The following is a 54,373-nucleotide window of genomic DNA, read 5'->3' on the forward strand; positions in this document are numbered from 1 at the left end:
TCCGAGGAATTCCGGCGTGCGGCCGACCATCAGGCCCGCGACAAAGACGGATAGAATTGCGAAGACCAGCATGCCGTAGAGACCGGAGCCCACGCCGCCCGGCAGCACTTCCCCGAGCTGCATCAGGAACATCGGAACGAGACCACCAAGGCCGGTGAGCGAGCCGTGCATGCCGTTGACGCCACCGTCCGAGAGGCCCGTCGTGACAGCCGCATAAAGCGCGGTCATCGCCTGGCCGAAGCGGACTTCCTTGCCTTCCATATTGCCGAGCGCCGGATCGACGCCAATCGCGGTCAGGATGGTATTGCCCTGGGCTTCGGCCCAATAGGTCACGGCCACGCCTGCGATGAGCAGGACCGCCATGGCCGAGATCAGCGCCCAGCCCTGCCGGCGGTTTCCGACCATCTGGCCGAAAGTGTAGACGAGTGACGCCGAGATCGAGAGCATGGCGAAGATGTTGAGGTAGTTCGACCAGGCCGTCGGGTTTTCGAAAGGATGGGCCGCGTTGACGTTGAAGAAGCCGCCGCCATTGGTGCCAAGCTGCTTGATCGCTTCCTGGGACGCAACGGGGCCGAGCGAAATCACCTGATTGGCGCCTTCGAGGGTCGTGGCGGTCACGGAACCCTGGAGCGTCTGCGGTAGACCGAGTGCGACGAAGGCAAGCGCGACGACGATCGCCATCGGCAGGAGCACGTAAAGGGTTGCCCTGGTCGCATCGACCCAGAAATTGCCGAGCGTCGAAACCTTCGAGCGGGCAAGCGCACGCGTGACGGCGACGGCAAGTGCCATGCCGGTGGCAGCGGACAGGAAATTCTGCACCGTCAGCCCCGCCATCTGGCTGAAATGGCTAAGCGTGGTTTCGCCGCCATAGTTCTGCCAGTTGGTGTTCGTGACGAAGGAGACGGCCGTGTTGAAGGCGAGATCCGACGGCATCCCGGCAAAGCCCTGCGGATTGAGCGGCAGATAGGCCTGCAGCCGCAGCATGGCATAGAGCGCCAGGAAGCCGGCGAGCGAAAAGGCAAGCATGGCAAGCGTGTAGCCGAGCCAGCTCTGCTCCTTCTCAGGGGTGACGCCGCTCACGCGGTAGAGGTCACGCTCGACGCGGCCGAGAATAGGCGAGAGAAAGGTCCGCTCACCGGAAAACACCCGGGCCATGTAGAGACCGAGTGGCTTGATGGCGATGAGAACGGCAAGGAAGAGAAGGCTGATCTGCAGCCATCCGACGGTTGTCATGGAACTGCTCCAGATCAGAAACGCTCGGGACACAAAAGCGTCACGACGAGATAGGCGCCGAGGGCCAGCGCGACGAAAAGGCCGAAGAGAGGTTCAAGCATCTGCAACCCTCCCTCAAAGCCGGTCGAGTGCGCGGGCGTAAACCGCCAGCACAAGAAGCGTGCTGGCGCCGAGCGCGATGAAGATGAAGTCGGACATATGCCGTGTCTCCTGTTGGTACACGGACAGGATTAAGGGCACCCCGCGTCAGGCTTCGATTGGGAAGAGCGGTGGGCGGAGTAAAGAAAAGATAAGGATGGATCAGCAGGGCTAGCTGGAGATCCATGACCGCTGGTGCTCAGAGCACAGGGCAGTCCACTGTCCCTGCGAGCGAGATGTCCGCTATTGAGTACTTCAGGTGGTGCCCTCTAGGTCCGACATGAAGGCGCCACGCTGCCCTCCGGCATCTGGCTACTATGATCGGTTTGGGCCGAATGCGGTCTCCACTTTCGGTCTGCGCCACGAGCGGTCATCGGCAAATGTAAAGTGCCGATCACAGGCTGTTCAGAAAGTCGGCGACGTCAGATCGGCTCGTCAGCCTATATTGTTGCTCGGGTGTTGCTCGTAGAACCGGGGGGCGCGCCTCAAAGGAGTTCAGGTGGTTCTTTCGGAGACGGTAGCCACGAGAGCCGGTGGTCTCTCTCGCGCCAGAAGCGGTCACGGATGCCTAAGCAATCGGGCCTCGCCGCGATCAGGTTCGCTGCGACAGATTTCAACCTAAACCCCACGTGCATCCTTCAAAGTTTAGGCTAGTCTCACCAATACCGAGGGGTGCCCCGCCAAAGGGCTGAGATACTGTTGTGCGAAAGCCGCGCAGTGACCTTTTGAACCTGATCCGGATCATGCCGGCGAAGGGCGGCATGCCGGCCTGGGAGGGCCGGCTCAGCCGGGCCGAGATGCTCGATCTGACCGCCTTCGTCGAAGCGCTCCCGACGCTGACGCCCGCGGACTATCGCAGATGGACAGGAGAGCCTGAAGCCGCGCCCCGCCAGGATGGTGCCGGCGAGACATTCACCATCGGCGACACTTCCGCAGCAGATGCGGAGCGTGGCCGGCTGCTGATGAGGCTGCATGCCTGCCGGAGCTGCCACGAAATTCCGGGGCTGGTCGGAGCGGACGTGCATGTCGGTCCTGATCTGAGCGAGGCGGGCAGCCGCCGCTACATCGCCGGCGTGCTGAAGAACACACCCCAGAACATGGTGCGGTGGATCACCGATCCGCCCGCGGTCGATCCGCTGACGGCCATGCCCGACCTCGGCGTCACGCCGGCACAAGCCGCCGACATGGCCGCCTACCTCTACCAACTGGCACCCCCGCCGAACTCTCGCGCTGGGAAAGACGAGCGGGATCAGGGACAAGAGGTCGAAGACCGCGGGCGATGAGGCAGGTTAGATGGAGCAGGAACCATGGAACAGCTTGATATCGCGCTCGTCTGCGTCGGTCTGACCGTCATCCTGGTCGGCCTCCTGTCTGCTGCGATGAAGAAGAGCCTTCTCCAGGAGCCGATGATTGCCGTGTTCGTGGGGATCGCGGTGGGGCCCTTCGGCCTCGGCTGGCTCGACATCGGTCGCTGGGGCGAAGAAACCGCCGTTCTGGAACAGGCTGCCCGGCTGACGCTCGCCATCGGTCTCATGGGCGTGGCGCTGCGCATCGACAAGAAGAGCGGTCAGAACCTCTGGCGACCGGTGACGGTCCTGCTTACCCTTGCCATGCTCGGCATGTGGCTGATATCCGCAGCTCTCGTAGCCTGGTGTCTCGCTGTGCCTTTCTGGCTCGCCCTGCTCATCGCCGCTGTCGTGACACCGACGGACCCGGTGGTCGCAAGCTCCATCGTTTCCGGCCCATTTGCCATTAAGCATCTGCCCCTTCGCGTCAGGGACGCGATCTCGCTGGAATCAGGAGCAAATGACGGGCTCGCCTACATCTTCGTCATGCTGCCGATGCTCATGCTGCAACATCCAGTCTCAGAGGCATGGGAGAGGTGGCTGGTGCATTCCTTGGTGATTGGCGTCGTGTCGGCGGCAATCATCGGTATCGTCATTGGTTACGCGGCGGCCAAGGCGATCGCCTATGCAGAACAGCGCGGCTTGGTCGAACAGCAATCGCTGCTGGGCTACACGGTCGCCTTCTCGCTCGTCACCCTGGGCGCTGCCGAACTTATGGGTGCGGATGCTCTGCTTTCTGTCTTCCTCTCGGGTTTCGTCTTCAACCTGGCGACCGACCGACAGGACAAGCAGAACGAGGAGAACATCCAAGAGGCCGTGGCGAAGCTCTTCACGCTCCCGATGTTCGTCATCTTCGGCATCGCGCTGCCGATCGGCGCGTGGCTGGACCTCGGTTGGCCGCTGCTGATCGCAGCGATTTACATTCTCCTGCTGCGCCGTCCGCCGGTCTTGCTTATATTTTACCCGCTCTTGCGCAGGCCGCTAAAGGGAATGGATATCGCCTATATCGGATGGTTCGGCCCAATCGGCGTCGCTGCGATTTACTATGCGAGCCTTGCAAGATCACAACTGCATGACCCCCTGGTCTGGTACGCCGCAAGCGCGATTATCTTCGCCTCGATCATGTTACACGGTATGACCGCGGCGCCGTTTACCCGGGGGTATGCTCGCCATAGATTCCGGCGTGGTGACCTGCTCCCCTGAGATGTTTTCAATTTTTGGGTTAGCCTCTTCCTCAACGAAGGAGACGGGCAATGGAGCGATCACGGTTCTCCGAAGAACAAATCATCGGAATATTGAAGGAGCATCGGACCGGGAAGCCGGCGGGCGATCTGTGCCGCAAGCAATGCTTCAGCGATTCGACCTATTACAGGTGCCGCAAATAGTCGGCGGCATGGAAGTGTCGGAAGCCAGTCGGCTGGAGGCGCTGGAAGAAAAGAACCCGAAGCTGAAGCAGCTTCCGGCGGAGCAGATGATGGATGTCGCCGAACTCCGCGAGATGCTCGGAAGAAACTTCTGGCTCCCGGTTCGAGGAGAAATGCCGTGAACTGGGCTATTGAAGCGAAGAGCTACTCACAGCGCAGATCCATCTGCACAGATGGCATAGTACCACGTGTCTATCCGCCATAGGTCGTCAGCGACAATGGCACCGAGCTAGATCGACCGCCATGTCACCTGGCTACAAGGTTGGGGTGAATGGCAATACATCGCCTCGGGCAGATCCAAGCATGATGGCGTCGTGGAATTGTTCAACGGTCGACTGCGTGAAGACCGTCTCAACGAACATCTGTTCCGCAGCTACCGGCAGCGCGGGAGATCATCGAGGAATGGCGCATCGACTGCAATCCGCACCCCAACACGAGCCTTGGCAGGTTGCACCAAATCAGTTTGCTACCCGGTCCAAGAGTTTGCTTGGAGACCGGTGTGGCTTCTCCAGCAGGCCTACTTTTCATAGGTTTTGGAAATCGCGGGTCTATGCGGCGACCAAAGGACCTAATGAAGGTCAATGAGCGATCAGAGGCTGCGCAGAGCGCAGCCTCGTCAGGTTGTGAAGTTTCTTTACTTTGCAGCGCTTTTGATGATGCCAACCGCCTTTTCGGCCCATTCAGCTCCACCAATCTGTCCATAGAACTGAGGCCAGAGAGCTTGTGCAGAACTCTGCCATTTTTCTTCATCCTTAGGCGCCCCATGAAGGTTGACGCCGCGCTTGGTCAACTCTGCGATCGCTTCATCCGTCTTTTCAGCCGATACCTGGCGGCCATAGTCAACCGCTTCCTTGCCCGCCTTCACGACGACCTGTTGAATGTCTTCGGGATAAGACTGGAAGACGCGCTCGCTGATGATCAGCGGTCCAGTCCATATCATATAGTGAATTTCAGTGATGTCGGACTGCACTTCATAAAAGCGCGATGAAATAGCTGTGGTGTACGGGTTTTCCTGGCCGTCGATCACGCGCTGCTGAAGCGCAGGAAACACCTCGGCCCAGTCCATCGGAATAGGCTCGATTCCCCAGCTCTTGAAGGTCTGGATCGCGATATCGTTCGGTGACACGCGGATCTTCAGTCCCTGGAGATCGTCCAGCGTTTCTACCGGCTTATTGGTGGTGAGAACACGGAACCCCTTTTCCATGAGGCCGAGAGCGCGTACGCCGGCTTCCTGGATGATGCGCTCGTTCAAGGGCTCGAGCAAAGCGTCCATGGCTTTATGTGCCTCGCTGGTGCTGTTGTAGGCATAGGGCAGCATCAGGACGCCCGACGATGGCGCGAGCGGCATGAGGTTGCCGGTATAAAGGATCTCCGCGTCGATCGACCCCATTCGCAGGGCCTGAGCCACTTCGGACTCGCCGCCCAGAGAGTTGTTTGGATAGATTTGAACCTCGACCTTGCCGTCCGAGTACTGTTCGACAAGCTCCTTGAATTTGACGGCGGTCAGATGAGTCGGATTGGTCTCGTTGTCGCCGTGGGACAAGCGAATGGTGTAGTCGGCGGACCAGACGAACTGGCTGCTGGCCAATACCATAGCGGTAGCGGCAATAATGGATTTAAACACGGGCAGTCTCCTCCTTCATTGATATCGATTAGTAGATGAACCCGAGCAACCGCGGCAGGAACAGCGAAAGCTGGGGAACAAAGGTGACGAGCAGCAGCACGCCAATTTCTGCAAGGATAAGCGGAATTGCAGCCTTGCTTACCTCCTCTACCGACGCATTGCTGATTTCGCTTGCGACGAAGAGATTTACTCCTAGCGGAGGTGTCGAATAGCCAATCTCACAGGCGATGACGAACATGATGCCAAACTGGATCGGGTCGATTCCGGCACTGACGGCGACCGGCAGCAGTAGGGGTGTCAGGATGATGAGCTGTGTGAGCGTTTCCATCCACATGCCGACGAAGATCAGCAAGACAATGATTAAGAGGATCAGCACCACCGGGTTGTCGAAGGTGTTGATCATCAAGTTCGAGAAATTCTGCGGAACCTGGAAGATGGTGAGAATACGCCCGAGAAGTCGACCGCTGACCAGGACGAACAGGACCACACCGGTCAATCGCACGGCATAGGACATGCTGTCGATGAAGTTGTCCACCGTCACCGAGCGGTAGATGAAAATTCCGACGAACAGCGCATAGAGTACCGATACCACGGAGGCTTCGGTCACGGTGAAGAGACCGGTATAGATACCGCCGAGGATGATGATAGGGGCGAGGATCGCCCAGCGGGCCTCCCAGGCGGTGGCGCCGATCGCCTTGAGACTGCGGCCGTCGGGGTTCGCAACGGCATAGCCGCGACGCTTCGAGATAAGACGTGATGTGGCGGTTAGCGCAAAAGCCAGCAGAAGGCCGGGAATGACGCCGGCAACGAAAAGGCCGGTAATGGATACTTCTGCCGTGATGCCGTAGATGATCATGGGAATGGAGGGTGGGATCACGACGCCGATCCCACCTGCATTCGAAGTGATCGCCGCGGCAAAGGATTTGTGATAACCCTCCTTGATCATCGTCGGGATCATGATTGACCCGATCGCAGCCGCCGTTGCAGGACCGGAGCCGGAGATTGCCGCGAAGAAGGTGCAGGCAACGATAGTCACGGTGGCGAGGCCGCCCGGTGTGGGGCCGACCAGCGAGCGCGAAAACGCGATCAACCTGGATGTAAGTCCGCCCTTCTCCATCAACACGCCAGCAAGCACGAACATTGGCACGGCGATGATCAGGAAGTCGTTGACGGCGGAATAAGCTGCCTGCACGACAAACGATAGTGGGATATTGGCCACAACCATGCCGGCGATGGCTGCCAAGCCGATCGATACTGCGACAGGTACGCCGAGCATGAGAAAGACAAAAAAGGCAAGTGTGAGAATAATTGGTGCGCTCATGATACTGCCTCAGTCGTCCAGCCGTGTGTCGATGACGGTGGGTTCGGCATCAGTCCACCGACGGATCATGACTTGGATGATGCGGATGCTCATTAGCGCGAAGCCAAGCGGGACGATAAGTTGTACCCACACAAGGTTGATGCCCGTGGTTTGCGAAATCAGCGGAAATTGAAACATGTCGGCGATGTAGATCGTGCCGAACCAGATGACGATACCGTTGAAAATCAGCCAAACCAGGTCGGCGATCGTCAACATCACTTTTTGGCCCATTGGTGCCAGCATCATGATCTGAACAGAGACCCGTATGTGACGGTCTTTCGCGGCGGCGATGATAAATCCGAAATAAACAGCCCAGACGAAAAAGAAGCGTGAGACTTCCTCAATCCAGGCAAAAGACCAGCCAAGAACATAGCGGCCAATTACCTGCATGCTCAGCAGCACAAGGACGAGGGTCATCAAGAATGCACCGATCCATTCCTCGATGGACCGCTTTCTCATGAAATTCAGCATATGGTGTCCTCCCCCCGATCAGCGGATGTACGGGCAATGAAGGCGCGCGGCGTTTCGCTCTTGAGAGAGCTCAGCATCGACACAACCCTTGCAAGGAAACCTCGATGCCTGCGAAGCGGTCCTGCGAAGAGATCGAGGGCAAGAAAGCCCTCTGCAAGCTGAGTGGAATCGCCGTTGGCGCCGGCTGTGATCTGAGCAAAACGAGCGGCAAGCGGATCATCGATCGGGATCGCCCGCCCGGCCGCGTCGCGACCTGTGTTGTATTGAATCCACGCCGCCATGACCAGCGCGTAGAGGTCCCGGTGGTCGGCATGGTCGAGATGGCAAACAGCAGCCTCGACAATCCGTTGACCAAGTTTGAACGAACTGTCGGTCCCGATCTGGGTTAGCCTGTGGCGAATGTGCGGATTTCTCAACCGTGCCAGCGTCAGCCGGGCATAGGCCTCCAGATCTTCTCCGGCCGGGCATATGAGTGTTTCAGCCTGGGCGAACACGAAGTGGGATAGCCACTTGGCAAGAACGGGGTCAGCAGCCGCCTCCGCAGAGGTGGAAAATCCTGAAAGCACCCCGATATGTGCCAGCGCTGTCTGCGCGCCGTTGAGGATGCGGTGTTTCATCAACTCGTAGGGCGCTACGTCTTCGACTATCTGAACCCCCACGGTTTCGAGCGGGGGGATGGGGCCGGCCAATCGTCTTTCGAGAACCCATTGGCTGAAAGGTTCGGCAGCCACTCCCAGCGCGTCCGGCTGACCGACCAGGGCCGCGATCGCGGCACCGGCTTCTTCATCAACGCGGGGAACGATACGGTCTACCATCGAAACCGGGAATGTGACGTTTTGCGTCATCCAGTCCGAGAGCTCCGGACGGGTGCGCGCAACGAACTCACGCATCACCGCCTCAAGCAGACGTCCGTTGGCAGGAACGTTATCGCAACTGGCAAGTGTGATGCCGGGCAAGCCGGCGCGGCGGCGACGATCCAGGGCAAGCGCGAGCCAACCGATTGCGCTGACGGGTGAATCAGGCGTTGCCAGATCGCCGGAGATTGCGTCGTCGTCCAAGCGCTGCGTGCCTGGAACATGACAGTAGCCCTTTTCTGTCAAGGTCATGGTCACCAATTGCAAGGCCGGATCGCACAGCATATCTTCCGTCGCCGTATCAAGCACCTCGTAGAGGCTTTCCACCTGATGCAATCGCTCTCCCGACTCTTCGCGTAACAAAACATGGTAGCGACCATCCTGTGCAGCATGGGTCGCTGACAGATGAGGAGGGAACAGGCAGATGGCGCGGATACCGGCCTCTGGATGACCGGCGCGTATCATCGCATCGGCATAGAGCGCCTGATGAGCGCGGTGGAAAGCGCCTGGACCAATATGCAGGATCGAGGGTGCCTTTTTAGGTTGGGATCGTTCCGACGTCATGATCAGCGCCTCAAGTGTCGAAGTGCAGCAGAACCTTGACGTTTCTGCTGCGGTCGGCCGCGGCGACAAAAGCCTCTTCGACCTGGCCCATCGAGTAACGACCGGTAATGAAGGAGGAAAGATCGACGGCGTTGGTAGTGATCTGCTCAACAGCCAGGTCGAATTCTTCCAGGAAGCGATAGGCGCCGACCAAGCTAATCTCGCGGGTCAGAAGTCCGGCAAGAGACAATGGCGCCGCAGGAGGAAGAAAGCCAACCTGAACAATCTTTCCGCGCGGTCGCGTGAGACGGATCGCCATATCCAGGGCGTTGGCCGAGCCAGCGCACTCCAGCGTCACATCGACCTCGCCAATGACCGCCTCGGCCTCTGCACTCAATTCAGCGCTTCCAACCTGAAAGGTTTCGGCGCCGGTAACCTTTGCTATCCGGGTCAAGGCGGGTTCAGCTATGTCGGTAACAATCAGACGACCAGCTCCTGCGTTTCTCGCGGCGACAGCCACGAGGCTGCCGATCGTGCCGGCACCGGTTACCAGTACGGTGGCTCCCGGCGGAATTTCACCCAGCGCCACGGCATGGAGTGCAACGGCGAAGGGCTCACACAGCGAGGCCACCGCGAGATCAAATCCCTTGGGCAAAAACCGGCATTGGCTGGCAAGAACCACCGGGCGCTCGCTGAAGCCGCCGTTGGTGTGAGGCTGGTGGGCGGCACTGCCCATATAGCGCATGGACCGGCATAAATGGGTCAGACCTGAACCACATTGATCGCACGTGTTGCATGGGCGCGAAGGATTGACGACAACAGGCTGTCCTATGGACAGCCCTGTTACATCATCACCAGCTTCACAAACTATGCCGCTGAATTCGTGGCCCAGAATCATTGGTTCGCGAACGATCGAGTTGGCAACGCGGCCATGCTGGTAGTAGTGAAGGTCAGACCCGCAAATGCCGCCCCACGCAAAGTCCAGGCGGACCTCGTCCTTGCCCAAAGGGGTCTCAGGCCATTGCTCAATCGCTATGTGTCCAGCGGACTTTATCACGCAGGCTCTCATAATTCCTCCCAAGGCCAGCATCGCGTCACCAGCCACGGCGAGGACAATAGAATGAATATTCTTTTTTTTGCAAGCGTAAAATGTACGTTGCATTTTTCATCGCATGCCACTTTCTTTCGTCACGCAGCAACAAGCTGAGAATGGGCCTATACGCAACGTTCCGTGAGAGATAATTTGGAATGAAAATTCCATCGAACGAGGGGAGAGTTTCGCAAATGACCAGTAGCCCCGAGCGGCCTGCCAGTTTTGACGAATTGTGCGAACGACTTGCTCGCGATCGCCACGCCATGCCCAAGCGTCTTTCTCAGACTGCAATCTACATGGTCGGGCACCCGGACGAGGTAGCATTCGGTACGGCAGCCACAATTGCAGAGGCGGCCGGTGTTCAGCCGTCGACACTCGTGCGCTTTGCCAAATCTATAGGGTTCGACGGATTCTCGGATCTGCAAACTTTGTTCCGGGAGCGGCTTCGCGATCGTAATCAGAGCTACGAGGCCCGGTTAAATGCCTTAGACCACAGCAGCGAGGGGGACGAAGGCCGCCAGTTGTTGAAAGGGTTGATCGCAGCAGGTCAAGATTCGCTCGCACGCCTTGAGCAGGACTTTGACAGCCTTGCCTTCGAGCGGGCAAGTACTCTCTTGGCCAATGCCGGGACTATCTACTTGTGTGCACGCCGGCGTGCGTTTCCTCCTCTGATTCAAATGCGTTACGCCTTTGCGAAACTGGGGATAAGAAGCGAAATCTGCGGCTCGATAAACGGGATCGACGAGGATCTCCTTTTAATGGCCACTCCAAGCGATGCCGCTATTGTCGTGAGCTTCCTGCCGTATTCCGATCAGACGATCGCGATGGCCCGGCAGCTAAAGGATCAGGGGGTGCCCATCGCCGCCATTACGGACTCCCCACTTTCTCCGCTCGTCCCCCTGTCGGAAGTTTGCTTCCAGTTGACCGAGGCTGATTTTGCAGGATTTCGGACGCTGGCGGCTGCTATCACACTCGCCATGGCACTCACGGTCTCGGTGGCGGACAGAAGGCGCCGTCTCAGTCGCTAACGCAGCCGTGGTGAAGGAATCGCAACTGCCATCAGGCTACAAGATGGAACATATATTCCGTATTGACTTGGATTTGGAATTGTAGTTTCACCTACTCCAGTAGACATTCGCCGAATGCCTCGTCGCATTTGGCAAGATCAATTGGGAGGGTGCCTGGATGAGCGCTTCAGCGGGTAACGTGACACAGCAGTTTTCTAAGAAGCCCGCAGATGATCGGGCACTCGACGTGATCACGATCGGACGCTCTTCAGTTGATCTCTATGGGCAACAGATAGGATCCCGGCTCGAGGATATTTCGAGCTTCGCCAAGTCGGTGGGCGGATGCCCGACCAATATCGCCGTGGGGACCGCAAGATTGGGGCTGCGCTCGGGCCTGATTTCCAGGGTTGGCGCCGAACAGATGGGCCGGTTCATTTGTGAACAGCTCGAACGTGAGGGCGTCGATACCAGCGGCGTTCGCACGGATCCAGACAGGCTTACGGCGCTTGTGCTGTTGTCGGTGGAGAACGACCGAAGCTTTCCTTTGATTTTCTATCGTGAAAACTGTGCCGACATGGCGCTGGACGTAGAGGATATCGATCCAGGCCAGATTGCGTCATCCGCATCCGTGCTGGTAACCGGCACTCATTTTTCTCGCGAAAACACCTACGCGGCACAGATGCGGGCCATAGAGATTGCCCGCAGCCATAATCGTAAGGTCGTCTTCGACATCGACTATCGGCCCAATCTATGGGGCCTTGCTGGCCACGCCGCAGGAGACCAGCGTTACATCGCGTCTGGCGAGGTCTCGGCAAAATTGCGCGAGATCCTGCCATTATGCGATCTGATCGTCGGCACGGAAGAAGAGATCCTCATCGCGTCCGGCGAAAATGACTGCCTGGCTGCAGTGCGGGCGATCCGGGCTTTGAGCAATGCCGTGATCGTTCTTAAGCGCGGGCCTATGGGTTGCATAGTCTACGAAGCGGGCGACATCGACGCACTTGAAGATGGCATTGTCGGTCAGGGTTTCCCTATCGAAGTGTATAACGTCCTCGGCGCAGGCGACGCCTTCATGTCCGGATTCCTGCGCGGCTGGCTACGCGGCGAGAGGCTGGAGACCTGTGCCACCTGGGCCAATGCCTGCGGAGCATTTGCCGTTTCCCGGCTGCTCTGTGCGCCCGAAATACCGACATGGCCGGAACTGCAGCATTTCCTTGAGCATGGCAGTCCGCATCGCGCTTTGCGGAAGGATGTCGAGCTGAACCATATCCATACCGCCACCACTCGCCGGAACGATCTGCCACAGGTCATGGCCTTTGCGATCGATCACCGGTCTCAACTTGTGGAGATGGCGGAAAAGGCTGGCGCTCCGCTCGAACGGATAGAAGCACTTAAAATTCTGGCCGTCGAGGCTACGGCAAAGGTCGCACAGGGGCGTCGCGGCTTTGGGATGCTGCTTGATGAGCGTTTTGGACGACAAGCCCTCGCAAGAGCAAGCGAAGTGGGGCTTGATTGGATTGGTCGCCCGGTTGAGGAGCCCGGTTCGAGGCCACTAAGATTTGAATACGGCCAGGATATTGGAGCGCAATTGGTGGCGTGGCCCGTCACCCATTGCATCAAGGCGCTGACGTTCTACCATCCGGGCGACCCGGAGGCGCTAAAGTCTGAGCAAATCAGCACTCTGCAGCAGCTATGCGCGGCAGCACGATCCGTCGGGCGCGAACTCCTGATTGAGATAATTGCTTCCAAGTGCGGTAAGGTGGACGCCGACACCGTGGCCACTGTTATCCGCGATATCTATTCTGCCGGCATCCGGCCTGACTGGTGGAAACTCGAGCCGCAAGCCGATGCATTTGCATGGCGGAATATTGAAGCGGCGATCGCCGAACATGACCCTTGGTGCCGCGGTGTGCTGCTCCTTGGGCTCGACGCGCCGATGGAAGAAATACGAGAAGCCTTCGCAGTCGCCGCGCCGTCGTCGGTCGTCAAGGGCTTTGCCGTCGGACGTACGCTCTTTGGTGCTGCCGCGGCGGACTGGCTCACAGGACGCATCGACGATGAGACCGCGGTCGGGCAAATGGCTGATCGTTTCCAGGTCCTCGTCGACGACTGGCTTTCGTTGCGCTGAACGAGGACTTTGGAGGTCGCACCCTGCCTCGAAACGTCGCGGGGGCTTCCGGCGACGGCCAGACCGCAAGCGCAATCATCAATCCTTGTGTGGAGATCTCCGCACGATCCTTATCCTGACCTTGGAATGATCGGCTATTTGATCTTCCAAGTCTGTCTGACGCCTTGCGATCGAAGCACACAGCGGCGCCTCGGTTCGATTTGGGGGCTAGCCATTGCACGTCACTGTGCACTCATTCCCGCAACCAATGAAACTTGTGGCAGCTCCCTTCTTGCTCGCTCGGCCAGGGAGGCTTCGCAGCGGGATGCCGGTCGAAGCGACATGCGACCAGGATACCGCCGACCAACGTGACGGATGCTCCGCTTTATGATCCGCTACAAGTCGAACGGCGCGGGCACGGACTTCAGGAGATAATTTCTTGTCATATACCTTAGCTCTCAGGAGCAGAGGTCTTCGGCAAAACGGGGGCGGTTCACTTCCTACTCGCCGCCTGACGGACATTGCATCCCTGCCGCACGACATCTCATGGTATGTCATCTCAAGTCGATAGAGTGAGCTTGGTCTCTGGCGTGAGAATTGCATGTCTCCGCAAAGAAGAAGGGAGAGCTTATTTGTCCTCGCACGCAATCACAATGGCTCATTCCACTAAGCGGAGATGCGACTCGGGCAACGCAGCGCATACGGTGATAGATGGAAGTATCACAAGGCTCATGTGGTCGCCTTGGACATCCGTGGCGTGACCATGTCAAAAGCCGCCACCGACCTGACCATCCTTGTTATAGACGAGAATGCCATCAGGGCCTCGATCATCGAAGAGGGGCTGACTGAAGCGGGGCATCTGAATGTTCGGGTGATCCATGAGACGCATGGGGTGGCGCGTCTCATCGAGACGATGGATCCTGACGTCATCATCATCGACATAGAGAACCCAAATCGTGACATGATGGAGCATATGTTCCAGCTCACCCGCATGATTTCGCGACCGATTGCGATGTTCGTCGACCGGTCCGACACCGCGGCCATTGAGGCTGCCGTCGATGCTGGGGTTTCGGCCTATGTGGTTGATGGCTTGAAGAAAGAGCGGATCAAGCCGATCCTCGACATGGCGGTGAGCCGCTTCAATGCCTTTAGCCGCCTGCAGCGCGAACTGGTCGAGGCACGCAATGCGCTTGAGGAGCGAAAGGTCATCGAACGCGCCAAGGGAATCCTGATGAAGATGCGGGGCTTGAGCGAGGAGCAGGCTTTCGCTCTGCTTCGACAGACCGCCATGAACGAAAAGAAGAAGCTGGCTGACATCGCGCAAAGCGTCGTGACGGCCGCAGGATTGCTGCTGTAAGCGCGGCGTTGATTGGAGAATGCTGGTGAGCGATATGGTTTCAATCCAATCCGGTGATGGCGCCATCCACGCGCCTGTGATTGTGAACAGTAAGGAGCAGAGGACGCTCCGGGCGGGCTATATTCCCCTGATGGATGCCTCGATCCTGATTGTCGCGGCGGAGCTTGGTTTTGCCACAAAAGAGGGGTTGCGTTTGGAACTGGTCCGGGACGTGACTTGGGCCAATGTCCGCGATCGCCTTGCCTTCCGCCAGTTTGATATCGCGCACATGCTGTCGCCGATGCCGGTCGCATCCATGCTCGGGCTGGGATCCAATCCGTCGCCGACCATCGCGCCCTTTTCCCTCGGTCGCGGTGGCAATGCCATCACGTTGTCGGCCCGAATCTTCGAACGGATGAAGTCCTTAACCGGGCTGGGAGACGATGCAGATGCCCTCGCCAATGCAAAGGCTCTGGCGGCCTTGCTCGCCGATATGCGGGAGCGGGGAGAGCCGGTGCCAACGCTAGGGATGACCTATCCGTTCTCCTCGCATAATTATGAGTTCCGCTACTGGCTGGCGGCTGGCGGTATTGATCCCGACCGCGACGTGAAGCTGGTGGTGGTTCCGCCACCGCTGACATCGGATGCGCTCGCGGCCGGCGCGATCGATGGCTTCTGCGTCGGGGCACCCTGGAACATGATTGCGTCGGAACGAGGAACGGGTCGGATCGTGGCTGCCAAGCAGGATATCTGGCCTTTGGCACCTGAGAAGGTGCTCGGCATGCGCCCGGACTGGGCCGATGCCAATAGTGACACGGTCTCTCGTTTGATCGTCGCGCTGGATCAGGCTGCGCGCTGGTGTGACGACCCCATTCACCACAACGAGCTTGCCGAGATCCTGAGCGCGCCGGAATACATCGCAGCGCCCACGAGCATCATTCGCCGCGTATTGAATGGGGAGTTCAGTCTCGATGCGCAGGGGAGAAAACGGGTCGTCCCGGATTATTTCCTCTTCCATCGTGGGGCGGCCAACCATCCGCGGCCAGATCAGGCATCATGGATCTACAGCCAGATGCTTCGCTGGGGCCAGACAGACTTCAGCGATAAAGGCATGGCCCATGCTCGGAGCGCTTTTCGGCCAGACCTCTATCTGAAGGCGCTGGGACAGGATGCCGCACTGCCGGACGAGGCGAGCGAGAAGGGTGCTGGCGGCTATGAGGGTTTCGTGGACGGCAAGCGCTTTGACCCAGATCACCTTCAAGCTTACGTCGAGCGATTTCCAGTCCGATCAGGCTTGCCGTTGAGCCCGGTGACGTCGGATGGCTGATGCGCTGCGGTGCACAATTCTGAGGCATCTGCACGGAAGGTCAGGTCTTCGAACGAGCACTCTGATGTTGCGAGCGTGGAGAGGTTTTGGCAATTAATATTAAAACAGCGCTTGTTTTTCAAATTCTTAACATCGGCTAGTGCAAGCTGGCACAGTACTTGCTTGGATTGATGTGTCCACGGTCAACGGCGACCGCGGGACGGATGAGCGCCGTCGAGCGCAGATAACCATCAGACAATGACGTCGCAGGCTTCTTGCTGTCCGGCTCCTCCCGCCGAGACCTCGCAGGAATGCACGCGGCGTTTTTTCGTTTTTCCGAACCTCACCGTCAACAAAGCTAATCAGGGGAACGCTATGACTTTTCGCAAACTCAGCCTTCATGCGCTTATAAGTTGTCATGTGTCGATGGTCGCGATGTTCGCGTCCGGCGCAGCAAATGCCGAAATGCTCGATGTTGAGAAGGACGAGCTCAAGCTCGGCTTCATCAAGCTGACGGACATGGCGCCACTCGCGATTGCCAAGGAAAAGGGCTTCTTCGAAGACGAAGGTCTCTATGTCACGCTGGAGCCGCAGGCCAACTGGAAAGTCCTTCTCGACCGCGTGATCACCGGCGAGCTCGACGGCGCCCACATGGTGGCAGGCCAGCCGCTGGCAGCCACGATCGGCTACGGCACGAAGGCCCATATCGTCACGCCCTTCTCCATGGACCTGAACGGCAACGGCATCACCGTGTCGAATGCCGTCTGGGAACAGATGAAGAAGAACATTCCGGCCGGCACCGATGGCAAGCCGCAGCACCCAATCAAGGCCGATGCGCTGAAGCCCGTCATCGACGGCTACAAGTCGCAGGGCAAGCCCTTCAACATGGGCATGGTCTTCCCGGTTTCGACCCACAATTACGAGCTCCGCTACTGGCTCGCCTCCGGCGGCATCAACCCGGGCTTCTACTCGCCGAGCGAAGTCTCCGGCCAGATCAAGGCCGACGCGCTGCTCTCCGTCACCCCACCGCCGCAGATGCCAGCAACGCTGGAAGCCGGCACGATCGACGGCTACTGCGTCGGTGAGCCGTGGAACCAGGCCGCCGTCGCCAAGGGCATCGGCGTTCCCGTCATCACTGACTATGAAATCTGGAAGAACAATCCGGAAAAGGTTTTCGGCCTGACCGCCGAATTTACGGAGCAGAACCCGAACACAACTCTCGCGCTCACCAAGGCCCTGATCCGCGCCGCCGAGTGGCTGGATGCGGACAACAACGCAAACCGCGCTGAAGCCGTCGAAATCCTCTCCAAACCCGAATATGTCGGCGCCGATGCGGAGGTTATCGCCAACTCGATGACCGGGACTTTCGAATACGAAAAAGGCGACAAGCGCGAGGTTCCCGACTTCAACGTTTTCTTCCGTTACAACGCCACCTATCCCTTCTATTCCGACGCGATCTGGTACCTCACCCAGATGCGCCGTTGGGGCCAGATCCCGGAATTCAAGGATGACAGCTGGTACGACGAGACTGCCAAGTCCGTCTACAAGCCCGACGTTTACATGAAGGCCGCAGAACTGCTGGTCGAGGAAGGCAACGCCAAGAAGGAGGACTTCCCCTTCGGCACCGATGGCTACAAGCCGGCAACCACCGACTTCATCGACGGCGTGAGCTACGACGGCAAGAAGCCGAATGCCTACATCGACAGCCTCTCCATTGGGCTCAAGGGCAAGGAAAAGATCGAAGGCTCCGAGATCGTCGGCGGCTGATCGAGATGAGCCGGGGCGCGCATCTCTGCGCCCCGGCCTCACACCATAAGTACCAGTAGATCAATGCCAACCATCGCCAGGGACTGAAACCATGACCGATGCGACTGAAAGCCTTAGCTCCCCCGACCTTTCCAAGGTCGAGCGCCGCGAGCGTCTTTTCCAGCGGATAAACCGCGCCGCCCGCTGGCTGGATGCCCTTGGCCTCGCCTGGGTGACCCCCATCCTCAGGATGGCGGCCGGAGACAATATCGGAGAGCAGCTCTCGGAGTTGAAGCGCGTCCTGATCATTCCTCTCGTCGGCATCCTGGTCTTCCTGCTGCTCTGGGGTACACTCGCGCCACGCGTCCAGACCTCGCTCGGCGCCATTCCCGGTCCGGCGCAGGTTGCCGAACAGGTCGGCACGCTCTGGCAGGATTACCGCAATGAACGCGAGAAGGCCGCAGCCTTCTACGCCCGTCAGGATGAGCGCAATGCCAAGTTGGTTGCCGATGGCCAGCCGGACAAGGTCAAGAACCGCGCCTATACCGGCAAGCCGACCTATATCGACCAGATCGGAACCTCGCTCCTGACCGTCGCGCTTGGCTTCCTGGTCGGCACCCTGATCGCCGTTCCGATCGGCATTGCCTCGGGTCTCTCGAAGAGCTTCAACGGCGCCATCAATCCGCTGATCCAGATCTTCAAGCCGGTTTCGCCGCTCGCCTGGCTGCCGATCGTCACCATGGTGATCTCGGCCCTCTACGTTGATCCGGTCGACTGGCTGCCGAAGTCGATGGTGATCTCCGCCATCACTGTCACGCTCTGTTCGTTGTGGCCGACCTTGATCAACACCGCTGTCGGCGTCGCCTCGATCGACAAGGATCTCGTCAATGTCGGCAAGGTCCTGCAGCTTTCGACCGGCACCACGATCCGGAAGCTGGTGCTGCCTTCTGCCCTGCCGTTGATCTTCACGGGTCTGCGCCTGTCGCTGGGCGTGGGCTGGATGGTGCTGATCGCCGCTGAAATGCTCGCCCAGAACCCGGGCCTCGGCAAGTTCGTCTGGGACGAGTTCCAGAACGGCTCGTCCAGCTCGCTCGCCCGCATCATGGTTGCTGTCTTCACCATCGGCATCATCGGCTTTGCGCTTGATCGGGTGATGTACGCGCTGCAGTCCGCCTTCACCTTTACGCAGAACCGTTGAGGAGGCGCGCATGAGCATGCTCCAACTCAAGGACGTTTCGAAAAGCTTCGGCGACGGCAAGACCCGCAATGAAGTCCTGGCCAACGTTAACCTGGACGTTACCGAAGGCGAGTTCATCGCCATCGTGGGCTTCTCCGGCTCGGGCAAGTCCACGCTGATCTCGCTCTTGACGGGACTTTCCCGTCCAGACGAAGGCAAAGTGCTGTTCAAGGGCGAGGAGATCGTGCGGCCGGACAGCGCCCGCGGCGTGGTGTTTCAGAACTATTCGCTGATGCCCTGGCTTTCGGTCCGCGCCAATGTCGCGCTCGCGGTCGACGCCGTCCACACGACGAAGTCCAAGGCCGAGCGTGCGGAACTGGTCGACGGCTATATCTCGATGGTCGGGCTTGCCCATGCCATCGACCGCAAGCCTTCGGAACTCTCGGGCGGCATGCGCCAGCGTGTTTCGGTCGCCCGCGCGCTCGCCATGCAGCCGGAAGTGCTTCTCCTCGACGAACCGCTCTCAGCGCTCGACGCACTCACCCGCTCCAAGCTGCAGGACGAGTTTGCGGCCATCTGCGAGAAGGAAAAGAAGACCATTGTCCTCGTCACCAATGACGTCGACGAGGCGATCCTGCTTGCCGACCGGATCATCCCACTCACGCCCGGCCCGAAGGCAACGCTCGGCAACAGCTTTGATGTGAAGCTTGCCCGGCCGCGCGACCGTGCCGATATGAACTCCGACGAGGAGTTCGTGCGCATCCGCGCCGAGGTCACCGAGTATCTGATGGATCTTGGCAAGAGCCGCGGCAGCGACATCGAAACCGGGATCGTTCTGCCGAACGTCGTGCCGATCACCCAGAAGCCGCAGCCGGAAAAGCTGCCGGAGGCCTATACGCGCAAGGCTCAGTCAGCGATCGATAAGGGCTATGTGGAATTCTTCGAAGTGAAGAAGGTCTACCCGACCCCGAAGGGACCACTCACCGTCGTCGACGGCTTCGACCTCAAGATGCGCCAAGGCGAGTTCATCTCGATCATCGGCCATTCGGGCTGTGGCAAGTCGACGGTGCTCTCGATGGTCGCGGGCCTCAATCCCATCTCGTCGGGCGGCATCATCCTCGACGGTCGTGAAGTATCCGGCGCAGGTCCGGACCGTGCAGTCGTCTTCCAGGCGCCATCGCTGATGCCCTGGCTGACCGCACGCGAAAACGTGGCGCTCGGCGTTGACAAGGTCTATCCCGACGCAACGCCCGCCGAGCGTCGCGACATCGTCGAATATTATCTCGCCCGCGTGGGGCTCGCAGACAGCATGCACCGCTATGCGGCCGATCTGTCGAACGGCATGAAGCAGCGGGTGGGCATCGCCCGCGCCTTCGCCCTGTCGCCGAAACTGCTCCTCCTCGACGAGCCCTTCGGCATGCTCGACAGCCTGACCCGCTGGGAGCTGCAGGAGGTGCTGATGGATGTCTGGAAGCGCACCAAGGTGACCGCGATCTGCGTCACCCACGACGTCGACGAGGCGATCCTGCTCGCCGACCGGGTGGTGATGATGTCGAACGGCCCGAAGGCGAAGATCGGCAACATCATGGAGGTAGACCTGCCGCGGCCGCGCAGTCGCAAGGCGCTGCTCGCCCATCCCGACTACTACGCCTATCGCGAGGAATTGCTGGAATTCCTCGAAGCGTATGAAGGTGGCGCCAATCCGAGCGCCGAGCAACTGGCATCCATTCAGGAAAAATGCGCTGCCCGCGTCAAGCGCCAGCGGGCCGCCCGCATCGTCGCGGCGGAATAGGAGAGAGTCATGACGGAAAAACTGGTCATCATCGGCAATGGCATGGCGCCAGGCCGCATGCTCGAGGAACTGTTCGAAAGGGCCCCCGGCCTCTACCACGTCACGATCTTCAACGCCGAGCCGCGCGTCAATTACGACCGCATCATGCTATCGCCGGTTTTGTCGGGCGAAAAGGCCTATGACGACATCGTGATCCACGACGATGCCTGGTATGCGACACACAGGGTGACGCTGCACAAGGGTGCCAAAGTAACGGAGATCGACCGCCAGGCGAAGACAGTTACATCGGCGAACGGCATCACCGTGAGCTATGACAAGCTGGTCATCGCCACGGGATCGCTGCCCTTCATCATCCCGGTTCCGGGCCATCAGCTGCCGGGCGTTCTTGCTTATCGCGATCTCGACGATGTCGAAAAAATGCTCAAAATCGCCGAAGGCAAAGGCCGTGCGATTGTCATCGGTGCGGGTCTCCTTGGCCTGGAGGCGGCTTATGGCCTCAAGCGTCAGGGGATGGATGTCACCGTCATCCACCTTATGCCGACGATCATGGAGCGCCAGCTCGATCCGGCGGCTGCCTATCTCCTCGAAAAGGCACTGACCGAACGTGGCATAGAAATCATCACCAATGCCAACACGAAGCAGATCCTCGGACCCGACAAGGTTGAGGGTATCGAACTCGAAGACGGTCGCGTGATATCGGGCGACATGGTGGTCATGGCCGTCGGTATTCGCCCTGCTTCCAGTCTCGCCAAGGAGGCGGGGATCGCCGTGAACAGGGGCATCGTCGTCGACGATGGTATGATGACCTCTGATCCGGATGTCTTCGCGCTCGGCGAATGTGCCGAACATCGCGGGACCTGCTACGGCCTCGTGGCGCCGCTCTATGAAGCCGCCCGGGTTCTCGCGGACCGCCTTACTGGCGGTACCAGCGAATATCATGGCTCCGTCGTCAACACGAAGCTCAAGGTTACCGGCATCAATCTCTTCTCCGCCGGCGACTTCGCGGAAGCGCCGGACCGCGAGGAAATCGTGCTGCGCGATGCCTCGGCGGGCATCTACAAACGCCTCGTGCTGAAGGACAACAAGATCCTTGGCGCCGTCCTCTATGGCGAAACGGGCGATGGTTCCTGGTTCTTCGATCTGATGAAGCGCGGAACCGATATCTCTGAGATGCGCGACACCTTGATCTTCGGCCAGTCCTATCAGGGGGGAAGCCCGCTGGACCCTATGGCGGCCGTTGCAGCCTTGCCGGATGATGCAGAAATCTGCGGCTGCAACGGCGTCTGCAAGGGCAAGATCACGTCCACAATCACCGGCAAGGGTCTGACAACGCTGGACAGCGTGCGTGCCCATACCAAGGCATCTGCCTCCTGCGGCAATTGTACGGGGCTCGTCGAGCAGCTCATGTCGCTGACGCTTGGCGACGCCTACAATCCCGCCGCCGTCACGCCGATGTGCACCTGCACCGAACTCGGCCATGACGATGTCCGTCGGCTGATCAAGGCCAAGGGGCTGAAGACCATTCCGGCCGTCATGCAGGAGCTGGAATGGAAGACCTCCTGTGGCTGTGCCAAATGCCGCCCGGCGCTGAACTACTATCTCGTCGCGGACTGGCCCGACGAATATGCCGACGATTACCAGTCGCGCTTCATCAATGAGCGCGTTCACGCCAATATACAGAAGGACGGCACCTATTCCGTTGTCCCACGCATGTGGGGCGGGGTGACAAATGCCGCCGAACTGCGCGCCATCGCCGATGTCGTCGACAAATTCGATATCCCGATGGTGAAGGTCACCGGCGGCCAGCGCATCGACCTGCTCGGCATCGAAAAGGAAGACTTGCCCGCGGTGTGGGCAGATCTCGGCAAGGCAGGCTTTGTGTCAGGTCAGGCTTACGCAAAAGGTCTGAGAACAGTGAAGACCTGTGTTGGTTCCGACTGGTGCCGTTTCGGCACGCAGGATTCGACGGGGCTTGGCATCCGCATCGAAAAATTCATGTGGGGTTCCTGGACACCGGCCAAGCTGAAGCTCGCCGTATCCGGCTGTCCGCGCAACTGCGCCGAAGCCACCTGCAAGGATATCGGTGTCATCTGCGTGGACAGTGGCTTCGAGATCCACTTCGCCGGTGCCGCCGGCCTCGATATCAAGGGGACGGATGTCCTTGGCCTCGTCAAGACCGAGGACGAGGCGCTGGAGCACATCGTGGCACTCACCCAGATGTACCGCGAGCAGGGGCGCTATCTTGAGCGCATCTACAAATGGGCCAAGCGTGTCGGCCACGACGAGATCCGTCGGCAGATCATGGAGGATGCGGACAAGCGCCGCGCCTATTTCGACCGCTTCGTCTTCTCCCAGAAATTCGCCCAGGTCGATCCCTGGTCAGAGCGGGTCTACGGCAAGGACAAGCATGAGTTCAAGCCGATGGCGACCATCAACTACAATCAGGCTGCGGAGTGAGGCGATGAACGGAAACTGGATCGCGATTGGGACGATAGATGACATCCCGCTCCGCGGCGCGCGCTGCGTGAAGACACCCCAAGGCAAGATCGGGGTGTTCCGCACAGCCGAGAATGAGGTCTTCGCCATCGAGGATCACTGCCCCCACAAGGGCGGTCCGCTCACGCAAGGGATCGTGCACGGCAAGGCCGTGACCTGCCCACTGCACAACTGGGTTATCTCGCTGGAAACCGGCAGGGCGCTCGGGGCCGATGAAGGCGAAGTCAAGACCATCCCGGTCCGCAATATCGACGGTCATCTCTCCATCATGCTCGAAAGCATGATGGCCGCAGCCGAGTAATTGGAAGATCAACGCGCGGAGCCGCAGACATGTCCTGTGAAACCAAGACGACCTGCCCCTATTGCGGCGTCGGCTGCGGCGTGATCGCCGCAGTTGACGACGAGGGCAAGGTCAGCGTGCGGGGAGACCCGGACCATCCCGCCAATTTCGGTCGTCTTTGCTCCAAGGGTTCGGCGCTCGCCGAAACGCTCGACCTTGAAGGTCGCGCGCTTCATCCGGAAATCCATGGCCAACCCGCCGCTTGGGATGAGGCACTTGATCTCGTCGCCTCGGCCTTCCAGCGGACGATCGCCGATCATGGACCCGATTCCGTTGCGTTTTACGTCTCCGGACAGTTGCTGACGGAGGACTATTACGTCGCCAACAAGCTGATGAAGGGGTTCATCGGCTCCGCCAATATCGACACGAATTCTCGTTTGTGCATGGCCTCATCGGTGGCAGGTCACCGCCGAGCCTTCGGATCCGATACCGTACCGGCGTGCTACGAGGACTTGGAACTCGCCGACCTCGTAGTTCTCGTTGGCTCCAATATGGCTTGGTGCCATCCGGTCCTCTTTCAGCGTCTCGCTGCTGCCAAAGCTGCACGTCCCGCCATGAACGTGGTGGTCATTGATCCGCGTAGGACCGCGACGTGTGATCTCGCAGACCTGCATCTGCCGGTGCGCGCCGACGGCGACGTTGCACTTTTCAATGGTCTCCTTGGCTACCTTGCAGACAGCGGGACGATTGACTTGGACTATATGGCGAAGCACACGACAGGATTTCCTGAAGCGCTCCGGGCTGCTGGCCATCCAAGCATACACGACGTTTCGGAAGCCACTGGTGTACCCACCATCCTTATCCGCCAGTTCTTCAGTATATTCGGAAATACGAACAAGGTTGTCACCTGCTACAGCCAAGGCGTCAACCAGTCATCGGTCGGAACCGACAAGGTCAACGTTATTCTCAATTGTCATCTTGCAACGGGCCGGATTGGTCAGCCCGGCATGGGGCCATTGTCTCTTACCGGCCAACCAAACGCCATGGGCGGCCGCGAGGTCGGCGGGCTCGCCAACATGTTGGCGGCCCACATGGCGATCGAGAACCCGGTTCACCGCGAGCGCGTGAAGCGCTTCTGGAAGTCGCCAGTCATCGCGGACAAGCCCGGCCTGAAGGCCGTCGACATGTTCGATGCCGTCGCGGACGGCCGGATCAAGGCAATCTGGATCATGTCGACAAATCCTGTGGTGTCCATGCCCGATGCCGACAGGGTGAAGGCTGCGCTCCGCACCTGTCCCTTTGTGGTGGTCTCCGATATCCAGACGGACACCGACACCGCCCGTCTCGCCCATGTCCTCCTTCCGACCGCCGGATGGGGTGAAAAATCTGGCACCGTCACGAATTCTGAACGTCGCGTCTCCCGACAGCGACCGTTTCTGCCCGCCCCTGCCGAGGCCCGCGCCGACTGGTGGCAATTGGCAGAGATCGGCAAACGACTGGGCTTCAGTGCGGAGTTCGACTACGAGGGTCCGCCAGCGATTTTTGCGGAGCACGCAGCTCTGTCCGCATTCGAGAATGATGGTCAACGTGATTTCGACCTCGGCGGCCACATAGGCATGGACGCCTCGACCTACGACACTCTCGCGCCTTTCCAGTGGCCTTTGCGCAAAGACGGATCATCCACGCCCCGATTTTTCGCAGAAGGCGGTTTCTTCACAGCCGACCGAAGGGCGTGCCTCGTGCCGGTGGCGACACCTGCGAAGGTCGAAGCGGATAGCCGTTTTTGCTTCACTCTGAATACTGGTCGCATACGCGATCAATGGCACACGATGACACGAACGGGCAAAAGTGCGCGCCTGTCTGCCCACTACGCCGAGCCGTTTTGCGAAATCCATCCGACGGATGCCCAAAATGCGGGTATTGGCGACGCGGATCTTGTGCGTGTAGCGGCCGCAAACGGCCGTTCGATCGTCGTGCGGGCTCTGCTGACCGAACGGCAGATGCGCGGTGCGATTTTCGTTCCCATGCACTGGACGGGAGAGACGGCGCCAAGCGCGCGTGTTGACACCCTGGTCTCTCCCCATGTCGATCCGATCTCTGGACAACCTGCGCTGAAAATGGCCAGCGTATCGTTGGCGAGATATAAGGCTGAGTTTCACGGGTTCCTGGTGGCAGCCATGCGGCCGACCGACCTTCCGTTCGCCTATTGGGCCATTGCCAGGACTGAGGGCGGCTACCGCCTGGAGTTCGCTGGGGACATGCCGACCGACGGATGGGACGCCTGGTTGCGGCGCAGTCTGCAGCTAGGACGGAATCTCGACATGTCCGGTTATGTCGACGAGAAAGTGGGAGACCATCGGTTGCTCGCCTTCGAGGGCGAGAGGCTCTCGGCCGCTCTCTATGTCTCAGCGGACACGGTGTCGGTCTCGCGGCAGTGGGCCGCCGACCAGCTCATGCAAGTCCATGCGGACCATAATCTCCGCTCGAAGCTTTTTGCTGGTCGCCCGGAAGCCGGCCGACCCGACAAGGGTGCCATCGTGTGCTCATGCTATTCGGTCGGTGTCAACGAAATCAACGCCGCCGCACGAAGTGGTTGCCGCTCGGTAGAGGCGGTCGGTGCCGTATTGAATGCGGGGACGAATTGCGGGTCCTGCCGCCCCGAAATCAGGAGGATACTCGATGCGACGCATTGCCTTGCCGCAGAGTGATGGGCAGCCGCGCATTGCAGCGCTGGCAAAGCTCCCGGTTTTCTGGAACCTTTCAGGAAAGCGCGTCGTCATTGCAGGCGGTTCTGATGGCGCCGCCTGGAAAGTCGAGCTGCTACAGGCTTGCGGCGCCGAGGTCGAGCTTTACTGCGAGACCGATTACCTTGGCGAGACCATGAAGGCGCTTGTCGCGAGGACCGCAATGACCCATCATGCGCATCCTTGGCACTGCGGTATCTTCGGCAGAGCCGCCCTCGCGGTGGCCGATTGCGAAACGGAAGAGGAGGCTCGTGCTTTTTTCTGTGCGGCGCGCGCGGCAGCGGTTCCGGTCAACATCATCGACAAGCCCGCGTACTGCCAGTTCCAGTTCGGCTCGATCGTCAACCGCTCCCCTGTCATCGTTTCGATTTCCACCGATGGGGCTGCACCCATTTTGGCGCAAGCCATCCGCCAGCGGATCGAAACGCTGCTTCCGCACTCCCTGAGAGAGTGGGCGCGTCTGGCGCAAACGTTGCGGAGCGCGGTCAACATGAAGCTGTCGCAGGGCGGTGCCAGACGTCTGTTCTGGGAGCGTTTCGTCAACCGCAGCCTGTCGACCAATGAGCCGCCCACAGCGGCTACGGTCGATCAATTGTTTGCGAACGCGGGACAGATCGCGTCAGAATCAACGTCTGGATCGGTGACGCTGGTCGGAGCTGGGCCCGGGGCTGCCGAGCTCCTGACGTTGAAGGCGATGCGAGCGCTGCAAGCTGCGGACGTCATCCTGTTTGACGATCTTGTGTCGGCGGAGGTCCTGGAGCTGGCAAGGCGCGAGGCAAAACGGTTTCTGGTTGGCAAAAGGGGTGGGAGAGAAAGCTGCCGCCAAGACGATATCAACGACATGATGGTGCGTTTCGCCAAAGCGGGCAAACGTGTGGTGCGTCTGAAGTCGGGCGATCCGATGATTTTCGGACGCGCTGGCGAAGAAATCGCGAGGTTGGAGAATGAAGGAATTCACGTCGATGTCGTGCCTGGCATCACAGCCGCGTCAGCCATGGCGGCGTCCCTCAAGACGTCGCTCACCCACCGCGACCACGCACAGCAGGTGCGTTTTGTCACCGGTCATTCCCGCAACTACGAATTGCCCCGTACGATTGACTGGTTGTCGCTTGCCGACGCAAACCAAACTTCAATTTTCTACATGGGCGGACGTATGGCGGGCCAGATCGAGCAGAGTCTCATGGATAATGGGATGAAGTCCGGTACACCCGTCGTCGTCGTATCCTCCGTCAGCCGTGCACAAGAACGCCGCTGGGCCGGCACCCTGTGTAACCTCGCTAAAGGAATGCAAACCATCGGTGTCGACGAACCTGTTTTAATAGGTATTGGAGACGTTTTTGGCGATGTTGCACTTGCCCGCGCCCAGCTCGTCCAATTGACTTCCAAAAAAAGGGTCAAACGCATTGAATTTCCGTTTTGAGTTCTCGTGGACGCCAGGATTTAGCTGAGCCGATAGAAAATTTCCTGGTTAACCCTTCAGCGGTCAAATTGTCGCTCCGACGTCGCGGAGTGTACAATGATTGAGAATGCCATTGCCGAGAAGCTGAAGCCTCAGTCTAGTGATGATTTCAAAACGCGGCATCCCGAGGCACGGCTGACGATGCAGCAGATGACCTGTCTCTACGTTATTCGCGGAGCTACCTAGACGTTTCAGGATGACCGTTTAGCCGACAGTTAAAACGCTTGGTGCGAGGTTCACATCCGGGTCGACGAGAAGCGATATTCAAGCTGTTTTGTTTACCACTCGGCGACACTGCCATCCTCGTGGCGCCATACGGGATTGCGCCAGCGATGGCCTTCCTTTTGCCGCTCGATCACATACTGTTCGTCCACCTCGACACCTAGGCCGGGGCCCTGTGGGATGCTGACGAAACCTTCAGCATATTGGAATACCTCCTTGTTGGAGATGTAGTCGAGGATGTCGTTGCCGGTGTTGTAGTGAATTCCCAGGCTCTGTTCCTGTATAAAAGCGTTGTAGCTAACGGCATCGACCTGCAGGCAGGCGGCCAACGCAATCGGACCGAGCGGACAATGCGGCGCGAGTGCCACATCATAGGCCTCCGCCATGGTGGCGATCTTGCGACATTCGGTGATGCCGCCGGCATGGGAGAGGTCGGGCTGCAGGATGTCGACAAAACCGTCAGACAGAACTGACTTGAAGTCCCAGCGCGAATAAAGCCTCTCCCCGAGAGCAATCGGTGTCGAGCAGTGATTGGCAATCTCGCGCAGCGCTTCGCGGTTTTCCGAAAGCACCGGCTCCTCGATGAACAGCAGGTTGTAAGGCTGAAGTTCCTTCGCGAGCACCTTAGCCATCGGGCGATGGACGCGGCCATGGAAATCCACGCCGATCCCGATATGGGGACCGACCGCTTCGCGGATGATGGCGATCGTTTCCACCGCCTTTTCGACCTTATCCCAGGTGTCGACGATCTGCATTTCCTCGCAGCCGTTCAGCTTGATGGCCTTGAAACCACGAGCAACGACATCGCGGGCGTTGTTGGCTACATCCGAGGGTCGGTCGCCGCCGATCCAGGAATAGACTTTGATCCGGTCACGTACCTGGCCACCGAGCAGTGCATGCACAGGCTGGCCGAGTACCTTCCCCTTGATGTCCCATAGCGCTTGGTCGATGCCGGCGATCGCGCTCATATGTATGGCGCCGCCGCGATAGAAACCTGCGCGATACATTACCTGCCAATGATCCTCGATCAACATCGGATCCTTGCCGATTAAATAGTCCGAAAGCTCGTGTACGGCGGCCTCGACCGTCAGAGAGCGACCTTCGACAACCGGCTCACCCCAACCGACAATGCCCTCGTCCGTTTCAATCTTCAGAAACATCCAGCGCGGCGGGACGATATAGGTTGTGAGCTTGGTGATTTTCATGCGTTTCATCTTCTCTGATGTCGCTGGCGTTGCGCCCGCCTATTTCATGTTGTTGCGACCGATCACCCGTTCGGCAGCCGCCAGATCGTGCACGGCAAGATCGAGCATGCGGTTTGACGCCTGCCTTGCCTTTTCTCCGTCGCGCATCCGCAGGGCTTCGACTAGTTCGCCATGGATATCCACGGCGTCCTCGCGGCTTTCAACTGCGATATTGGAGGCGTGCAAGGCGTAACGAAGGGCGGCATGGATGGCGCTCGACAGCCGCCGGAAGACCTGGTTATGGCTGGCGAGAAGAAGCACCGCGTGAAACTGCACGTCGGCCTCGGTGAAGCGTTCCGGATCGTCGCTCGAATCGCGCATCTGGTGCCATGCGCTTTCGAGATCGGCAATCTGCTGCGTCGTTGCACGGCTGGCCGCCAGTTCCGCGGCGACAGGCTCGATCGTCCGCCTCGCTTCGAGGATGCAGCTGAGCAGGTCGAAATCCTTGATGTAGGGGCCGATCCATTCCAGCACGTCGGCGTCGAGGATATTCCAGTCATCCTTGTCGCAGACAATGGTGCCGACCCTAGGCTTGCCAAGCAGCAGCCCCTTGGACTCGAGGACTTTCAGCGACTCACGGATGACGGTGCGGCTGACGCCGTAGATATTGCATAGATCGTTTTCGCGTGGCAGCTGCGACCCAGGTGGATAACGATTTGCGCAGATGTCTTGTGCAATTGCCGCTGTAATGCTGCGTCGGACACGTGGTCGGCGAACCGTGACCGGTTCCTGCCCTTCGCTGTAATGCTCCAAGCGTGTCACCCCCGCCTCCCTCTGCCGTCTGACGCTCATTGTCTACCTGAATTTGCAGGGGCCTCAGATATCGCACCCCCATGCCCAATCGGCAATTCGCAATCTTTATCCTAATCATCATACCAAGACAATTGACTGGTATGATGATTTAACTTAATTCTTGACTGCTGTCGGGAGGCAGTTGCTCAGTTTTTGAGATTTGGGAGAGATCACATGCGTTCATGGAAAGCAGCCATTCTGGCTGGCGTTGTCGCGTTCGCGGCTGCCGGCACAACCTATGCCGCCGACATCAAGATTGGTTTTATCGTCAAGCAGCCGGAAGAACCCTGGTTCCAGGACGAGTGGAAATTCGCCGATCAAGCTGCGACGGAAAAGGGCTTCACCCTCGTCAAGATTGGCGCGGAGGATGGCGAAAAGGTCATGTCGGCGATCGACAATCTGGCTGCCCAGGGTGCGCAGGGCTTCATCGTATGCACGCCCGATGTCAAGCTTGGCCCGGGCATCGTGGCCAAGGCGATGGCCAATGACCTGAAGCTGATGACTGTTGATGATCGTCTCGTCGGTGCCGATGGGAATGCGCTCGAAGACGTTGTGCATATGGGCATTTCGGCGACCAAGATCGGCGAGACCGTTGGCCAGGCACTGGCCGACGAAATCAAGAAGCGCGGTTGGGACATGAAGAACGTCGGCGCCATCCGCGTGTCCTACGACCAGCTGCCGACCGCCGTCGACCGAGTTGAAGGTGCGATTGCAGCCCTGAAGGCTGCAGGCTTCCCGGCAGAAAATATCTATGATGCGCCTCAGGCCAAGACCGACACGGAAGCGGCCCTGAATGCGGCCACCACCGTGCTCAACAAGCATGCTGACGTGAAGCACTGGATCGCCTTCGGCCTCAATGACGAAGCTGTCCTTGGCGCCGTTCGTGCCACCGAGTCGGTCGGTATTTCTGCTGACAACGTCATCGGCGTTGGCATTGGTGGTGCAGAATCAGCGATCAACGAGTTCAAGAAGCCTACGCCGACCGGCTTCTTCGGCACGGTTATCATTTCGCCAAAGCGCCACGGCTATGAGACTGCGATGAACATGTACGAGTGGGTTGCCAACGACAAGGAGCCGGAAAAACTGACGCTGACCGCCGGCGCACTTGCTGTGCGCGGTGACTATGACGCTGTGCGCAAGGATCTCGGGATCGAGTAATCCGATTTTCGCAAATCTGCCCGGCGGCGATCAGCCGGCGTCGGGCCCCTCTGCGGAGCTTTCATGGCCTTTCTCGAATTCAAAGATATCAGCAAGGGCTATCCCGGCGTCCAGGCCCTATCGAACGTGTCCTTCTCAGTGAAAAAGGGCGCCGTTCATGGCCTGATGGGCGAAAATGGCGCGGGCAAGTCGACCCTGATCCGTCTTCTGTCCGGCGACCAGTTTGCCGATACCGGCACCATTTCCATCGACGGCGTAGCGCAGACCTACAAGTCGGTGCGCGATGCCTTCGCCTCGGGTGTGATCGTCATCCACCAGGAACTGCAGCTGGTCCCCGAACTGACCGTTGCCGAAAACCTCTGGCTCGGTCGTTTCCCGTCATCCGCCGGTGTCATCAACCGCCGCAGCCTGAGCGATAGCGTGGCTGCGAAGCTCCGCGATATCGGCATCGATATCGATCCCGATGCCAAAGTGTCATCCCTGTCGATCGGCGAGCGCCAGATGGTCGAGATCGCCAAGGCTGTCATTCTCGATGCCCGGGTCATCGCGCTCGACGAACCCACTTCGTCCCTTTCCTCGCGTGAAAGCGAAGTGCTGTTCGCCCTGATCGACAAGCTGAAGGCCAAGGGCACGGTCATTCTTTATGTGTCGCACCGCCTCGACGAGATTTTCAGGCTTTGCGACAGCCTCACAGTATTGCGCGATGGCAAGCTTGCCGCCCATCACCCCGAGATCGCCACCACGAGCCGTGACCAGATCATCGCCGAGATGGTTGGTCGCGAAATCAGCAATATCTGGGGCTGGCGCGCCCGTGATTTCGGACCCATGCGCCTTGAGGTCTCTGATCTTAAAGGCCCCAATCTGCGCCAGCCGATCAGCTTTTCCGTGCGCCAGGGCGAGATTCTCGGATTCTTCGGCCTGATCGGTGCCGGGCGCAGCGAAATGGCGCGGCTGCTGTTTGGCGCGGACAGGCGTGACGGCGGCAAGGTCGTTGTCGATGGCGTCACCGTCACAGCCAATAGCCCCGGCGCATCGATCCGGTCCGGCATCGTGCTTTGCCCGGAAGATCGCAAGCATGACGGCATCGTGCAGGGGCGGTCGATCGAAGAAAACATCACGATTTCCTCGCGCCGGCACTTTTCGCCTTTCGGGATACTCAGCCCGACGAAGGAAGCCTCAGTCGCCGATGATTTCATTTCAAGGCTCAAGGTTCGCACCCCCTCTCGCCTCCAGGACATCATCAACCTGTCCGGTGGCAACCAGCAGAAGGTCATTCTCGGACGCTGGCTGTCCGAACAGGGCGTCAAGGTACTCGTCATCGACGAGCCGACGCGCGGCATCGACATCGGCGCAAAGGCGGAAATCTACGAAATCCTCTATGGCCTCGCAGCCGAAGGCATGGCGATCATCGTCATCTCCAGCGAATTGCCTGAAGTCATGGGGATATCCGACCGGATCATGGTGATGTGTCAGGGACATGTGGCCGCAGACGTCTCGCGTCCTGATTTCCACGAGCGCCTTATCCTTAGCGCCGCTCTGCCCGATCGCACAACAGCCGCCGCCACCCTCTAACGCAGGACCGATATTCATGCCGTCTCTCAAGAAACTTCTTCTCGGCGATCAGGGCCTGGTGGTGATCTTTGTCGTCGCCTTTGCCGTGGTAGCACTTACCGTTCCCAATTTCATGACCGAGCGCAACGTTCTCGGCCTGCTGCAATCGGTGGTCACCATCGGCATTGTCGCCTGCACCATGATGTTCTGCCTGGCTTCGCGCGATTTCGACCTCTCTGTCGGATCCATCGTCGCCTTTTCCGGCATGATCGCGGTCATGGCGTCCAACGCCACCGGCTCGATCGTTCTTGGCCTGATCGCGGCGCTTGCCAGCGGTGCCTTTGTCGGCCTTATCAACGGTGTGGTCATCGCACGCTTTCGCATCAACGCCCTGATCACCACGCTTGCGACCATGCAGATCGTGCGCGGTTTCGCGCTGATCGTGTCCGATGGACGTGCCGTCGGCATCAACAATCCGGATTTCTATCAGCTGGCGCTGTCGAGGTTCTTCGGCGTGCCCACCCCGATCTGGGTCATGGCGGCGCTCTTCATCGTGTTCGGCTTCGTGCTCAACCGCACGGTCTTCGGCAAGAACACGCTGGCCATTGGTGGTAATCCCGAAGCGTCGCGGCTCGCCGGCGTCAATGTCGGCAACATGCGCATCTGGATCTTTGCCCTGCAGGGGCTGGTCTGCGCCATTGCCGGCATCCTCCTTGCCTCGCGCATCACGTCGGGCCAGCCAAACGCTGCCACCGGCCTCGAACTCTCTGTTATCTCGGCCTGCGTCCTCGGTGGTGTATCGCTGGCGGGTGGTCGGGCGACCATGAGCGGTGTGATCGTCGGTGTCATGATCATGGGAATTGCGGAGAACGTCATGAACCTCCTCAACATCCAGGCCTTCTACCAATATGTCGTGCGCGGCCTGATCCTGTTGATCGCCGTCCTGCTCGACAATCTGCGCTCGTCGGCAGCCGGACGGCATCGGTGACTTCGGATTTGGAAACGCTTCTGCTAGCGAACGGCGCCCTTCAGGTGCGGGTTGCCAGCCAAGGTGCTGCCCTGACCGAAGCCAGGTTCGACGGCGAGGCGTTCCTGGTCCCCGGCGGCGGCCCGGAAGGACGTTTCGCAAGCTTCCCGCTGGTGCCTTTCGGCAACCGGCTGGAGCATAACAGTTTTGCGCTTGAAGGCACAGACTACCGCTTCCTGCCCAATAGCGCCGACCCGCTCTATCTGCATGGCGACGGATGGCTTGAGCAATGGGATATCGAGAAGGTCGATAGCACTTCGGTCACGCTGTCGCTCAGACATCCGCCCGGTCCGTTTTCCCCATATAACTATAGCGCCTGGCACACTATCTCGCTTGCCAACAACGCTCTCAGCCTCAGGCTATCGGTACGTCATGAAGGTGAGAAGCCGCTGCTCTACGGCCTTGGGCAGCATCCCTTCTTCGCTCGAACGGCACAAACGCGCCTTGCCGCGCCGGCACGGACCGCATGGACAGAGCGCGCCGGGCATTTGCCGGGCGAGGGCGGTTCTCCGCCAGTGGCACTTGATTTCACTGCTCCGACATTATTGCCGGATCGCTTTGTCAATAATGCCTTTGCAGGGTGGGACGGACGGGCTGCCATCGAATGGCCGGAACTCCAGCTCGCTGCCGAGATCAACGCTGTGTCGATCCATGATATCTACATGCTCTACATGCCGGTCGACCGCACCGACTTATTCTGCTTCGAACCGATGACCCATCTGCCGAACGCCCATCACATGCCGGGCTATGGCGGGTTGAAGCGGCTGGCAACCGGGGAAACGATCAGCAGTGAAATCACCATTCGACTGAGGAGGATATGACCATGAGCAACCGGCTCGACGGGAAGCGGATCATGATCACCGGAGCCGCCCAGGGTATCGGGTTTGCGATGGCCGAGGCCTTTGCTCGCGAAGGGGCGGCCCTGCTGTTGATCGACCGCGACGGGGACCTGCTGGCGAAAGTCGCGGAAGACCTTCAGGCTCAAGGGGCAAAACTCTGCCATGCTGCAGCCGATATCACCAATGCCGCCTCGATAGAGGCTGCGATCATACAGGCGCGGGAGACGGTCGGCGACATTAACGCGCTCGTCAACAATGCTGGCGTTAATATCTTTGCTGAACCGCTTAAGCTCAGTGATGAAGCTTGGGAGCGCTGCTTCGACATCAACCTTAAAGGTGCATGGAACTGTACCCGGTTAGTGTTAAAGGGCATGCTGGCCGGCGGCAAAGGTGGCGTTATTCTCAATATAGCCTCCACGCATGCTTTCACGGTGATCCCGCGCACGTTTCCCTATCCGCTTGCTAAGCATGCGCTGCTCGGCATGACGAAATCACTGGGCTTGGAATATGCAGCTGCTAATATCCGTGTAAATGCACTGGCGCCCGGCTATGTCGCGACCCAGAAGGTAATCGATTACTGGAACAGCTTTCCCAATCCCGAGGCCGCGAAAGCCGAGACAATGAAACTGCACCCCGGCGGGCGGATCGCCACCCCGAATGAGATTGCGATGGCAGCCGTTTTCATGATCTCGGACGAATGTTCCTTCATGAACGCCACCTGCCTGACCGTCGACGGTGGGCTGAGTGTGCAGCAGCATCCATTGTGATGGAGGCTTGAACTATTCCCGATCCAACATAGCCTGAGCTCCACGCGGCGGTGTTTGTCGACGCAGCGGAATGGCAGATCGTCCCGACAGCTCGAGCCTGCGGATCTCAAGTCAGTTCTGAAAAGCTCGCACTGGGCATGCCCGTTGAAGTCTACATCGAAACAGAAGAGCGAAGCGTCATCTGTTACCTTGCGAAACCATTCATGGACCAAGTCATCAAGGGGTTCCGGGAGGATTGAGGGATTGGGCGGCTGAGGAGCCGCCCAGTGTTGATCGCCTTTTAAGAGTTACTTCGCCAAGCTAGCCTTGATTTCGGCCACTGTTTCGGACTCCATCTGGCCGACTGTCGTTACTTCTCCGTCGGTGATCTTCCACAGCCTGAAGGGGCCGGTGATGTCGCCGTACTGGTCGAAGCTCACAGGGCCGATGACGCCTTCATACTTGATCGGCTTCCCCTCCTTCAGAAGTCCGAGTGCTTTCTCAAATTCCGCCTTGCCAGCGTAGATTGGGGTGCCGCCGGCTGCGGTGACCTCGGAGATCGCTGATTTGATCGCCTCCTTGTCGGACTTGCCTGCCTTGGCGATCGCCAGAGCGACAATCGCACCGGCGTCATAGGAGCGGTCTGCGGCCGGCGCCGATGGCTCGATCCCGCCGGAGAAATCCGCGTAATTCGCGTTGAAGTACTCGGTCGATGCAGTCGGCGTGGTGCCGGACGATGTGCCGTATGCCTCGTTCAGATATTGCGGGCCGACACTGGCGATGAAGTCCTTGGAGTTCATGCCATCATTGAACAGGAATTTCTGGACGCCGCCGCCGGAAATCCAGGCGCGGGCAATCGTGGCTCCGTCCACCGGCGTGGAGATGAGATAAAGCGCATCCGGCTCACCTTCCATCGCAACCGACGCTTCTGACGAGTAGCTAGCCTGCTTCTCGTTATAGGGTGTCGTCGAGGTGATCGTGCCGCCGAGCTTGGTGTAGGCGGCGGTGAATTCCTGCATCAGGTTGTTGCCGAAGTCGTTGTTGACGTGAATGATCGCAATCTTCTTCATGCCCTGGTCGAGGGCGTATTTCGCTGCCGCGGTTCCCTGCAGGGCGTCAGACGTGATGGTACGGAAGAACACACCATTGGTCTTGCCCTCGCGACCGAGGGCCGTCAGCGTCGGGGAAGAGGATGCCGGAGATACCTGAACGACTCCGGCAGGTGCGGTGACGGAGGTGAGGATCGGGATCGAGACCGAGGAAATGATGCCGCCGATGACGACCGGCACCTTCTTGATGTTGACGAGCTGTGTTGCCTGATCCACGGCCACATTGCCCTGGCTCTGGCTGTCGCGCGTATCCATCACGAGCTTGCAGCCGTCTACGCCGCCCGCTTCGTTGAAGTCACGGAAGGCCATTTCGACGGATTTGGCGCCGGCTTTGCCGTATTCGCCTGCGGGGCCGGTGAGCTCCATTACCACACCGACGGTGATGTCGCATTCCTGCGCGAAGGACGGCACAGCACCGACGGCAAGGCCGGCAAGCATGGTCGACGTCAGAACGAGGCGTTTCAGTTGATTTCCCTTACTCATGTCATTCCCCTTTGTTGAGATTATATTTCATGATGCTGCCGTGGCGCCCGGTGCGGTCCCGCTCGAGCGTATAGACGTCGCCTTCCAGTTCGCGCGCACCCGCCATGGGGGTCTCGATCTCCGCCAGGTCGGTGTCCGACAGGACGACATCGGAGATGGCGAGATTGGAGGCGAGGTGATTGCGATTGCGCGCGCCGACGATCACCGCCGTCACGCCTGGCCGGCGGAGCATGGCGGCACTGGCGATCGTGGCGATGTCGGTCGCATGACGGTCCGCCACCTTGCGAAGCGTTGCAAGCAATGCCTGGAACAGATCCCAGCCACCGAGATCGTCGATGATCAGCTTGTATTTGGTCAGCGAACGGTTCTCGAGCGGATGTTCTGGCTCCGTCTTGCCAAGCCAGCGGTCGGAGAGAAAGCCACCGGCGACCGTGCCATAGCAAAACAGCGCAAAATCATGCTGAGCAGCGAGCCCGACCATGCGCTTTTCCGGGCGCCGGTCGAGCAGCGAATATTGCAACTGCAGCGAGGTCAGCGGGATCCCGGCATCGAGGATTGCCGTGACATGGTCGCTGTCAAAGTTTGTGGCGCTGATCTTGTCGATACGCCCGTCGGATTGCAGCTCCTTCAGCCAGCCGAGCGTATCCAGCCAGGCTGGCATCTCGTAGTCCCACCAGTGGAACTGGACGAGATCGAGCCGCTCCATGTTCAGCCGCTTGCGCGACGTGTCGATCACGCCTTCCACATAGGATCTGGTGATTGTCGGGAGAACGCCGAGATCGGGTACGAATTTGGTGTGAACGCGAATGCGATCGAGTCCGGCCTGGCCGTGCAGGTCGCGGTAGCGCAGCCGGAAACGTCCGATCAGATCTTCCACGCCGGTGTAGATGTCTGCGCAGTCGAAGGTGGTGATGCCGGCATCGGCAAAGGCCACCATGTCCTCGATCGCCATCTCCGCATCGATGGCGCCATGGCCGCCCGCCAACTGCCAGCCGCCGCGGATGACGCGGGAGATTTCGTAACCGGGGGCGATGGAGATACGCTGCATCTTATTCTTTTCCTTCGAGGGGCACGGCCGTCGTTGCGGCATGGCTGAAACGGCGAAGCCCGGTCCGGCGAATTCTCAGGCGGGTTGAGCAGTTGGGATCCGGACAGGCGATCTCCGCATCCGTCGTCATCCAGTCATGCGCATGGGTGGGGCGTTGCTTGGCGGCGAGAAGGGGAAGTACGGAGGCGAGGGAGTAAATCGAGATGCCCTGTCCTGGCGGGAGATAAAGCATCTCGCCCTGCAGCTCGAAATAATCGCCTGGCTTGGCGCCGCAGTAGACGGCTCCAACTTCGGGGATCACCACCTCGACACGCAGATCAAAGAGCTCGAAGGTATCGTCTTTAGCGCCCATCGATTTCCCTCACGCTGCTTCGTCGCCGGCGTCGAGGCGCCCTCGCACGAGATCGAAGGAGCGTCCGATGTCGTTGGAAAGCGCGTCCACGGCAGCCTCCTCATCGCGTGCTTCGAGAGCTGCGACCAGCGTCCAGTGGTGGTTCGTCGCGGCAAGGCCGCCTTGTTCGTCATGGATATGGGCAGCGGCCCGGACCACCGGGCCGGACTGGAGCCAGAGGCTTTCGACCATCGGGATCAGCACACGCGATGAGGCGGCGCGATAGATGTGGAAATGGAAGCGATGATTGATTTCAGAGGTGACGGGGCCGACGTCCTGGCCATGCCGCTCAAAGGCTGCCTCGCAATCCCGGTTAATCTGCTTCAGGCTTTCGATGTCTTCCGCCGTCAGCCTGTCACAGGCGAGCGCCACCAGACGCCCCTCGATCAGGATGCGGGCGCGCTCCAGGTCATCGAGACGGTCACGGGTGATCAGAGGGACCCTGACGGTGCGATTGGGCAGAGCCTCCAGCGCCTGTTCGGAGACAAGGCGACCCAGCGCTTCGCGTACCGGCATGGTGCTGGTCTTCAGGCGGTCCGCCATATCGACGATCCGCAGCATGTCGCCTGCGGCAAAGCCGCCATTGATCAGGGTGCGGCGCAACTGCTCGTAGACGCGATCCTGTAGCGTCTCTCGCCCGACAGGCGTCAGCAGATCATCCGACTGGGCGACCGTATCCGTCATTCCGCCTCAACTCCCCGGAAATATCGGTTGATTTTCGCGTCTGCGTCAAGTTTGATCAAACATCACGGATCAAATCAAGGCTCATTTTGGAAGCGACAGTCGTGCATCCCCCATCACCCGCGTCCCTTCCAACGGCCTCGTTATCGCCTGCCATCGAAGCGCGGCGTGTGACGAAGCAATTTGACGGTCTGACTGTGGTTTCCGACATGTCGCTGCAGCTCGCCAAAGGAGAGATTCTCGGCCTGATCGGCCCGAATGGTGCGGGTAAGACCACCATGTTCAATCTGTTAGCTGGCAGCCTCAAGCCCAGCGCCGGCGGGATCTTCATCGAGGGGCAGGACGTTTCCAGCCAAGCGCCCGAGCAACGCATCGCGCATGGGGTTGCACGAACCTTCCAGATCCCACGTCCATTCTCCGAAATGAGCGTGCTGGAAAACGTGCTGGTCGGCGCTCAGAAGCAGACGGGAGAACGGTTGTTTTCCAATTTTCTCCGGCCGGGCTTGGTGCGCCGCGAGGAGAAGGCGGCGCTTGAAAAGGCGCATGTCATGCTCGAGTTCGTCACGCTGTCGCGGCTTGCCCACGAGCCCGCGCGCGTCTTGTCCGGCGGGCAGCGCAAGCTTCTGGAACTGGCGCGCGTCCTGATGGCCGACCCGCAGGTGATCCTGCTCGATGAACCGGCCGCCGGCGTAAACCCCGCCTTGCTCGAGGTGATCATGGATCGTGTGGTGGCGCTGAATGCCGAAGGCAAGTCCATACTGCTCATCGAACACAACATGGACATGGTATCCAGGCTCTGCTCGCGCGTCATCGCCATGGCGCTCGGCAAGCTGCTGGCCGAGGGATCACCGGCTGACGTTTCCGCCAATCCCGCAGTCATCGAAGCCTATCTCGGTGGTGGTGCATGACAGACGCCGTTCTTGCAACCTCGGCGCTGGTCGCAGGCTACGAACCGGATCTTCCCATCGTTCGCGGCGTCGATCTTGCGGTCGCACGGGGCGAACTCGTCGTGCTTCTTGGCCCGAACGGTGCGGGCAAGTCCACCTTCGTCAAGGCGATCGCCGGCATGGTGCCTGTGCATTCGGGCCGGATCCACCTTGCCGGGCGGGACATCACGGACGTCGCGCCCCATCGGAAAGTGGCGGAAGGCCTGGCCTTCGTGCCGCAGACGGACAATGTCTTTGCCAGCATGAGCATTCTGGAGAACCTGCAAATCGCGGTTTCCCTGCTGCCGAAAGACGCGCGCCGCCTTGCCATCGAGACGATGTTGACCCGTTTTCCCGATCTCGCAATCCAGCCGAAACGCCTTGCCGGGGCGCTCTCCGGTGGTCAGCGGCAGATGCTGGCCGTGGCGCGGGCGCTGGCCCTTGATCCGCCGGTGCTGATCCTCGACGAGCCGTCTGCCGGTCTTTCCCCCAAAATCGTCGGCGAAGTCTTTTCCATGCTCAAGCGTATCAATGGCGAGGGCGTGACGATCATTCTGGTCGAGCAGAACGTGAAGGCGGCCATGGCGATTGCCGATCGTGCCGTGATCCTGGCCGAGGGCGTTATTCGGCACGAGGGCACACCGGCGGAGCTCGCCGATGATCCGCTGATCGGGCAGATCTATCTCGGTACCACAGGCCGTGCAGCCGAGGGGGTGTCGATATGAACCTGCAATTTTTGATGGACGGGCTGATTGCAGGCGCAATCATAGGGCTGGGCGCTGTCGGCGTTACCCTGACTTACTCGATCCTCCGCTTTGCCAATTTCGCCCATGGCGAGCTTCTGTCCTGGGGCGCCTATCTCGCACTCGGCATCAGCAGTGCGCTGGGCGTACTCGGGGCAGGGATGACGACGCCGCTCGGCCCGTTCTCCTTTGGTTGGTCGCTTCCGATCGCAGCGCTCCTCGCCATCGCACTGACGGGTCTTCTTGCGCTGGCTGTGGATGCCGCACTCTTTTCGAGCTTCCGGCGACGCGGCAGCGCCATCATCATCATGGTGATGGCAAGCTTCGGCGCATCGCTTGCACTGCGCAGCCTGCTCGAATTCCTGTTTACCTCGAAGCCCGCCTATTTCAGCCAAGCGCTGCAAATCGCCATGAAGCTCGGCCTGGGCCTCAGAGCGACACCGGACCAGATGGCCATGCTGGCCGTTGCGCTGACCTCTGTGATCACCGTTCACCTCGTCATGACGCGGACCGATATCGGCCGGGCGATGCGCGCCCTCAGCGAAAACCCGGGTCTTGCCGGTATCGCCGGCATCGATGTCCGGCGGGTCATCCGGACCGCCTGGTTCCTGGGTGCCGCACTGGCCTGTATCGCCGGGATCATGAGCGGGCTGATCATCCAGATCCGCCCCTATCTCGGGCATGACCTGCTGCTGCCCTTGTTTGCAGCCGCGATCCTCGGCGGTATCGGTTCGGTCCCCGGTGCCATGATCGCCGGCCTGCTGATCGGCCTCGCCGAGGCCTTCACCGTCCAGCTCATCGGCGCGGAATGGCGTGCTGCAGTGTCCTTTGCCATCCTGATTGCGGTCCTTCTCGTCCGGCCCCGCGGCCTTTTTGGAAAAGCGGCATGAGCATCGATCTAATCGCCTATGGCGCCTTCTTCCTCACCATGGCATTGACCTATGCGATCATCTGCCTGGGGCTGAATGTTCAGTGGGGCATGACGGGGTTGTTCAATGTCGGCATCGCCGCTTTCGTCGCGGTCGGGGCCTATACGTCGGCCATCCTCACCACCCCTGACACTGCGGAACGCCTTGGCGGTTTCGGACTGCCGATTGCTGTTGGCTGGCTTGGGGCTGCCATCGTCTCGGGAGCGCTGTCCTGGGCCGTTGGCGCGCTGACGATCCGGTTGAGATCCGATTATCTTGCCATCGCCACCTTCGGCGTCGCCGTCACCGTTCAGCTCTGCATGCTCAATCTTCAGAGCGTGACCGGCGGAGCTTTCGGGATTGGCTTCATTCCGCGTCCTTTCGCCGATCTGCAGGGTGATGCACTGCTTTTCAGTCTCGCCAACTGCGCTCTCATGGCGCTTGTCGTGCTGGTGCTCTTTCTCGGTCTGCAGCACTTGTCGCGCAGCCCCTGGGGACGTGTCTTGCGGGCGATCCGCGAAGACGAGACGGCCGCTCAAGCGCTCGGCAAGCGGCCCGTTCGCTTTCGCCTGCAGGCCTTTACCCTCGGCGGTGCGATCATGGGCCTTGCAGGCGCTGCCCAGGCACATTTCATCGGCTTTATCGCACCCGACAACTATATGCCGGTGCTCACCTTCCAGGTCTGGGCCATGCTGATCGTCGGCGGCTCGGGCAACAATCGCGGAGCGATTGCCGGCGCCATTTTGGTCTGGGGGCTCTGGGCTCTGACGGCCGCTGCCGTCTCCGCCTTCGTGCCGCCCGAAGAGCAGGCGCGCGCTGCCGCCTTGCAGATCGTCGCCATTGGTGTTGGGCTCTGCCTGATGCTGCTGCTGCGGCCGCGCGGCCTGTTCGGCGAGGTGAGCCCGCTCGCGCGCCTCAGCCGCAATAAACAATCCTGACCATCAAGGAATCACGCCGTGTCCCAGCATCCCGAACGTATCGCGCTCACGCCTGACCTGTCGATCAGCCGTCTCGTCTGCGGCCTCTGGCAGGTTGCCGATATCGAAAAGAATGGCGCCACGGTCGATCCGGAGCAGGGGGCTGATGCCCTGCAGGCCTATGCGGAGGCCGGGTTCGACAGTTTCGACATGGCCGATCACTACGGATCGGCAGAGATCATCACCGGCCATCTCCTCAAGCGCTATGCCACGGGCGAGAAGCGACCGGTGGCGTTCACCAAATGGTGCCCCGAGCCGGGTCCGATGCCGCGCGACCTGGTGCGACGGGGCGTGGAGGACCGACTTGCCCGCCTCGGCGTCGACAAGGTAGATCTTCTGCAGTTTCATTGGTGGACATTCGAACATCCGGCCTGGCTCGATGCCCTGCATGAAATGCAGGCGATGAAAGAAGAAGGCCTGATCGGCGCCCTCGGCCTCACGAATTTTGATGCAGCGCATCTCAACGTTGCGCTCTCCGATGGCATCGATATCGCAAGCAACCAGGTGTCTTTCTCCCTGATCGACAGGCGCGCTGCTGGCGATTTGTCGTCGCTATGCCTCAAGCGCGACGTGAAGCTTCTTGCCTATGGCACGCTCTGCGGCGGTTTCCTGTCGGAGAAATGGCTCAGTCAGCCGGAGCCTGCATCGATCCCCGACTGGAGCCGTTCGAAATACAAGCGCTTCATTGATACCGCCGGCGGCTGGAGCGTCTATCAGGGGATACTGCAGGCGGCCGCGACGATTGCTCGAAAACACGCAGTCTCGATCTCCAATGTGGCCAGCCGCTGGGTTCTCGAACATCCGGCTGTCGCTGCCACGATCATCGGTGCAAGGCTCGGCGAGAACGAACACCGCACCGACAACCTGAAGGTCTTTGGCTTCGAACTGGATACGGAGGACCGGGCGCTGCTCGACGGTGCCTTCGCCAAAGCCACGCCAATTCCCGGCGATTGCGGTGATGAATATCGAAAGCCGCCCTTCCTGACGGCATCCGGTGACCTCAGCCATCATCTCGATGCGATCCCGTCGGTCTACACGGCAGTTCCGGTGCCGGGGCGCGAGGATCGCATGCGTGTTTCCTCCGGCAGCATCTGGGAACCGCTTGCCGGTTACAGCCGGGCCGTGCGGGTCGGTGACCGGATCCTGGTATCGGGCACGACGGCGACCCACGGCAGTAACCGTTGTGTGGCACCTGGCGATCCGGGCGCTCAGGCAACCTATATTCTTGACAAGATCGCGGCTTCCATCTCTGCTCTCGGCGGTAAGATGGAGGACGTCGTCCGCACGCGCATCTATCTCAAGGATGCGTCACAGTGGGAGCCGGTCTCGCGAGCGCATGGGCGCTTCTTCTCCGACGTGCTTCCGGCGAACACTCTGATCGAGGCCGGCGCTTTGGTCGGCGATTACGAAGTCGAGATTGAAGCGGAAGCGATGGTTTAGATTTTGTGGGGCTGCAGCCGAGCGGCGCAGACCAGATATCAAGGGCTTAATGAGGCAACCGCAGTGGTGTCCGCAATCAAGTTCGAGCGCTTGCGGCTCTGGTACTGTCCTTGCCCGGCCTCCACGACAGCGCCGCGTTCCATGATCGTCTGGCCTCGAACCAGCAGGCGCACGGGCCAGCCGGTGATCTCCAGCCCCTCGTAAGAGGTGTAGTCGGCGCCGTGCTGGAGGATCTCGTTGGTCAGGGTGACCTTCTTTCTCGGATCCCAAAGCGCGATGTCGGCGTCCGATCCGATCGCGATCGTGCCCTTCTGCGGGTACATGCCGTAGAGCTTCGCATGATTGGTCGATGTGACCGCGACGAAATGGTTGATATCAATCCGGCCTTTCATCACGCCTTCGGAAAAGAGGATCGGCAGACGGGTTCCTACACCCGGGATACCGTTCGGGATCCAGCGGAAATGCCGCTTGCCCTTCTCGTTCAGCTTGCCTTCCGGATCATCGAAGCGGAAGGGGCAGTGGTCGGAGGAAAAGAGGTCGAAGACGCCCTGTTCGATCCCCTCCCAGCAGGCGTCCTGGCTCGCCTTGTCGCGCGGTGGTGGCGAGCAGACATATTTCGCGCCATCCAGGCCTTCGAGGTCCAGATCATCCGCGGTCAGCATCAGATATTGCGGGCATGTCTCGCCAGCAATTTTCTGGCCGCGCTGACGGGCCCGGCGAATTTCTTCCATCGCTTCGCGGTTCGAGACATGGACGATGACGATCGGCACATCGACGATTTCGGCGAGCGACAGCGCCCGATGCGTTGCCTCGCGTTCTGCCGCGACGGGTCTTGTCGTGGCGTGGTACTTCGGCGCAAGTTTCCCCTCTTCCTCGTGGCGGCCGATCAAATAGCGGATGGCGTCTTCGTTCTCGCAATGGACCATGACCAGCGCGCCTGTGCGGCGTGCCGTGTCCAGCGTCGCCAGGATTTCGTCATCGCGCAGACGCAGGCCCTCATAGGTCATGAAGACCTTGAGCGATGTATAGCCATCCTCCACCAGTGCCGGCAGTTCCTGGCCGAGGACTTCCGCCGTCGGATCCGTAATCACAAGGTGGAAGGAGACGTCGACATGGCACTTGCCCTCGGCCTTGGCGTGATAAACCTTGAGTGCCTCGCGCAGGGACTGACCCTTTTCCTGCATGCAGAAGGCCAAGACCGCGCTGTTGCCGCCGATGGCGGCCGAGCGTGTGCCGCTGTCGAAGTCATCGGCCATGACAATGCCTTCGCCGGAGGGCTGGTCGAGATGGACGTGGCTGTCGATACCGCCGGGGAGCACGAAGAGGCCGGTGGCGTCGATGACGTCATCGGCGTCTGTCAGACCGTTCGCGAGCGCCACGATCCGGCCGTCCCTGATGCCGACGTCGCTGACGAAGGTATCGCTTGCCGTTACCACCGTTCCGTTGCGGATCACCGTATCGAAGCGCATCCCGTCCATCCTTTCGTGTTGGCTCTCAGCTGGCCTTTGCCATGCCCGCTTCCCCGGCCAGAATGCGGTCGAGAGCAGCCGTGAAGCGGTCGACTTCCTCGATCGTGTTGTAGTGGACCATGGAGACGCGCAGCATGCCGCCCTGGTCGGTGAGGCCGAGATATTCGGCGAGCCGGCGAGAGTGAAAGTCGCCGAAGCGCATGGCGATCTTTTCCGCGTCCATGGCTTTGCAGAGGTCGGCCGCCTCGCGTCCATCGAAGCGGAAGGCGATGGTCGGTACGCGCCGGCTCTCCCTGTTCACGGATTGGCCAACGATCATGCAGTCGTTGCGCGAGCGCAAATAGGTCAGGAGGCGTTCGGTCAGCGCGTCTTCCTGGGCCGTGATGGCGCGATACGCGGCCTCGATCTTCTGCCTGATAGAGCCGGTCTCTCCTGACTGTTCGCCGATAGAGACGAGGTAATCGACGATCCCGCAGGTCGAATAGGCGAGCTCGTAGTTCGGGTTGCCGGGTTCGAGCTTGCCGGGGACTTTGTCGTAACCGTAGAAGTAGTGATAGAGCGGGTCGAGCGCGAGGAGCAGATCGTACTTGCCGTACATCAGCGCGTAATGCGGCCCGTAGGTCTTGTAGAGGCTGAAGACATAGTAATCCACGTCGAAGGCCTGAACGTCGACGGCGCGATGCGGGGCATAGGCGACGGCATCGACGCAGATCTTTGCCCCACGGGCATGGACGAAATCGGCGATCTCGCGGATCGGATTGATCGAGCCCAGAAGGTTCGAGCAATGGGTGACGCAGACCAGCCTGGTTTTTTCGGTCATCAGGGCGCCGAGATCAGCCAGGTCGAGCGTCAGGGTCTCCTTGTTGAGGGGCCAGATCTTCAGCACCACGCCGCGTTCCTGCAGGCGATCCCAGGGGCCGATATTGGATTCATGATCCGAGACCGTGATGACGATCTCGTCACCGGGTGACAGCTGGCTGTGCATGGCGCGCGCCAGGTTCTGCAGGAGTGCCGTCGTCGAATTGCCGAAGACGATTTCTTCCGGGCGGTTGGCATTGACGAGATGCATGGCGGCCGTGCGGGCCTCGTAAAGGGCTGCCGCTGCCGCTTGCGAAACCTCGTAGGAGCCGCCGATCTGGACATTTTTTTCATAGAGGAACGTGTTCATGCGTTCGACAGCGCTTTTGAGGATCTGCGATCCCCCGGCATTGTCGAAGAAGGTCCATCCGCGGGAAAGCCCCGGGAACTGGCTTCGCACGTAATCGAGATCGAGCGCCTTCTGGTCTTGGGTCGCCATGGCGGGTGTCCTCCGGTCTTGTTCTTGTTCAGTGGTTGAGGACTGCGCGCAGGAAGCCGCGCGTCCGTTCGTGTTTGGGGCTGGCGAAGATGTCTTCCGGCGGTCCGCTTTCGACCAGACGGCCGCCATCCATGAAGATCACTCGGTCGGCAACCTGGCGGGCAAAGCCCATTTCATGCGTCACGACGATCATCGTGACGCCCGATCCTGCAAGCTTGCGCATCACGTCGAGCACTTCGCCGACCATTTCCGGATCGAGTGCCGATGTCGGCTCGTCGAAAAGCAGCACCCGCGGCTCCATGGCAAGCGCCCGGGCAATGGCAACCCGTTGCTGCTGACCGCCGGAGAGCTGTCCGGGAAATTTCTCCGCCTGCTCTGAAATCCCGACGCGGGCGAGAAGCTCGCGCGCCTTGCGCTCGGCTTCCTTTTCCGGGGTGCCGCGGACCCGCATGGGAGCGAGCATGACGTTCTTCAGAACCGTCATGTGGGGAAAGAGATTGAAAGACTGGAAGACCATGCCGACTTCGGCACGGACCTTGGCAAGGCTCGGGCCCGGCTCGACGGTGATGCCATCGACCGTGATGCGGCTTTCCGGCGCGAAGGCTTCCAGATGATTGATGCAGCGGATGAGCGTCGACTTGCCCGAACCCGAGGGGCCGATGACGCAGACGACTTCTCCCTCGGCGATGTCGAGGTCTATCCCGTGCAGGACGGTGAAGGTGCCATAGGCCTTGGTGAGGCCGCGGATGGAGATGAGCGGCGCGTTGGTAGCAGTCATCAGCGTTTCCCCCGGCTGAAGTGTTTTTCCAGGCGCGAGACGACCGCGACCATGGGCCAGAGTAGGGCGATGTAGATGAGAGCTGCGCCGATCAGCGGGGTCGGATTGGCGGCAAGAGCCTGGGCCTGGGTGGCCTGCTTCAAGAGATCCGGCATGGCGACGACGGAGGCAAGTGCCGTGTCCTTCATCACGTTGATGCAGTTGTTGGTGAGTGGTGGAATGACGATGCGAATTGCCTGGGGCAGGATGACGTCCACCATGGTGTGGCGGTTGGAAAGGCCGAGTGCTGCGGACGCCTCAAACTGCCCATGCGGGATGGCTTCGATGCCCGCGCGGAAGATTTCTGCCGTGTAGGCCGCCGAGACCAGAGAGAGCGCCGTGACCGCCGACAGGAAGGGCGAGAGGCGAATGCCGACAAAGGGAAGCGCATAGTAGACGACGATCAAAAGCACTAGCAGCGGGATCGAGCGAAAGATGTCGATATAGATCCGGATGAGGAGCTTGATGAAGGCGGGCGCATAGAGGCGGGTGACCGCGAGAAAGAGACCGCCCGCCAGCCCGACGAGAATGCTGGTGACGCCGATCTGCAGGGTGACCACGAGACCCCAGAGAAGAGCCGGAAGGCTGTTCATGAGGACATCGAGGTTGAAGAAGGTATTGATGAGTGTCATGCCGGACCGGCTCCCATGGCAGGCCGGCGGAACTCTTGCGCTCCGCCGGTTGCGTTTCGAGCTTACATGGCCTTGGGCATGTCGAGGACGGTGACGGTCGAGGTGGTGTCCTCAGCCTTGGCGCCGAACCAGGTCTCGTGCAGCTTTGCGATGAAGCCCTCCTGCTTCAGCGCGGTGATGACAGTGTTCACCTCGGCTGCGAGCGGATCATCCTTGTTGAACATGATCGAGTATTTTTCGCCGGTCGGGATACGCTCGACCACCTTCAGTTCCGGCTTGTCCTTGACGTAGTAGAGAAGGGCCGGGATGTCGGAGATGTAGCCATCGATGCGGCCGGCGACCAGATCGAGCATGGCCGGCTGGAGGCCTTCGAAGCGGCGGATCTCGCCAAGCTTGTACTCGCCCTTGTTGGCTTCGGCCCACATGTCGCCGGTCGAGCCGGTGTCGACGCCGACAACCTTGTCGCCCATGTCCTTCAGGCCCGTGATGCCGGAGGCGGCAGTGACCGTGAGCGACTGGTCGCTGTCATAATACGGCTGCGCGAAGGAGACCGATTCGAGACGTTTCTCGGTGATGGTGATCGATGAAATCGCCATGTTTATGCGGCCCGACTGAACGGCCGGGAAGAGGCCGTTGAAGGGCGTGTTGACGAATTCGACCGTCTTGCCAAGGCGCTTGGCGATTTCGTTGACGAGATCGACCTCGAAGCCAGAGACCTTGCCGCTGGCGTCTTCGAATTCCCATGGGACATTGCCGATATTGGCACCGACCGTCAGGTCGGCGGCATGGGCGCTGGTCGAGAATGCGGCGAGAAGCCCGGCAAAGAGCGTCGCCTTGAATGTCGTGGAGCGTGTCATGAGAGTTCCCCTTGTTTTTTGAACGTGACTCAATCTACATTGGTCTAACTGGTCAGACCAGTCAGGCCAAACAAGCATGCTGCTTTCCGCTTGGCAAGGGGCTGCCGGAAAAAATACACTTGCCGCTTCGAGACAGGCCGCCGGGGAAGGGACCGCATGTTCAACAAGACGCTCGTGCCGCAATCGGTGGCACGCGAGATCCAGGGCATGATCCAGTCCGGGCAGTTGAAACCGGGCGAGAAGATCCCGTCACAGCGGGAGTTTTCCCAGAAGTTCGGGATCAGTCGTGCATCCCTGCGTGAGGCGCTTCTGACGCTGGAGACCCTGGGGCTTCTGAAGACGGAGGCGGGCAGGGGCACCTTTGTCGCAGCCCCCTCGGTCTCGGATACAGGCGTGAGTGGGCACATGGCGCCGTGGCGCTATTCGGACAGCTATTCCGTCTTCGACGTCTTCCAGACGCGCATCCTGTTGGAGGGAGAAATTGCCAGGCTGTCCGCCGGGCGCCTCACGCAATTGCAGCTCGACAAGATGGAGCGGGCGACGCAGGCGATGGAGGTCTGCTGGGCGAACCAGGATCTGCTGGCCAATGTCGAGGCGGATCTGGAATTCCATGGCGTTATCGTCTCGGCCTGCTCGAACGCCATGTTGAAGGCACTGTATCAGACCGTGCGCGACCAGGTGACCGAGACGCAACGTCAGCCAATCCCGATCACCGATCCCGAGCGCATGCGCGAATCGATCGGCGAGCACCGCAAGATCATCGCGGCCCTCAGCGCCAATGATGGCTCACGGGCAAAGCACGAAATGGAAACCCATATCCGCAACACCGCGCGCTGCGCCGGGCTGGAGCCGTAAGACGGGTCTGTTGGGCGAGCAGTTAGACCGATCTTATGGCTCCGCCATCCACCCTGATCTTGCTCGTCGTAACATATCAGGCTTTCTCGGTGGTCGAGAATACGGCGACCGCGGCAAATTCATCCGGCCGGCCATAACGTCCGACCGGCATGGCGGCTGCGGAGTCCGCCGCTACATCCTCGACACTCCTTCAAGTCTTAGCGGTCCGGATATGGGCGCTGCCAATCCTCCGCGCCAGTAGGGCGCTTTCCCCTCCATCGCAATGCCCAGTAGGCCGACCATTCGGCGAACACGTACGTCTCTCGACGCGGAATATCGAGGACTAGCTGTTTACGGCGGCCCAGTAGGCGGCATCGACAATCAGCAGCTTGCGTGCGTGGGCGCGTGCATATTCGGCGTAGAAGTCGGCTGAAATCCAGATTCTCGAATAGCCTCTTGGCCCGGACCACCCGATTCCGCCGATGGATTCGGCGGCGGAGAGTTTGCGGCTGGTGTGGGCTCGCGACAGGCCGAAATTGCGCGCGAGGTAGGAGATCGAAGAGACGTCCGTCAGGTATCCACCATGCGACGGACGAACCTGCCAGTCGATGCCGGATATTAGCCGGTCCATCAAAAGGCCGCCGATATCAGACCATGTGAAGATGGTGTAGAGCGGACCTGGAGCCCTGATGTCCGGATTGGACACGAGGCCTCCGGCGACCTCAGGACCCATGCGGGACAGCAGAGCCAGCGGCTCTGCTTGAAAGTGGACGGCACGCCCCCCGTCGTCAAAGAGATCAAGGGCGTGAAGGTGAATCTCGTACCATTGGGAGAGCAGGGCGAGCGTCTGGGGTGTGGGTGCGGCACTATCGCCGTCCGCCGTCGTGCTTATCATTCCGTATTTCAGGGCTTCATCAAAGAACGCATAGGCGGTGTTACGGCTGGCGATGGCGTTACGAAGCGCGAGATTGCCGAAGCCGGTGCGGGTAATGCCGGCCTTGCCCGCCGCGAGACTGCGAAAGTACTCGCCCAGCGCCACGTGCGACAAAAGCCACCGTTGTTGGGTCGCGAAGATCGCCGACTGTCTCGGTGCGTTCATATGCGTCGTGACGAAGCTGTTCGCAAGATAATCTATCACACCACGAAATACGGGATCGCGGACCATTTCGTCGATGCTTGCCCTAATGGGTTCCCCTCGACTTCGCTCGATCTGCGGCGTCCGCGAAGATGCCATGACGTATTTCCACCAGTTCCTAGATCTGCCTTGCGATCTGCCGAGCAAAAGGGTCTTGATCGGCCGATGCTAGAGGCACCTCCATCCGGCGCTAAGGCAATGGTACGGGGCTGAGATTTTCTGAAGTTTTCTGATGGCTGCCTGTTCAGCCGTTGGCCGTGCTGTCGGTTGACGGCATCCCTGCCGTCTCACTATTGTGGCCGCTCATGGCTGGAGGGGCTCGGGGTCGGTGTTGTTTTTTGCGGGTTTCGTTCTCGATCCGGACCGCATGGAACTGCGTCGCGACGATGGCGCGCTCGTCAGACTTCGACCCAAAGCGTTCGAACTGCTCAAGCTGCTTGCGTCGAACAGTCACCGCATCCTGACCAAGGACGAGATTCTTGCGGCCGTCTGGAAGGATATCCATGTCGGCGAGGACAGTCTCTTCCAGTGCATACGCGAAATCCGGATCGCGCTCGAAGACACGGACCGGCAGATCGTCAAGGTGGTCTCGGGGCGTGGCTATCTGTTTGCGGCGAACGTTTCGGCGGGGCGGCCTGACGAGACGGCCTTTCGCGCTCCAACACGAGCTGTTCGATTGCCGAAGGCGTGGGCTGCTGCCCTTCTCGCGGCCATCGCGGGCCTGCCCGTCGCATGGTTCGCGCTTCCGCTCCCGAGCCTGTTGCCTGATCTCTTTCCGGCGCCCAGACCGGCTCTGATGATCTTGCCGATAGCGGCCCCAGCGGACGACTCGACATCGGAAACACTCGCTTCGGGCATTGCGAGCGAGCTTCTGAGCGGGCTTTCCACCATCCGGTCCGTTGACCTGGTATCCGCCGATACGGCTCGAGAAGTCGGCCCCGCCACGCATGAGGTGCGGCTGGACCTGCACCGCAATGGCGAAAACTGGCACCTCCAGGCGCAGGTTATCTCTGTCGAGGGCCGCCAGGTCGATACGGTTGTCGACACCATATCGGATGCAAGCGATGGCGACGGACGCCAGCTCAGGGCGCGGCTGGCCGCCGGTGTCGGCTATGCTTTGGCCAAGCGCTTCGACGCCTGGGACGAGGCCGAAGGCAGGCGACGCTCGGGGGCCACGGCAAGCGATCTTGCCATCGTGCAAGCAATCGCATCGATCAACCAGACGACACGCGAGCGATTCACGACGGCGGTTGCGATCCTCACCAAGCAACTTTCGGCCGATCCCGACAATGTGGACCTCAAGATCGCCCTCGCGGCGCTGCAATTGCGAGGCCTGCAACTGAACTGGTACGACACCGAGGCCGGCGCTGAGGCTGAGCGCGACGCGCGGGCCTTGCTTGAGCAGGCGCTCCGAGAGCGGCCGCAGTCCATGGCGGTGCTGGGAGCCTATTGTCGCCTCCTGACGGTCACCAACGAGTTCGCCGACAGTCTGGTCGCCTGCGCGCAGGCGCTTGCGGTCAATCCATGGGATGGAGCCGCGCTTTACAATCTGGGACTGACGCAGACGCAGCTCGGCCGATTCGATGATGCCCTCTCGACGTTTTTGAAAGCCGAGCTGTTCGACACGCCTGACGAGGCCCGATGGACCTGGCTGCTGGGCGCGGGACTGGCCAATCTGCTCCTCGATCGCAACGAGGAGGCGCTCGACTATCTCAATCGCTCGATCGCGATAACCCCCGGTTCCGGTCGCTCCTACCTGCTGGTGGCGGCCGCCCACTGGAGACTGGGTCGCGAACAGGAGGCTCGTGCTGCGCTGGCGAAGGGTATGGCGCTTCGTCCCGGCGCCACCGTGGAGAATGTTGCCCTGCCGACCAAGAACGCGAGTCCCGCATTTCTCGACGCCAGTAGCCGCGTCATGCGGACCCTTGCCGAGATCGGTCTGCCGGCAGGCCCGATCCCGGACGGTGGCGCGGCGGGACAATAACCTGGTCGCAGCGTCCTCTCGCTTTCCCTTGTCCTGACCTGTTGCAGTCTTCGCTGTTCAGCCTATCAGAAATGGACGGCGACCCCGCTTTGCCGTCCCGCTAGCCTCCGCGCTAACGACAGGCCGTATCCGGGCCGTATGAGGACGCGCCTTTCCCGACATGTCCCATCCGGCCCGCAAGCCTGTCCTTCACAATATGCGCAGGAGGCGTAAGGATCGTGACGGCAAGAGCGACGGGCGGCAGCGAGGCGATCGTCAACACAACGCCGATCCACAATGGGACCGGCAGTGATGTGACCATGCTCGCCGATGGTGGCTGGGTGGTGACATGGTTATCCCCGAGGGGGCCTAATGGATTTCTCCACAAAATCCACCAGCAGCGTTTCAGTGCGGACGGCACGGCGATCGGAGAGGAGCGCGAGTTCGCTGCGAACGTCATTTCCCTGGGTGAATTTCAGGGGGTCGTGGCATTGACCGATGGCGGCTGGGTCGTTGCCTGGGGGCAACACGACGATGAGACTAACGACTATAATGTCTACCAGCAGCGGTTCGATGCCGACGGCACGGCGGTGGGCGGCGAGGTCCGCATCAATGCTTCGGTCGATGGCTACCAGTTCTATGCGTCCCTGGCTGCGCTCGCCGACGGTGGCTGGATCGCCACCTGGGTCTCCGACCATGAAGGAGTTTATCACGTCTACCAACAGCGTTTCGCCGCCGACGGCAGCGCCAGGGGGGAAACCCGGATCGGAGATTCGTATTACGGAGGCCAAATAAAGGTTGCCGCGCTTTCCGATGGCGGTTGGGTTGTCATTTCGTCAATGGTTGATGAGTTTAACACCATGGATGTCTATCAGCAACGCTTTGCGGCGGACGGCTCGGCGATGGGTGACTGGCAGCATCTCGGAAACCACACGGATTCATGGGTAAGTGTGTCCGTCATCGGTCTATCCGACGGTGGGTGGATGATCGTCAGGCTATTATCTCCCCTGAATGGCGACGCCGACACGATCTATCAGCAGCGCTACGATATCGACGGCAGCGCCGTGGGTGCCGCGCAACACGTCACCTCGGCATCCGCCTTGCTGGCTTATGAGTCTGTGGCCGTGCTTGCGGATGGCGGCTGGGTCATTACTTGGATGCACGAGACGGGGAGAGAATATGACGTCTTCCAAAGGCGTTACGATGCGGAGGGCAACCCGGTTGGGACGGAAACGCTGGTGAGCGCTGCTGCTGGTTTTCAGTACTATCCCTCCGTGACGGCACTGCCCGGCGGCGGCTGGGTCGTGACCTGGAACGATGGTTCCGGCATACGCCAGCGTGTCTTCGCCGCCGACATCGAGGGCACCGCTCTGGCCGAGACGCTTGAAGGCACCGCCTTCGACGAGACCATCCGCGGCTATGGCGGCAACGACACGCTCGACGGGGCCGGCGGCAACGACATCATGCTCGGCGGCTTCGGCAACGATACCTACATCGTCGACTCGGCCGGCGACCAGGTCCAGGAAATGGCCGCCCAGGGCACCGACA

45 protein-coding genes, 3 pseudogenes and 1 riboswitch (1 of these 49 cut by a window edge) are annotated in these 54,373 nt (G+C 60.2%); of the genes and pseudogenes, 29 read left to right on the top strand and 19 right to left on the bottom strand.

Annotated elements, in window-relative coordinates:
- Nucleotides 1–1,233 carry the 5' portion of a potassium-transporting ATPase subunit KdpA gene (kdpA, locus tag J5J09_RS17820; RefSeq protein ID WP_208552856.1) on the bottom strand. 477 nt of this gene lie to the left of the window's left edge, so 1,233 of the gene's 1,710 nt are visible here — the first part of the coding sequence; it begins with the start codon at nucleotides 1,231–1,233; its stop codon lies beyond the left edge, outside the window.
- Nucleotides 1,234–1,247: 14 nt separating this feature from the next.
- Nucleotides 1,248–1,334: a potassium-transporting ATPase subunit F gene (locus J5J09_RS17825; protein ID WP_246746007.1), complete on the bottom strand. Its 87-nt coding sequence runs from the start codon at nucleotides 1,332–1,334 to the stop codon at nucleotides 1,248–1,250.
- Nucleotides 1,335–2,029: 695 nt separating this feature from the next.
- Nucleotides 2,030–2,145: riboswitch (TPP riboswitch) on the top strand.
- Here J5J09_RS17825 and J5J09_RS17835 point away from each other — a divergent pair.
- The 4 genes and pseudogenes from J5J09_RS17835 to J5J09_RS23035 all read left to right on the top strand — a co-directional run bounded on the left by J5J09_RS17835 (nucleotide 2,133) and on the right by J5J09_RS23035 (nucleotide 4,671).
- Nucleotides 2,133–2,654, top strand: a complete 522-nt coding sequence (locus J5J09_RS17835) for a c-type cytochrome (RefSeq protein WP_246745868.1) — start codon at nucleotides 2,133–2,135, stop codon at nucleotides 2,652–2,654. Its footprint overlaps the riboswitch before it by 13 nt.
- 24 nt (nucleotides 2,655–2,678) lie before the next feature.
- Nucleotides 2,679–3,920, top strand: a complete 1,242-nt coding sequence (locus J5J09_RS17840; RefSeq protein ID WP_208552859.1) for a cation:proton antiporter — start codon at nucleotides 2,679–2,681, stop codon at nucleotides 3,918–3,920.
- Nucleotides 3,921–3,970: 50 nt separating this feature from the next.
- Nucleotides 3,971–4,337 (top strand): annotated as a pseudogene (locus J5J09_RS22895) (transposase); the annotation flags it as partial.
- A 118-nt stretch (nucleotides 4,338–4,455) separates the two neighbouring features.
- Nucleotides 4,456–4,671: a hypothetical protein gene (locus tag J5J09_RS23035; RefSeq protein ID WP_348646471.1), complete on the top strand. Its 216-nt coding sequence runs from the start codon at nucleotides 4,456–4,458 to the stop codon at nucleotides 4,669–4,671.
- 104 nt (nucleotides 4,672–4,775) lie between these two features.
- Here J5J09_RS23035 and J5J09_RS17850 read toward each other — a convergent pair whose 3' ends face one another.
- The 5 genes from J5J09_RS17850 to J5J09_RS17870 are packed head-to-tail and all read right to left on the bottom strand — an operon-like array spanning nucleotide 4,776 to nucleotide 10,155.
- A complete protein-coding gene (locus J5J09_RS17850) occupies nucleotides 4,776–5,765 on the bottom strand; it encodes a TRAP transporter substrate-binding protein (protein ID WP_208552862.1) in 990 nt (329 codons plus the stop codon).
- A 28-nt stretch (nucleotides 5,766–5,793) separates the two neighbouring features.
- Entirely contained in the window at nucleotides 5,794–7,086 is a 1,293-nt protein-coding gene (locus tag J5J09_RS17855; protein ID WP_208552866.1) for a TRAP transporter large permease, read from the bottom strand.
- Between the two features lie 9 nt (nucleotides 7,087–7,095).
- The gene (locus tag J5J09_RS17860; protein WP_208552869.1) at nucleotides 7,096–7,596 is read right to left on the bottom strand and encodes a TRAP transporter small permease; all 501 of its coding nucleotides are present in this window, start codon (nucleotides 7,594–7,596) and stop codon (nucleotides 7,096–7,098) included.
- Nucleotides 7,590–9,014, bottom strand: coding sequence for a mannitol dehydrogenase family protein (locus tag J5J09_RS17865; protein ID WP_208552871.1), 1,425 nt, complete (start codon nucleotides 9,012–9,014; stop codon nucleotides 7,590–7,592). The genes J5J09_RS17860 and J5J09_RS17865 overlap by 7 nt, the downstream gene beginning before the upstream one ends.
- A 10-nt stretch (nucleotides 9,015–9,024) precedes the next feature.
- The gene (locus J5J09_RS17870; RefSeq protein WP_208552873.1) at nucleotides 9,025–10,155 is read right to left on the bottom strand and encodes an L-idonate 5-dehydrogenase; all 1,131 of its coding nucleotides are present in this window, start codon (nucleotides 10,153–10,155) and stop codon (nucleotides 9,025–9,027) included.
- Nucleotides 10,156–10,277: 122 nt separating this feature from the next.
- Between J5J09_RS17870 and J5J09_RS17875 the strand changes: the two genes are divergently transcribed.
- The 12 genes and pseudogenes from J5J09_RS17875 to J5J09_RS22900 form a co-directional block, all read left to right on the top strand.
- The gene (locus tag J5J09_RS17875; RefSeq protein ID WP_208552875.1) at nucleotides 10,278–11,114 is read left to right on the top strand and encodes a MurR/RpiR family transcriptional regulator; all 837 of its coding nucleotides are present in this window, start codon (nucleotides 10,278–10,280) and stop codon (nucleotides 11,112–11,114) included.
- A 157-nt stretch (nucleotides 11,115–11,271) separates the two neighbouring features.
- Nucleotides 11,272–13,221, top strand: coding sequence for a 5-dehydro-2-deoxygluconokinase (gene iolC, locus J5J09_RS17880; RefSeq protein ID WP_208552877.1), 1,950 nt, complete (start codon nucleotides 11,272–11,274; stop codon nucleotides 13,219–13,221).
- Nucleotides 13,222–13,963: 742 nt separating this feature from the next.
- Nucleotides 13,964–14,557, top strand: a complete 594-nt coding sequence (locus J5J09_RS17885) for an ANTAR domain-containing response regulator (protein ID WP_208553627.1) — start codon at nucleotides 13,964–13,966, stop codon at nucleotides 14,555–14,557.
- A gap of 19 nt (nucleotides 14,558–14,576) precedes the next feature.
- Entirely contained in the window at nucleotides 14,577–15,863 is a 1,287-nt protein-coding gene (locus J5J09_RS17890; RefSeq protein WP_246745869.1) for a CmpA/NrtA family ABC transporter substrate-binding protein, read from the top strand.
- 405 nt (nucleotides 15,864–16,268) lie between these two features.
- Entirely contained in the window at nucleotides 16,269–17,609 is a 1,341-nt protein-coding gene (locus tag J5J09_RS17895) for a CmpA/NrtA family ABC transporter substrate-binding protein (protein WP_246746009.1), read from the top strand.
- Between the two features lie 91 nt (nucleotides 17,610–17,700).
- Nucleotides 17,701–18,786, top strand: coding sequence for an ABC transporter permease (locus tag J5J09_RS17900; protein WP_208552879.1), 1,086 nt, complete (start codon nucleotides 17,701–17,703; stop codon nucleotides 18,784–18,786).
- A 10-nt stretch (nucleotides 18,787–18,796) separates the two neighbouring features.
- Nucleotides 18,797–20,557 (top strand): nitrate ABC transporter ATP-binding protein, encoded by a 1,761-nt coding sequence (locus J5J09_RS17905; protein ID WP_208552881.1) that lies wholly within the window; start codon nucleotides 18,797–18,799, stop codon nucleotides 20,555–20,557.
- Nucleotides 20,558–20,566: 9 nt separating this feature from the next.
- Nucleotides 20,567–23,014: a nitrite reductase large subunit NirB gene (gene nirB, locus J5J09_RS17910; RefSeq protein WP_208552883.1), complete on the top strand. Its 2,448-nt coding sequence runs from the start codon at nucleotides 20,567–20,569 to the stop codon at nucleotides 23,012–23,014.
- A 4-nt stretch (nucleotides 23,015–23,018) separates the two neighbouring features.
- Nucleotides 23,019–23,354: a nitrite reductase small subunit NirD gene (gene nirD, locus J5J09_RS17915; RefSeq protein ID WP_054148698.1), complete on the top strand. Its 336-nt coding sequence runs from the start codon at nucleotides 23,019–23,021 to the stop codon at nucleotides 23,352–23,354.
- 29 nt (nucleotides 23,355–23,383) lie between these two features.
- Entirely contained in the window at nucleotides 23,384–26,041 is a 2,658-nt protein-coding gene (locus J5J09_RS17920; protein ID WP_208552884.1) for a nitrate reductase, read from the top strand.
- On the top strand, nucleotides 26,013–27,497 hold the full coding sequence (gene cysG / locus J5J09_RS17925; protein ID WP_208552887.1) for a siroheme synthase CysG: 1,485 nt from the start codon (nucleotides 26,013–26,015) through the stop codon (nucleotides 27,495–27,497). Before J5J09_RS17920 ends, cysG begins: the two co-directional genes overlap by 29 nt.
- 96 nt (nucleotides 27,498–27,593) lie before the next feature.
- Nucleotides 27,594–27,727 (top strand): annotated as a pseudogene (locus tag J5J09_RS22900) (IS6 family transposase); the annotation flags it as partial.
- 87 nt (nucleotides 27,728–27,814) lie between these two features.
- On the opposite strand, the gene dgoD reads toward J5J09_RS22900, so the two are convergent.
- Both dgoD and J5J09_RS17935 read right to left on the bottom strand, forming a co-directional pair.
- Nucleotides 27,815–28,963 (bottom strand): galactonate dehydratase, encoded by a 1,149-nt coding sequence (gene dgoD / locus J5J09_RS17930; protein ID WP_208552889.1) that lies wholly within the window; start codon nucleotides 28,961–28,963, stop codon nucleotides 27,815–27,817.
- A gap of 39 nt (nucleotides 28,964–29,002) precedes the next feature.
- A complete protein-coding gene (locus J5J09_RS17935; RefSeq protein ID WP_348646472.1) occupies nucleotides 29,003–29,764 on the bottom strand; it encodes a FadR/GntR family transcriptional regulator in 762 nt (253 codons plus the stop codon).
- Nucleotides 29,765–29,968: 204 nt separating this feature from the next.
- Here J5J09_RS17935 and J5J09_RS17940 point away from each other — a divergent pair, with 204 nt between their 5' ends.
- From J5J09_RS17940 to J5J09_RS17960, 5 genes are all read left to right on the top strand, one after another.
- Nucleotides 29,969–30,952, top strand: a complete 984-nt coding sequence (locus J5J09_RS17940; RefSeq protein ID WP_208552891.1) for an arabinose ABC transporter substrate-binding protein — start codon at nucleotides 29,969–29,971, stop codon at nucleotides 30,950–30,952.
- 63 nt (nucleotides 30,953–31,015) lie between these two features.
- Nucleotides 31,016–32,524: an L-arabinose ABC transporter ATP-binding protein AraG gene (araG, locus tag J5J09_RS17945; RefSeq protein WP_208552892.1), complete on the top strand. Its 1,509-nt coding sequence runs from the start codon at nucleotides 31,016–31,018 to the stop codon at nucleotides 32,522–32,524.
- A gap of 16 nt (nucleotides 32,525–32,540) precedes the next feature.
- A complete protein-coding gene (gene araH / locus J5J09_RS17950; protein WP_208552893.1) occupies nucleotides 32,541–33,491 on the top strand; it encodes an L-arabinose ABC transporter permease AraH in 951 nt (316 codons plus the stop codon).
- Nucleotides 33,488–34,351 (top strand): aldose 1-epimerase, encoded by an 864-nt coding sequence (locus tag J5J09_RS17955; protein WP_208552894.1) that lies wholly within the window; start codon nucleotides 33,488–33,490, stop codon nucleotides 34,349–34,351. The genes araH and J5J09_RS17955 overlap by 4 nt, the downstream gene beginning before the upstream one ends.
- A gap of 2 nt (nucleotides 34,352–34,353) precedes the next feature.
- The gene (locus tag J5J09_RS17960; RefSeq protein ID WP_208552896.1) at nucleotides 34,354–35,136 is read left to right on the top strand and encodes an SDR family oxidoreductase; all 783 of its coding nucleotides are present in this window, start codon (nucleotides 34,354–34,356) and stop codon (nucleotides 35,134–35,136) included.
- Nucleotides 35,137–35,423: 287 nt separating this feature from the next.
- On the opposite strand, the gene J5J09_RS17965 is transcribed toward J5J09_RS17960, so the two are convergent.
- Genes J5J09_RS17965 through J5J09_RS17980 form a run of 4 tightly spaced genes read right to left on the bottom strand, consistent with a single transcriptional unit; the run spans nucleotide 35,424 to nucleotide 38,830 of the window.
- Entirely contained in the window at nucleotides 35,424–36,662 is a 1,239-nt protein-coding gene (locus tag J5J09_RS17965) for an ABC transporter substrate-binding protein (RefSeq protein ID WP_246746011.1), read from the bottom strand.
- Between the two features lie 46 nt (nucleotides 36,663–36,708).
- Nucleotides 36,709–37,755, bottom strand: coding sequence for an aldo/keto reductase (locus tag J5J09_RS17970; RefSeq protein ID WP_208552900.1), 1,047 nt, complete (start codon nucleotides 37,753–37,755; stop codon nucleotides 36,709–36,711).
- 1 nt (nucleotide 37,756) lies between these two features.
- Nucleotides 37,757–38,107, bottom strand: coding sequence for a TIGR04076 family protein (locus J5J09_RS17975; protein WP_208552901.1), 351 nt, complete (start codon nucleotides 38,105–38,107; stop codon nucleotides 37,757–37,759).
- Between the two features lie 9 nt (nucleotides 38,108–38,116).
- On the bottom strand, nucleotides 38,117–38,830 hold the full coding sequence (locus J5J09_RS17980) for a GntR family transcriptional regulator (protein WP_208552902.1): 714 nt from the start codon (nucleotides 38,828–38,830) through the stop codon (nucleotides 38,117–38,119).
- A gap of 101 nt (nucleotides 38,831–38,931) precedes the next feature.
- Between J5J09_RS17980 and J5J09_RS17985 the strand changes: the two genes are divergently transcribed.
- The 5 genes from J5J09_RS17985 to J5J09_RS18005 are packed head-to-tail and all read left to right on the top strand — an operon-like array spanning nucleotide 38,932 to nucleotide 43,821.
- Complete coding sequence (locus J5J09_RS17985) at nucleotides 38,932–39,735, top strand: ATP-binding cassette domain-containing protein (RefSeq protein WP_208552903.1); 804 nt, start codon at nucleotides 38,932–38,934, stop codon at nucleotides 39,733–39,735.
- Nucleotides 39,732–40,478, top strand: a complete 747-nt coding sequence (locus J5J09_RS17990) for an ABC transporter ATP-binding protein (RefSeq protein ID WP_208552904.1) — start codon at nucleotides 39,732–39,734, stop codon at nucleotides 40,476–40,478. The genes J5J09_RS17985 and J5J09_RS17990 overlap by 4 nt, the downstream gene beginning before the upstream one ends.
- A complete protein-coding gene (locus J5J09_RS17995) occupies nucleotides 40,475–41,386 on the top strand; it encodes a branched-chain amino acid ABC transporter permease (RefSeq protein WP_208552905.1) in 912 nt (303 codons plus the stop codon). The genes J5J09_RS17990 and J5J09_RS17995 overlap by 4 nt, the downstream gene beginning before the upstream one ends.
- On the top strand, nucleotides 41,383–42,342 hold the full coding sequence (locus J5J09_RS18000) for a branched-chain amino acid ABC transporter permease (RefSeq protein ID WP_208552906.1): 960 nt from the start codon (nucleotides 41,383–41,385) through the stop codon (nucleotides 42,340–42,342). Before J5J09_RS17995 ends, J5J09_RS18000 begins: the two co-directional genes overlap by 4 nt.
- Nucleotides 42,343–42,360: 18 nt before the next feature.
- Nucleotides 42,361–43,821 carry an aldo/keto reductase gene (locus J5J09_RS18005; RefSeq protein WP_208552913.1) on the top strand — a complete coding sequence of 487 codons (1,461 nt, stop codon included), beginning with the start codon at nucleotides 42,361–42,363 and terminating at the stop codon, nucleotides 43,819–43,821.
- Between the two features lie 38 nt (nucleotides 43,822–43,859).
- Here the strand turns inward: J5J09_RS18005 and hydA are convergent, their stop codons facing one another.
- The 5 genes from hydA to J5J09_RS18030 all read right to left on the bottom strand — a co-directional run bounded on the left by hydA (nucleotide 43,860) and on the right by J5J09_RS18030 (nucleotide 48,893).
- A complete protein-coding gene (gene hydA, locus J5J09_RS18010; RefSeq protein ID WP_208552914.1) occupies nucleotides 43,860–45,290 on the bottom strand; it encodes a dihydropyrimidinase in 1,431 nt (476 codons plus the stop codon).
- 25 nt (nucleotides 45,291–45,315) lie between these two features.
- Nucleotides 45,316–46,587 (bottom strand): cysteine desulfurase-like protein, encoded by a 1,272-nt coding sequence (locus tag J5J09_RS18015; RefSeq protein ID WP_208552915.1) that lies wholly within the window; start codon nucleotides 46,585–46,587, stop codon nucleotides 45,316–45,318.
- A 28-nt stretch (nucleotides 46,588–46,615) separates the two neighbouring features.
- The gene (locus J5J09_RS18020; protein ID WP_208552916.1) at nucleotides 46,616–47,365 is read right to left on the bottom strand and encodes an amino acid ABC transporter ATP-binding protein; all 750 of its coding nucleotides are present in this window, start codon (nucleotides 47,363–47,365) and stop codon (nucleotides 46,616–46,618) included.
- Entirely contained in the window at nucleotides 47,365–48,036 is a 672-nt protein-coding gene (locus tag J5J09_RS18025; RefSeq protein ID WP_136542123.1) for an amino acid ABC transporter permease, read from the bottom strand. The genes J5J09_RS18020 and J5J09_RS18025 overlap by 1 nt, the downstream gene beginning before the upstream one ends.
- Before the next feature lie 62 nt (nucleotides 48,037–48,098).
- Nucleotides 48,099–48,893, bottom strand: coding sequence for an ABC transporter substrate-binding protein (locus tag J5J09_RS18030; protein WP_208552917.1), 795 nt, complete (start codon nucleotides 48,891–48,893; stop codon nucleotides 48,099–48,101).
- 156 nt (nucleotides 48,894–49,049) lie between these two features.
- On the opposite strand from J5J09_RS18030, the gene J5J09_RS18035 reads away from it, so the two are divergent.
- Nucleotides 49,050–49,748, top strand: coding sequence for an FCD domain-containing protein (locus tag J5J09_RS18035; RefSeq protein ID WP_208552918.1), 699 nt, complete (start codon nucleotides 49,050–49,052; stop codon nucleotides 49,746–49,748).
- A 322-nt stretch (nucleotides 49,749–50,070) separates the two neighbouring features.
- Here J5J09_RS18035 and J5J09_RS18040 read toward each other — a convergent pair whose 3' ends face one another.
- Complete coding sequence (locus J5J09_RS18040; protein WP_208552919.1) at nucleotides 50,071–50,961, bottom strand: hypothetical protein; 891 nt, start codon at nucleotides 50,959–50,961, stop codon at nucleotides 50,071–50,073.
- 229 nt (nucleotides 50,962–51,190) lie between these two features.
- Here J5J09_RS18040 and J5J09_RS18045 point away from each other — a divergent pair, with 229 nt between their 5' ends.
- Both J5J09_RS18045 and J5J09_RS18050 read left to right on the top strand, forming a co-directional pair.
- Entirely contained in the window at nucleotides 51,191–52,846 is a 1,656-nt protein-coding gene (locus J5J09_RS18045; RefSeq protein WP_208552921.1) for a winged helix-turn-helix domain-containing protein, read from the top strand.
- Nucleotides 52,847–53,064: 218 nt separating this feature from the next.
- A pseudogene (locus tag J5J09_RS18050) lies at nucleotides 53,065–54,373 on the top strand (hypothetical protein); the annotation flags it as partial.

This window comes from Ciceribacter sp. L1K22, assembly GCF_017599385.1.
In the GTDB taxonomy this organism is placed as follows: Bacteria; Pseudomonadota; Alphaproteobacteria; order Rhizobiales; family Rhizobiaceae; genus Allorhizobium.

Bases quoted from the DNA above. Each gene is read 5' to 3' on its own strand.
- J5J09_RS17825 (WP_246746007.1), bottom strand. From the start codon at position 1,334: ATGCTTGAACCTCTCTTCGGCCTTTTCGTCGCGCTGGCCCTCGGCGCC.
- J5J09_RS17835 (WP_246745868.1), top strand. From the start codon at position 2,133: ATGCCGGCCTGGGAGGGCCGGCTCAGCCGGGCCGAGATGCTCGATCTG.
- J5J09_RS17840 (WP_208552859.1), top strand. From the start codon at position 2,679: ATGGAACAGCTTGATATCGCGCTCGTCTGCGTCGGTCTGACCGTCATC.
- J5J09_RS17855 (WP_208552866.1), bottom strand. From the start codon at position 7,086: ATGAGCGCACCAATTATTCTCACACTTGCCTTTTTTGTCTTTCTCATG.
- J5J09_RS17860 (WP_208552869.1), bottom strand. From the start codon at position 7,596: ATGCTGAATTTCATGAGAAAGCGGTCCATCGAGGAATGGATCGGTGCA.
- J5J09_RS17865 (WP_208552871.1), bottom strand. From the start codon at position 9,014: ATGACGTCGGAACGATCCCAACCTAAAAAGGCACCCTCGATCCTGCAT.
- J5J09_RS17870 (WP_208552873.1), bottom strand. From the start codon at position 10,155: ATGCAACGTACATTTTACGCTTGCAAAAAAAAGAATATTCATTCTATT.
- J5J09_RS17875 (WP_208552875.1), top strand. From the start codon at position 10,278: ATGACCAGTAGCCCCGAGCGGCCTGCCAGTTTTGACGAATTGTGCGAA.
- iolC (WP_208552877.1), top strand. From the start codon at position 11,272: ATGAGCGCTTCAGCGGGTAACGTGACACAGCAGTTTTCTAAGAAGCCC.
- J5J09_RS17885 (WP_208553627.1), top strand. From the start codon at position 13,964: ATGTCAAAAGCCGCCACCGACCTGACCATCCTTGTTATAGACGAGAAT.
- J5J09_RS17890 (WP_246745869.1), top strand. From the start codon at position 14,577: ATGCTGGTGAGCGATATGGTTTCAATCCAATCCGGTGATGGCGCCATC.
- J5J09_RS17895 (WP_246746009.1), top strand. From the start codon at position 16,269: ATGGTCGCGATGTTCGCGTCCGGCGCAGCAAATGCCGAAATGCTCGAT.
- J5J09_RS17900 (WP_208552879.1), top strand. From the start codon at position 17,701: ATGACCGATGCGACTGAAAGCCTTAGCTCCCCCGACCTTTCCAAGGTC.
- J5J09_RS17905 (WP_208552881.1), top strand. From the start codon at position 18,797: ATGAGCATGCTCCAACTCAAGGACGTTTCGAAAAGCTTCGGCGACGGC.
- nirB (WP_208552883.1), top strand. From the start codon at position 20,567: ATGACGGAAAAACTGGTCATCATCGGCAATGGCATGGCGCCAGGCCGC.
- nirD (WP_054148698.1), top strand. From the start codon at position 23,019: ATGAACGGAAACTGGATCGCGATTGGGACGATAGATGACATCCCGCTC.
- J5J09_RS17920 (WP_208552884.1), top strand. From the start codon at position 23,384: ATGTCCTGTGAAACCAAGACGACCTGCCCCTATTGCGGCGTCGGCTGC.
- cysG (WP_208552887.1), top strand. From the start codon at position 26,013: ATGCGACGCATTGCCTTGCCGCAGAGTGATGGGCAGCCGCGCATTGCA.
- dgoD (WP_208552889.1), bottom strand. From the start codon at position 28,963: ATGAAAATCACCAAGCTCACAACCTATATCGTCCCGCCGCGCTGGATG.
- J5J09_RS17940 (WP_208552891.1), top strand. From the start codon at position 29,969: ATGCGTTCATGGAAAGCAGCCATTCTGGCTGGCGTTGTCGCGTTCGCG.
- araG (WP_208552892.1), top strand. From the start codon at position 31,016: ATGGCCTTTCTCGAATTCAAAGATATCAGCAAGGGCTATCCCGGCGTC.
- araH (WP_208552893.1), top strand. From the start codon at position 32,541: ATGCCGTCTCTCAAGAAACTTCTTCTCGGCGATCAGGGCCTGGTGGTG.
- J5J09_RS17960 (WP_208552896.1), top strand. From the start codon at position 34,354: ATGAGCAACCGGCTCGACGGGAAGCGGATCATGATCACCGGAGCCGCC.
- J5J09_RS17965 (WP_246746011.1), bottom strand. From the start codon at position 36,662: ATGCTTGCCGGCCTTGCCGTCGGTGCTGTGCCGTCCTTCGCGCAGGAA.
- J5J09_RS17970 (WP_208552900.1), bottom strand. From the start codon at position 37,755: ATGCAGCGTATCTCCATCGCCCCCGGTTACGAAATCTCCCGCGTCATC.
- J5J09_RS17975 (WP_208552901.1), bottom strand. From the start codon at position 38,107: ATGGGCGCTAAAGACGATACCTTCGAGCTCTTTGATCTGCGTGTCGAG.
- J5J09_RS17980 (WP_208552902.1), bottom strand. From the start codon at position 38,830: ATGACGGATACGGTCGCCCAGTCGGATGATCTGCTGACGCCTGTCGGG.
- J5J09_RS17990 (WP_208552904.1), top strand. From the start codon at position 39,732: ATGACAGACGCCGTTCTTGCAACCTCGGCGCTGGTCGCAGGCTACGAA.
- J5J09_RS17995 (WP_208552905.1), top strand. From the start codon at position 40,475: ATGAACCTGCAATTTTTGATGGACGGGCTGATTGCAGGCGCAATCATA.
- J5J09_RS18000 (WP_208552906.1), top strand. From the start codon at position 41,383: ATGAGCATCGATCTAATCGCCTATGGCGCCTTCTTCCTCACCATGGCA.
- hydA (WP_208552914.1), bottom strand. From the start codon at position 45,290: ATGCGCTTCGATACGGTGATCCGCAACGGAACGGTGGTAACGGCAAGC.
- J5J09_RS18015 (WP_208552915.1), bottom strand. From the start codon at position 46,587: ATGGCGACCCAAGACCAGAAGGCGCTCGATCTCGATTACGTGCGAAGC.
- J5J09_RS18020 (WP_208552916.1), bottom strand. From the start codon at position 47,365: ATGACTGCTACCAACGCGCCGCTCATCTCCATCCGCGGCCTCACCAAG.
- J5J09_RS18025 (WP_136542123.1), bottom strand. From the start codon at position 48,036: ATGACACTCATCAATACCTTCTTCAACCTCGATGTCCTCATGAACAGC.
- J5J09_RS18030 (WP_208552917.1), bottom strand. From the start codon at position 48,893: ATGACACGCTCCACGACATTCAAGGCGACGCTCTTTGCCGGGCTTCTC.
- J5J09_RS18035 (WP_208552918.1), top strand. From the start codon at position 49,050: ATGTTCAACAAGACGCTCGTGCCGCAATCGGTGGCACGCGAGATCCAG.
- J5J09_RS18040 (WP_208552919.1), bottom strand. From the start codon at position 50,961: ATGGCATCTTCGCGGACGCCGCAGATCGAGCGAAGTCGAGGGGAACCC.